The following is a 49,023-nucleotide window of genomic DNA, read 5'->3' as shown; positions in this document are numbered from 1 at the left end:
GGCGCGGATGGCGGCGCGCGCCGCCTCGGCCTCGGCGCGGAAGGCGGCGAGCGTGGCATCGCGGCCGAAGCGCTCGAGCAGCACCGCCGCCTGGGGCGCGCGCAGCAGCCGGTCGATCGAGGGGATCGGACTGCGGGGGAAGGCCATCCGCGCCAGCATGCGGCGGGAACCTCGTGCGTGCCATGGGGTTTGTGCGCCGGCCGCGGCTGCGTCAGCCTTGCCGCACGAGAGAGGTCGCGATCGACAGGAGCGGGGATGGCGCTCGCACCCGGCTACCACGACGTTCCCGCCGGACACGTGCCGGCGGTGGTCACGCATCTCGAGATGACCACGAGGCCGCCGCCGCGGCCGCTCTCCGGCGCCTGGCCGCTCCGTCTGGTCGAGCGGCCGGAGCCGGCGTGGTACCGCGACCTCTACCGCCGGATCGGCACGCAGCATCTCTGGGCCATGCGACTCGGCTGGTCGGACGAGACGATGCGCGCCAGGCTGCACCATGCGGCCGTCGAGATCTGGGCGCTGCGCGTCGGGGAGACGGACGAGGGCCTAGCCGAGCTCGACTTCGCGACCGAGGGAAGCTGCGAGATCCGGCTGTTCGGCGTCACCGCGGCGCTGCACGGCACCGGCGCGGCGCGCAGCCTGATGACGCACGCGCTCGACCGCGCCTGGTCGCGGCCGGGGCTCCGCCGGGTCTGGCTGCATACCTGCTCGCTCGACCATCCGCGCGCGCTCGGCTTCTACCTGCGCTCGGGCTTCGTGCCGTTCAGGTACCAGATCGAGATCATGCCCGACCCGCGGCTCGACGGCACGCTGCCCGAGGACGCGGCCCCCGGTGTGCCGATCATCCGGGCACGGCCGTGATCGGGGCGGCGGCTACTTGCGCCGCACGATCCAGCCCGAGAACTTGCCGACGCTGCCCTTCGGATAATCGTTGCGCTTGCCGCCGATGTCCCAGCCCACCGGCGTGTCGTCGGCATTGTAGGCCACCGACGCCCCGTCCTTCATCCTGGTGACGTGGACGTGCCCGTCCCACGGGTCGCAGACGCAGCCATAGCCGGCGTGGAACTCGTCGATCACCACGAAATGCGCGCCGCCGCCGTTCCACACCACGTGGCCGATCACCGGCGCCCCGTTGTCGGTGGCATTCTTCGCGGCCTTGGCGAAGCCGGTCTCGCCGGCGTTGGCGCACTCCCAGTTGCCGAGCCCAAGATTGCCGAGCACCGCAGGGAACTTCATCGCATCCGAGTACTGGCTGCCGTCATAGGGCGAACCGGTGACCTTCGTGTACTCGGCATAGACCTGCTTCTCGGTCTTCACCGCGGCGTCGAAGGCGGCCTTGCTCAGCGTCGCGCCGACATAGGAGCCGATGATCGGCACCACGGAGACCGCGCTGCCGGCGGCCATGCCGGCGAGCATGAGGCCCTTCTTCATCTTGAAGTTGACCATCATCATGCAGGCCATGCCGCAGGAGTTCTGCGCGTGCTGGGCATAGACCATGTGCGCGCTCGCGAAGCGCGTCAGCCGCAGGAACCAGGACATGGCGTCGCGTCCCCCATCCGTCCATGCGGCGCACCGCGCCGGCGCGGTGCGTCAGGATCGGGTCGATAATACCAGGGAACGTTCCTGCAGCAAATGAGGCAGGCGCATGCCGGGCGTCAGCCCCGCTTCGGCGGCAGGCCAATGCCCGCGAGCATCTGCCAGAAGCGGATGACGAAGGCGTCGTCGCGCCCGCCGTACCCGGCCGCCGAGACGCCGAGGAAGAGCTGGTGGGCCGCCGCGGTGAGCGGCAGCGGGAAGGTCATGCCGCGCGCCGCGTCCAGCACGATGCCGAGGTCCTTGACGAAGATGTCGATCGCCGAGCGCGGCGTGTCGTCGCCCTCGAGGATGTGCGGCACGCGGTCGCCGAACATCCAGGAGTTGCCGGCCGCGGTGGTGATGACCTCGTAGAGCATTCCCGGATCCGCGCCCGCACGGATGCCGAGCGCCATGGCCTCGGCGGCGGCGGCGATGTGCACCCCGGCGAGCAGCTGGTTGACCATCTTCACCGTGCTGCCGATGCCCGGCGCGTCGCCAAGCCGCCAAGTCTTGCGCGCGATCGCGGCGAGCACGGGCTCGGCCTTGGCGAAGGCGGCTTCGGATCCGGAGGCCATCACCACCATCGTGCCCTCGGCAGCACCCTTCGCCCCGCCCGAAACCGGCGCATCGAGCCAGAGCAGCCCCGCCGCCTCGGCTTCGGCCGCGAGAGCGCGTGCCGCCTCCGGTGCGACCGTCGCCGAACCGATGACCACAGCGCCCGGCGCGAGGCGCGGCGCCGCGCCGTCGGGGCCGAACAGCGCCGCCTCGGTCTGTTGCGCGTTCACGACCAGCACCAGCGCCGCCTCGGTGCCCTCGGGGATCTCGCCGGGGCGCGCGACCGCCCTGCCGCCCGCGGCGGCGAACGCCTCGCGCGCCTCCGCGCGCGGATCGACGCCCGTGATCTCGTGGCCCGACTTCAGCAGATTGAGCGCCGCCCCCATCCCCATCGAGCCGAGCCCGATCGCCGCGACCTTCATGCCGTTTCCTCATCAGAGACGGATCGTGAGCGCCGGAACGTAGCTGAACAGCAGCAGCACCGTAAGGCCCGCCGGCCAGCGCCCGACGCGGGGCAGCGCGCGCAGCAGCACATTCACCGCGACCTTCGGGTTGGCGCGGAACTCGGCGAGCAGCGTCGTGTCACTCTCCTTCATCAGGCGCCGGCTCATCGCCTCGGCCTCCTTCATGGCGTCGGTGAGGAGCCGCCAGTCTCCATCGCTGATTCGGGCGCACGCGATCCGGCTGACCAGCACGGACGAGCACTCCCACTTGTGGGCGGAGAACGAGATGCAGCGGTTGACCTCGTAGAGCTTGGACGAGTGGATGTTCGCGAGCGCATTCTCCTGCCCGTCCACCACGCCCTGCTGGAGCGCAACATGGAGCTCGCTGAAGGCGATCTGCTGCGCCGCCGCGCCGAGCGCCTGGAAGGTGTCGATGGCGGCGGGATCGGCCGGCGTGCGGATCCGCACACCGCGCAGGTCGTGCGGGACGGTGATCGGGCGGCGCGAGTTGGTGATGTGGCGGATGCCGTTGTCCCAGTAGCCGATCAGCAACAGGCCGAGCGGCCGAACCGATTCGCGCGATCCCGCCCGATCTGGCCATTGACCAGTCTGCATGCCGCCTCGCTGGTGGCGAACAGGAAGGGCAAGCCAAGGGCGGCCATCTCCGGTGCCAGGCTGGAGGCCGGCCCCTGGCTGTTCACCGAGATGTCGAGCGTGCCGGTGCGGCGGCCCGCAAGCATCGCAAGAGCGTCACCGTATCGATCGGCTTGATCGAGTAGAGATCGACGACGCGAAGCCCGATGCCCTCGCGCGCCAGGATGTCATGCGCATCGAGCGACGCCTTCACCAGGTTGCCGATGGCGAAGATCGTGGCGTGGCTGCCGTCGCGCAGCAGGTGCGAGCCGCCGCGCGTCCAGCCCGGCGGGCGATCGTACACCGGCACCTCGCGCCCCCGCCCGGCCCGGACATAGACCGGCCCATCATGATCGAGCATGGCCGGGATCGCGGCGCGGATCGCGTTGGCATCGCACGGCGCCATCACGGTCAGGTTGGCGGTCGCGCGCAGCAGGCCGATGTCCTCGCAGCAATGGTGCGAGATGCCGTAGAAGCCCATGGCGATGCCGCTGTGCGTGCCCACCATGCGAATCTTGAGGTTGGTGTAGGCGAGATCGTTGCGGATGTTCTCCGCCCCCATCAGGGCCAGGAAGAACGAGTAGTTGCTGATGACGGGCGTGAAGCCGACGGTGGCGAGCCCGGCCGTCGCGCCGATCATGTTCCGCTCGGCGATGCCGAAGTTGAAGTAGCGGTCGGGGAAGCGCCGGCCGAAATTGATGACCTGCGTGGGCCGACCGAGATCGGCGGTGCAGACGACGATGTCGTCGCGGCCCTGTTCGGCGAGTTCGATCAGCACCTCCCCGGTCGGCAGTTGCAGCGACAGGTTGAGGCTAGCCACCATGTCCCACGACGCTCCGTCGAAGCCGGGCTTCACGGTTGACTCGCTCATGTCCACGGCCGGGTTCCGGATCGCCGCATAGGCCGCGCGGCCGGTGCTGGCGTTCGTCATCTCAGGCGAGCCCCTTCTCGATCTCGGCGAGAGCGCGGTCGCGGTCGTTGGGGCCGAGGAAGCCGAGATGCCACTGCCACGTGCCCTCCATGAAGGACACGCCCTTGCCCGCGACGGTATCGGCCAGGATCACGCTCGGCCGGTCCTTCGGACGGTTGAGCGCCCAGTCGAGCGCCCCGCACACAGCGTCGAGGTCGTGCCCGTCGATGCGGCACACGCGCCAGCCGAACGCCGCCTACTTCTCCTGCAGCGGCTCGTTGTTCATCGTCTCCGCGGCCCGCCCGTCGGAGCCGACCGCGTTGATGTCGACGATGCCGACGAGGGTGGCCAGCCGGAATCGGACGACCCCAAGGTCGTTGCGCATGTGCTGGCCTTCCCACGCGACGCCTCCGATGCGGTCGCGCGGTTCGCCACTTGGCTGACCGGAGCGCTCGGGCTGCCGGGCACTCAGCCGAGTGCCGCGACGAAGGCGCGCGCGCGTCGCCCCACCATTGCCGCGTCGTCGCCCGGGCGGTAGAGCGCACTGCCGACGCCGAATCCCGCCGCGCCAGCCGCGCGCCACGCCGCGACCGTATCGGGCGCTACTCCGCCCACCGGCAGCACCGGCAGGTCCTGTGGCAGCACCGCGCGAAGGGCCTTGAGCAGCGCCGGTCCGCCGATCTCGGCCGGGAACAGTTTCAGCGCATCCGCGCCGGCATCGATCGCGGCGAAGGTGTCGGTCGCCGTGAACACGCCCGGCAGCGCCATCAGCCCGCGCCGCGCCGCATGCCGGATCACCGCGACGTCCGCGTGCGGCATTACGATCAGCCGCCCCCCCGCCTCGGCGACCCGATCCACCTCCGCCGGCGTGCGCACCGTGCCCGCACCGACCAGGATGTCGGCCGCAAGCGCCTCGGAGAGCCGCGCGATCGAGGCGAAGGGTGCGGGCGAGTTCAGCGGCACCTCGATCACGCACCATCCCGCCTCGACGACGGCCTGCGCGATCGGCACCACCTCCTCAGGGCGGACCCCGCGCAGGATCGCGACGAAGGGCGAACGCGCGAGCCAGGGGGCGATGCGGCTCATGCGATCCCCGCCTCGCGCGCGATCGCGAACAGGCCGCGCGCGGCGGTCTCCTCGCCATGCCTTGTGGCCGCGATGCCGAAGCAGGCGAGCGCGCGCGCGTAGCGCCCGGTCAGAGCCGGGCTGCCGACCAGATGAACCTCGCGCGCCTCGGCGGCGAGCTCGGCGATCTCGTGACCGATCAGCAGCCCGGAGAGCAGCGACGGCAGCGCGGCGGGCGCGAGCCGGCCGAGAAGCACGCCGGCGCGCAGGCCGAACAGGTGGTGCAGCAGCCCGCCCTCCGCGCGGACGCACGCGAGGCCGGCCTCGAACGCCGCCGCATCGTCGCCTGCGTCCTCGGGGATCAGCGGCGCGAGGATCGACTGCGCGCGCATCAGGCCGAACAGCTCGCCGGTCATCGCCGTGCGGAAACCCACCACCTGACCATCCTCGACCACCGCCCATTTGCTGTGCGTGCCCGGCAGGCAGAGCACGTGCCGGCCCGGGCCGAGCGCCGCCGTCACACCCATGATCTGCGTCTCCTCGCCGCGCATCACGTCGGGCGGGTCCTGCGACACGCCGGGCACGATCCAGACGCGGTCAATCCCCGGAACCGGCGCGAGCGCGGCGGCGATCGCCGCGAGCCCGGCAGGTGCTGCGACGTAGGGCGCCTCCACCCAGCCCTGGCGGCTGCCGATCATGCCGCACATCAGCACGGGCGCCGGTCGCCACACGCCGACCGCGCGGCCGAGCACGGCGGCGAAGTCGCGATCCGCGAGCGCGCGGATGCCGAACGGACCGGCGACGCGGTCCTGCACCGTCCCGTCCGGCGCGAGCCGCCAGGCGCGGAACGAGGTGAGGCCCCAGTCGACCGCGATCATCTCAGCCGCCCGTCGCGTAGGCCGGGGCACCGCGCGTCGCCCAGCGCGTGAAGCGACGCTCGATCAGCGCGGCGATGCCGTACATCGCGACCGCGAGCGCCGCGATCAGCAGCAGGGCGGCGAACATGCGCGGCACGTTCGCCGAGGCATCGCGCAGCATCAGGAAGCCGATGCCGCGATTCGCCGCCACCGTCTCGCTGATCACCGAGCCCACGAAGGCGAGCGTGATCGCGACCTTGAGCGAGGCGAAGAAGTAGGGAAGCGAGCGCGGGATCGCAACCTTCAGCATGATGTCGCGCCTCCTCGCGCCGAGACTGCGCAGCACGTCGAGCAGTTCGGGCTCGACCGTCGCGACACCGGTCGCGACGTTCACCACGATCGGGAAGAAGCTGATCAGGAAGGCGGTGATGATCGCTGGCACCGTGCCGATGCCGACCCAGATCACCAGCACCGGCACGATCGCCACCTTGGGGATCGCGTTGAAGGCGACCAGCAGCGGATAGATCGCCGCGTACAGCCAGGCCGAGGCGCCGATCGCAACCCCGAGGAACAGCCCGAACGCGACCGCGATCGCGAACCCGGCAAGCGTCGTGAGGAGTGTCTGCTCCGCGTTCAGCCAGATTCCCTCGCGGAACCGCCAGAGCGCCTCGAAGATCGCCGAAGGTGCGGGCAGGATGAAAGGACTGATCCCGCTGACCCGACAATGGGTCTCCCAGACGAGGAACAGCCCGATCGTGACCAGCCAGGGGGCCGCTGCCCGCGTCGCGAGAAAGCGCATCGGCAGGTCACGTCAGCATGCGCTCGGCGGCCGGCGGCAGGAACCCCGCGTCGAACAGATCGGCGGGCGCGATCCGGCGCGGCAGATCGAGCGCCGCGCTCACCTGCTCGATCGAGGCGGCGAGCCGGTCCTGCCCGGCCCCGCCCCAGCCGTCGCGGCGCACGCGCTCGGTCAGCACGTTGTCGGCGAGCGCCATGCGCAGCCGCTCGGTCTCGATCGCCTCGTCGACCAGCGGGTCGGTCGCCTTCAGCGCCGCGATCGCGCGGGTGGGGTCGGCGACGATGTCGCGCATCGCACGGACGGTCGCGCGCAGGAAGCCGCGCACCTGCTCGCCCCGCTCGGCCAGCATGCGCGGCGAGGCGAGGATGCCGTTGCCGTAGAACGGCAGGCCGTGACGGGAATAGAGGAACACGACGATGTCGTTCGCGGGTACGCCGCGCGCCCGGAGTTCCAGGATCGAGGTATAGAAATGCCCGGTGACGAAATCGACCTCGCCGCGCACTAGCATGGTCTCGCGCAAGGGCGGGGCCATCGCCTGCACCCGTACCTTCGATCGGTCCACGCCGGTGGCCGCGCAGAACGCCGGGAAGAGCCGGAACGAGGCGTCGAACTGCGGCGCGCCGAGCGTCTTGCCCTCGAGATCCTTGGGCGTCGCGATGCCCTTGTGCTTCAGCGTCAGGATCGAGAACGGTGCGGCATCGAACAGCACCATCACGCCCTTGATCGGCGCGCTCGGATTGTTCGCGTTGTACTCGATCGCGCTGTTCAGGTCGGCGAAGCCCATGTCGTAGGCGCCGCCGACGATGCGCTGGATCGCGCCCGCGCTGCCCTGGCCGGCATCCACGGTCACGTTCAGCCCCTCGGCGCGGTAGTAGCCGGCACGGTTCGCGTGCAGGAACACCGCGTTCGGGCCCTGGAACGTCCAGTCGAGCGTGAAGCGGATCGGTGCGCCCTGCGCGGCTGCGGGGCGGATCGCGGGGGCGGCGAGAAGGCCGGCGAGCACGGCCCGGCGTGAGGCGGCGAGCGTCATCGGTTGGGTCTCCCGGGGAGGTGGCAGAGGGTAGCGGCCTTGCAGTCCGCATGCCACGCTCGCGGGATGATCTCAACGCCCGACTTCGTGCCCAGGCTCCTCACCGGCCGGCTGGTGCTGCGCGGCTTCGCCGAGGCCGATCTCGACGCCTATGCGGCGATGCAGGCCGACCCGGAGGTGATGCGGCATCTCGGCGTCGGCCCCTCGGCGGGCCGGCCGCGCACGCGCGAGGAGAGCTGGACCGGCATGGCCGTGCTGATGGGCCAGTGGGCGCTCAAGGGATACGGCATGTTCACGGTGGAGGAACGCGCGACCGGCCGGTTCCTCGGCCGTGCCGGCATCCTGCATCTCGCCGGCTGGCCCGAACCCGAGCTTGCCTACGCCCTCGCCCGCGCCGCCTGGGGCCGCGGCTTCGCCACCGAGGCGTGCCGCGCCGCGCTGGACTGGGCCTGGACGCATGTGCCGGCCCAGCGGATCGTGAGCTTCGTCAAGCCCGGGAACATCGCGTCGGAGCGGGTCGCGGCCCGGCTCGGCGCAGTGCGCGAAGGGCCATGCGAGCTGCTCGGCGTGCCCTGCGACCTCTGGGTCCACCGGCGCGTCCCGACTGCACTCGCCTGAAACCGTGACCGCGATTCGGGCGCTCGGTGCCCTGGTGGGCGCGGTGTCGCTCAGCCAATGGGCGCGCACCCTGCCGGCGGTGATCGCCGGCGGCGTGACGGGCGAGTTCGGCCTTTCCGAGGCAGGGCTCGCGGTGGCGACCGCGATGGTGCATCTCGGATTCGCGGTCGGGCAGGTCCCGTCCGGGGTGGCGCTCGACCGGGTCGGCCCGCGGCTGACAGCGAGCGTGCTGCTCGCCATCGCCACGGCGGGGCTTGCGCTGAGCGCGGCTGCGCCCGGCGCGTGGAGCTTCGCGCTCGGCCAGTTCCTCACCGGGCTCGGCTGCTCCGGCGTGTTCATGGCCGCATTGATGGTGGCAGCGCAGTTGCTGCCGGCCGACCGGTTCGGCCAGGTCGCCGGGCTGATGCCGGCGCTATCCGGGATCGGGCTGCTTGCGTCCGGCACGCCCTCGGCATGGCTGATCGGCATCGCCGGCTGGCGCGCCGCCCCGACCGCGGCAGCCGGCGCGGGCGTGCTGTGCCTGTTCGCGGCATGGCGGCTGGTGCCACCGGTCGGGTCTCGGCGTCCCGGGCAGCGGAGTCTCGGCTCCGAATGCCTCGAGGTGCTGCTGCTCGCGGCCTCGCGCGGGCTGCGGGCACCGGTGACGCTTGCCTTCGTCGGCTATCCGGCCACGCTGGCCTTGCGCGGGCTCTGGGCGGGGCCGTGGCTGACCGGCCGGCTGGGCTTCGGATTGGTGGCGGCCGGCAACGTCCTGGCGGCGCTGTCGGTCGTGATGTCGCTTTCACCCGCCCTGTTCGGCTGGCTCGATCGCCACCTGCCGAGCCGCACGCGCGTGGTGGGGATCGCTCACCTCGCCGCCGCCGCCTCGCTCGCCTGGCTGCCGCTGGCGGGCGGCGGAGCAGCCCCTGACATCGCCGCGATGATGCTGGTCGGGATGCTGATCGGCAGCCACGTGCTGCTCTACCCGATGACGCGCGAGGCCGCCCCCGACGGCACGACGGGCAAGGCGCTCTCGGCGGTGAACCTCTCGTTCTTCGTCGGCCTCGTCGTGTTGCAGCCGCTCTCGGGCCTGGCTGCGCGTCTGGCGGGGCTGCCGGGCGCACTGGCGGTGTTCGCCGTCGCGCTGGCGGCGGGCAGTGCGGCGTTCCTCACGCTCGCCCGGCAGCCCCGCTGAGCCTCAGGCGAGGCGGCGACGCGCCGCGAGCAGCCCCGCGACGCCGAGCCCGAGCAGCGCGAGCGAGGCCGGCTCCGGCACGGGGTAGAGCGCATCGCGCGCCGCCACGGCAAGGTCGGGCGCGTTGCTGAAGATGCCGTCCACGCCGCGGGCATAGAGCGTGTCGTGCAGCGCGGCGTTGGCAAGCGAGACCGTGTAGGCGTGCACCAGGAGCCCGGCGGCGTGCGCGCGGTCGATGCAGGCCTGCGTCGCCTGACTGGTGCTCGTGCCGATCCCAGCCGCGTACTGGGCGATCGCCTCCGCGGCCGCTGCGGTCGTCGGGCAGCTCGTCAGATAGACCACCGGCAGATCAGAGTTTGCCGAGAGGTGCTGCACGATCGACTGGTCGAAGGACTGGAGGAACACGTTGCCGAAGCTGCCGTCGAAGAACCCGCCGTATTTCGGATCAGCCAGCGCGGCCAGCATCGCGTCGGCGATGGCGAGGTTGTAGGTGGCATTGCCGGAGATCGTCTTCACCTCGGGATAGACCCCGACGATCCGGCCGGTGGTGCTGTAGAGGTCGTAGACATAGTCCAGCACGTCGTAGAAGGTTGGCACGGCGAAGTTCTCGGTGCCGTCGTAGTATGGGCTGGTGGCGGGATTCGAGTAGGCCGCGCCGCCACGCGAGGTCGCGCCCAGCTTCTGGATGTCCGCATAGGTCAGGGTATCGATGTAGTACTGCCGGGTGGCGCCCACCTGCGTACCCTTGGCGAACAGGTCGGGGTCGCTTGCCGCGACCTGCTGGACATTGGTGGTCGCGTTCAGCGACCGGTCATGGCGCGCGACCAGCACGCCGTCGGCGGTCAGGAACAGGTCGGGCTCGATGAAGTCCGCGCGCATCTGCACCGCGAGCCGGTATGCCTCCATCGTGTGCTCGGGCAGGTAGTTGCTGGCGCCACGATGGGCGATCACGATCGGACGGTCGGCAAGCGGCGCTGCGGCCACCTCGACCGGCAAGAGGGAGATTCCTGCAAGCATCGCGCAGGCGATCGAGGGGACCGCGACGGAACGGCGCAGCATCGTCATGACTCCGGCATGGATTGCGGGGAACAGGCCATCGCGGCCGCGATGGCCCTCGCGAACGTACCGGCATCCGCACGCGCTTGTGTGAAGTCGCCATGACGTTGCGGCGGCGATCGCCGATGTCAGAGCAGCCGCGCCTCGAACGGCGGTACGAGATCGGGGGCGTCGATCTCGACCACCCAGAGATCCGGGTCCCGCTTCACTTGGCGCGCGAGATAGGCGTCCACGCCCGCCTGATCGGCCGGCGCCTCGCCGGTGCCGCGCACCCAGGCCGGCCGGCCCTCGGCGTCGCGCGCCTGCGCAAGCACGATCGAGCCGGCCTGCCCGCGCAGCACGACCAGGATGCCGCCTGAGTCCGGGTCGCCCTTGCGCAACACCACCGCCGCGCGCGCCATGCGGTCGCACTGGCGGATCACGGCGCGCACCCACAGCCCGGTCTTCAGCCGTGCCTCCATGGAGGTCTCCCCTGTCTCGACGCGGCGCATCGCACCACCTAGTCTCGCACGGACGTCACCTCGCGAGCCCGACGGATGCCCGAGAAGATCACCCTCGTCTACGCCGAGCCCACGCCGCGTCCGGTGTTCCTCGAGATCATGCGCAGTCGGCCCGAGTTCAGCCTGCGCCGCTGCGGCCCGGAGACGCGGCCCGAGGAGGTGGCGGCGCTGTTCGCCGGCGCCCAGGCCTACCAGACCGGCAGCCTGCGCGACGAGCTGCCGCGCCATCTCTGGGCCGATGCGGCGCTCCTGCGCGCCGCCCCCGACCTTCTCGCGGTCTCGAGCCACGGCGCGGGCTACGACACGGTCGATGTCGCGGCGATGACCGAGGCCGGCGTGATCGTGATGAACCAGAAGGGCGGCAATGCGGAAGGAGTCGCCGAGCACGCGGTCGGCATGATGCTCGCCCTGCTCAAGCGCATCCCGGAGGCGCAGGCCGCCATGCGCGCGGGCACGATGCGCGTGCGCGAGTCGGTGATGGGGCGCGAGCTCGCCGGCCGCACGGTCGGCATCATCGGGCTCGGCCTGATCGGCACGCGCATCGCCGAGATCTGTCGTCTCGCCTTCCGCTGCCGCATCCTCGCCGCCGATCCCTATCTGGACGCGGAGACGATCGCCGCACGCGGGGCCGAGAAGGTCGAGCTTGCGACCCTCCTCGCCGAGAGCGACGTGGTGTCGATCAACTGCCCGCTCACCGAGGAGACGCGCGGGATGATCGGCCCGGACGCGATCGCGCGGATGCGCCCCGGCGCGATCCTGGTCAACACCGCGCGCCAGTTCATCCACGACGAAAGGGCGGTGCTCGCCGCACTCGAGAGCGGACACCTCGCCGGCGCCGGGCTCGACTGCTGGGATCGCGAGCCGCAGCCGCCGCCGGACAACCCGCTGCTGCACCACCCCGCGGTGCTCGCAAGCCCGCACACCGCCGGCGTGACCGTGGAGAGCCGCCAGCGCATCGCCACCTGGGGCGCCGAGCAGCTGATCGACCTGTTCCTGCGCGGCGTCCGCCCGCCCCGGCTGGTCAATCCCGCCGCCTGGCCCGCCTTCGCGCGACGCTTCTCGGCCATGTTCGGCCGGGACGTTGAAGCCCGCCTCGCCGCCGAGTAGCGTCCGCGCCCTCTCGCGAGGGACGACGACGATGGCCAAGGATCCGACGGCAGGCATGACCGACGCCCAGCGCGCCTACGAGGCGAAGCGGGCGGCGAAGGCGGGGATGACGCTCGAGAAGTGGCTCGCGCGGAAGGAGAAGGCCAGGGCGGCGGCCGCGCGTGCCGCCGCCGCCCCTCCCCCGCCGCCGAAGCGGCCGGGCCTCCTGCGCCGCGCGCTCGCCCGCGCCCGCGGCGAGGCGTAGCGGCTACAGCATCCGCATCAGCGTGCCGTCGCGGCGGATCGCATGGTGATAGACCGCGCCGGCGATGTGCGCGGCCAGCAGCACCGCGATCGAGTAGCCGACCCAGGTATGCAGGGTCTTCAGCGTCCCGGCGAGCGCCTGGTTCTCGGCCACCAGCGCGGGGATGTCGATGACGCCGAGATAGGCGGTGGCACCCTGCATCGGGAAGCCGAAGGCGTTGGTCATGACGAAGCCCAGCACCGGCTGCACGATCAGCCCGAGATAGAGCAGCCAGTGCACGGTGGTGGCCGCCAGCCGCACCGGCGCGGGGATGTGGTCGGGCAGCGGCGGCGGGGGATTCGTCACGCGCCAGACGAGCCGTGCGATGGTGACGAACAGGATGGTGAGACCGGCGCTCTCGTGCACCGCGTAGAACACCATCTTGGTCGCGAAGGGTTCGTCCTTCAGGTACTTGATGATGAAGCCGACCGGCAGCGCGACTGCCATCAGCACCAGTGTGATCCAGTGGAACCATTTCGCCACCGTCGTATACTGGCCGTCCGGGTGCGCCGCGTCCGTCCCTGCCAGGATCCGTGCCGTCGCCACGTTCATGCCGCGCGCTCCTTGCCGTTCACGGTGGCAGTATGCCACAGCCTCGAGCGGACGCGTGGCGCCCGCAACGCGGAGATGGGATGACGATGACATCCGGGAAGCCCAGACCGAGCGACGTGCTGCGCGAGGCGAGCGAGCCCGACTGGACGGCGGCGGTGACGCACCGTTTCGTGCACGAGCTCGCCGCCGGCACGCTCGACCGTGCGGTGATGCGCCGCTACCTGGTGCAGGACTACCAGTTCCTCGACGCCTTCGTCGCCCTGCTCGGCGCGGCGATCCATGCCGCGCCCTCGCTCCCGCAGCGCATCCCGCTCGGCCGCTTCCTCGGCATGGTGGTCTCGGAGGAGAACACCTATTTCCAGCGCAGCTTCGACGCGCTCGACGTGCCGGAGGCCGAGCGGGTTGCGCCTGCGCTCGCCACGCCAACCGCAGGGTTCCAGGCGCTGATGCGCGAGGCCGCCGCCTCGGGCCGCTACGGAGCCGCGCTCGCCGTGCTGACGGTGGCCGAGTGGGTCTATCTCTCCTGGGCCGCGCCGCTCGCCGGACGCGATCCCGGCTGGTTCGTGTTCCGCGAATGGATCGACCTGCACAGCGGCCCGTCCTTCGAGGCCTGGGTCGGGTTCCTGCGCGCCGAACTGGACGCCGCGCACGAGGCGGCCGATGCGGCGGGGCGCGCCGAGATCGCCGCCCTGTTCCGCCGCGCGGTCGCGCTCGAACGCGCCTTCTTCGACGCCGCCTATCAGCCCTGAGCACGCTCTTCCCGCACGTCACGCTCGCCGCGCACGCGGACTGGTCGGCTGATCCGCGCAAATGCTGGCTCGCGCTCGCGCGCCGCGACACGGGCGGAGGCTGGACCGCGACGGCGCCCGCCCCGGTCGGCCCGCCCGAGGCGCTCGCGGCACGGCTGATCGCAGCGGCGGGGGGCGGCGGCGCCGTGTTCGGGCTCGACCTGCCGCTCGGCCTGCCGCGCCTCTACGCCGAACGCCATGCGGGTGCCGAGAACTTCCCCGGCTTCCTGCGCGGCCTGCACCGCCGGCCGGGCTTCTTCGCGGTCGCCGCGACGCTGGCGGAGGTCTCGCCCGACCGGCCCTTCTACCCGGCGCGCGGGATGCGGGGCATGACGCGCGCGGCGCACGCTGCCGCTCTCGGCCTGCCCGATCCCACCTGCCTTGGCCGGCGCTGCGACCTGCGCACGGCCGCGCGCCCCGCCGGCGCGCCGATGTTCTGGACGCTGGGCGCGAACCAGGCCGGCAAGGCGGCGATCGCGGCGTGGCGGGAGATGCTGCTGCCGGCGCTGGCACGGGGTCTGCCTCTGCGGTTCTGGCCCTTCGAGGGCCGCCTCGCCGCCCTCGCCGCCCCGGGCACGCTGGTGCTGGCCGAGACCTATCCGGCGGAGTGCTATCGCCACATCGGCCTGCGCCTCGCAGGCTCGAAGCGCAGCCGGGCGGCGCGGACCGAGGCGGGCGCGGCGCTGTCGGCCTGGGCCGCCACGTCGGGTGTCAGACTCACGCCCGACCTCGCAGCGGCGATCGCGGACGGATTCGGCTCGGACGCCGCCGGCGAGGACCGTTTCGATTGCGTCTGCGGTCTGTTCGGCGTCCTCAACGTCCTGCTCGGTCGACGGGACGAGGGATACCCGGGCGATCCCGCCCTGCTGCGCTGGGAAGGCTGGGTGCTGGGCCAGACCGACCCGCCGCTCGCCCCTCAGCCGGCGTAGAGGCCGGCGGCGCGGGCGCGCTCGACCGCGAGCGCGATCGTCAGGTCGAGTGTTGGCGTCTCGACGCCCACGAGGCGCGCGAGCTCCAGCGGAACCACGAGCTGCGCGTCCACCTCCATCGGCTTACCCGCCTCGAGATCCTGCAGGATCGAGGGCTTGTGCGCGCTTGCGGCATTGGCCGCCGCGCGTTTCGCCGGGTCGGCCTTGACCTCATGCCCCCAGGCACGGGCGATCGCGTGGCACTCCTCCATCGCGCGGACGGCAGCCGCGTGGATGGCGGGCTGCGCCATGTAGTCCCGCATCGCGCGGCCGGCGAGGATGGCGAGCGGCCCGTTGCCCATGTTGCCGGCGAGCTTTTCCCAGACCGCGAGCCGGATCGCGGGCGTGACCTCGCTGGCCATCCCGCCCGCGCGCAGCGCGGCCGCGATCGCCTCTGCGCGCGCCGAGACCGTCCCGTCGGGTTCGCCCAGGATCACGCGGCTCGTCGGGTTCTCGACGTGGATCACGCCCGGCTCGACCACCGTGCAGGCGGAGTAGACGACCCCGCCGATCGCGCGCGCCACCCCCATCCCGTCCCAGAGCGCGCCCTCGGGATCGAGCCGCACGATGCGCCGCCCGTCATGCGCGCCGCCATGACGGTGGAAGTACCACCACGGAATGCCGTTCACGACGAACGCGACGGGCGTCTCCGGGCCGAGCAGCGGGTGGATCGCACGCGCGATCGCGGGCAGCGAGTGGGCCTTGGCCGTGGTGATCACCGCGTCCTGCACACCGAGATCGCGCGGATCGTCGGTCGCCGCCATGCGCACGGTGTCGCTGACATCGCGCGCGTGCACGGTGATCCCGCGCGCGCGGATCGCGTCGAGATAGGCCCCGCGCGCGATCACCGACACCTCGGCGCCGCCGCGGGCGAGCCGGAACGCGATGTGCCCGCCGATCGCGCCGGCGCCGAAGACGGCGATGCGCATTCAGCCCTGGCCCCGCAGATGCACGATCAGCCGCGCGCCCTGCTCGGCCAGCCAGGCGACCGCGCGCGCGCCGAGTGCCGCGTCGCCCGCACGGGGATCGCCGGCGAGCACGCCGTTCGGCGCGGCGAGGTCGTACTCGATCGGCAGGCCGAGCTCGATCTCCTCGAACCGCGCCGCGCCGAGCCCGCTGACGGTGAGGCCCTGGATGGAACCGGGCGGCACCGGGTCGGGCATCATGTCGGGACGACAGAGCTCCGGGAACAGCGCGAGCGCCACCGACCAGACCGGATCGGCGCCATGCCCCATGCGCCCGGCCGTGTCGGCGCCGGCGAGCTTCGGCCAGGCGGCGTAGAGGTTGCGCCAGATGTAGAGCGAGGGGACCAGCGTACCGTCGGCATGCTTCAGCGCCATGGTCGCCTCGTGGATCGCGTGCACGTTGCCGCCGTGGCCGTTGACGATCAGGATCCGGTCGAGACCGTGCGCGAGCAGGCGCGCGAGCATCTCGCGGATCACGGCGAGCAGGGTCGCGTGCGAGAGCGCGATCCCGCCCGGCACCGTGCCGAAATAGTCCTCGCCGCCGAAGGGCAGCACCGGCGCGACCAGCGCGTCGGCGCCGAGCGCCACCGCGCGCTCGGCGATGCGCAGCGCGATCGCATCGGCGAGCAGGTAGTCGCCCATCGGCGCGTGCGGGCCCTGGTCCTCGAGGCTGCCCATCGGCAGCAGGATGGTCGGGCGGTTGGCAAGGCGGGTCTTCGCCTCGCCCGAGGTCAGCTCGGCAAGCCTCAGCTTTACCGTCACTGGAGGAGCTCCAGGGCGGCACGCGACAGCGTGCGCACGCCGACCGCGATGCAGCCCTCATCGGGCTGGTAGTCGCTGTTGTGCAGCACGTCCGACCGTCCCGGCGCGCCCGAGCCGATGCGCAGATGCGCACCCGGCACGAGTTCGGTGAAGCAGGCGAAGTCCTCCGAGCCCATGCTGGCGCCTCCCTGTGTCACGGCAGCCTCTCCCACGACCGCACGCGCGGCGGCGAGCACCCGGTCGAGGACGCGGTCGTCGTTCACCAGCGGCGGCACCTTGCGCGCATAGGCGAGCTCGCTCCTCAGCCTGAGCCCCGCCTCGACGCCGGCGAGCAGCCTGCGCATCCCCGACTCGACCGCATCGCGTGCAGCCGCGTCCATCGTCCGCACCGTGCCCTTCAGCGTGAGCTGGTCGGGGATGATGTTGCGCACCGTGCCGCCGCTGATCTGGCCGACCGTGACCACCGCCGGCGAAAGCGGGTTGATCTCGCGCGAGACGAGCGTCTGCAGCTGCCCGATGAACAGCGCCGCGCCCGCGATCGGGTCGATCGCCGCCTGGGGATGGGCGGCATGGCCAGACCGGCCGTGGAAGACGATGTCGAAGGCGTCGGATGCCGCCTGGCAGGCGCCGCGCACGTACTGGATCTGGCCCACCTTGCCCCAGGGCCAGTTGTGGAAGCCGAGGCACATGTCGACGCCGGGATCGTCCATCACGCCGTCCGCGATCATCGCCGGCGCGCCCTCGAGAACCTCCTCGGCGGGCTGGAAGACCAGCTTGATGCGCCCGGCGAGTGCGGGTGCCAGCGCCTTGAGCACCGCCGCCACACCGAGCAGCGTGACGGTGTGGATGTCGTGCCCGCAGGCATGCATCAGTCCGTCGCGCTCCGAGGCGAAGGGAAGTCCGGTGCGCTCCTGGATCGGCAGCGCGTCCATGTCAGCGCGGATCAGGAGGGTCGGACCCGGCCGGCCGCCCTCGATCAGCCCGACCACGCCCGTGCGCCCGACGCCGGTGCGCGCGGGAATGCCGAGGCGGGCGAGCTCGGCGGCCACCACCGCGGCGGTCTCGTGCTCCTCGAAGGCGAGCTCGGGCCGCTTGTGCAGCTCGCGCCGCAGGGCGATCAGTTGCGGCTCGAGCCGCGCCGTCTCGTCGCGGATCGCGGCGTCGGGATCGTTGGCGGTCATGCGGGATGTCCTGGTTCGCGTGCGGTGCGATCATGCGGCGCACGACGTGGGGCGGCAAGCCGCCCGTCACGGCTTGTCGGACGTGCTGAGCCCGTGCGATAGAGCCGCAGCAAGAGGGTCGGGGAGGCAACGATGACACGACGGATCGCCCTGCCGCGCCGGTGGGTCCTTGCAGCGATCGGAACGACGGTCGCCGCACCGGCGCCTGTTCGCGCCCAGGCCTGGCCGTCGGGTCCGATCCGGCTCGTCGTCCCCTTCGCTCCCGGCGGCACCACCGACGTGATGGCCCGCCTGGTGGCTGACCGGCTTGGGCCGCGCCTCGGCACGACCGTGATCGTCGAGAACCGCGCCGGTGCGGGGGCGACGATCGGCAGCACCTTCGTCGCCCAGGCTGCGCCCGACGGCCATACCCTGGTGATGAGCAACATCGCGAGCCACGGCATCGCGCCCTCGCTCTACCGGAACCTCCGCTACGACGCGCTGAAGGACTTCGCGCATGTCGCGATGGTGACGCGCAACCCCTCGGTCATGGTGGCGAACCCCGATTTCGAGGCAAAGAGCTTCGCCGAGGTGGTGCGCGTCGCCAAGGCACGGCCGGACGGGCTCGACTACGGCGTCTCGGGTGCCGGGTCGTCGAACCACCTGCTCGGCCTGCGCGTCGCCAAGGCCGCGGGGATCCGGCTCACGCCCGTCTTCTACCGCGGCGCCGGGCCGGCCATGACGGACACGATCGCCGGCGTCGTGCCGCTGATGTTCGACGGCCTGCCCTCCGCCACCGGCCACATCCGCGAGGGGCGGGTGCGCGGCATCGCCACCAGCGGCGCGGAGCGGGCCGCGGCCGTGCCCGACATCCCGACCTTCAAGGAACTCGGTCTCGACATCGTCTCCTACCAGTGGTTCGGCATCTCCGCCCCGGCCGGGACGCCGGCCGAGATCGTGCAGCGGCTGAACCGCGAGATCCGCGCCGTGCTCGCCGACACGGCGGTGATGCAGCGGTTCGACCAGCTCGGCGGCACGACCCTGGAGATGACGCCCGACCAGTACACGGCCTTCATCGCCGAGGAGATCGCGGTCTGGGCGCCCGTGGTCGAGGCGTCCGGGGCGCGGGTCGATTGAGAGGAGGGATGCACGGCATGATGCATGAGAGCCGTCCCAGCGCCGCCGGGGCCGATCCGGCCCGCAGGGCCCGCAGCCGGCACGGCCAGCGTGTCCACCGGACAGGGTGAGCAAGGATGCGGTTCAGGCCCGACGCACAGGACATCTTCGCCGGAGTGATGTTCATCGCCTTCGCCGCGCTGATGCTCTACCTGAACTTCGAGTCGCATCCGATCGGCACGGCGCGCCGGATGGGCTCGGGCTACATGCCGATGCTCGCCTTCGGGCTGCTCGCCGCCCTCGGCCTGGCGATCCTGATCGGCGGCCTGTTCACGGGTCCCGAGCCGATCGGCCGGTTCGCGTGGCGGGACATGGCGCTGATCCTCGGCGCGACGACCGTGTTCGGGCTCTCGGTCGAGCGGCTGGGCTTCGTGGTCTCGATCTCGCTCTGCATCCTGATCGCGTCCTTGGCCGAGAAGACCTGGAAGCCGCTGCGCGTGCTCGGTCTGACGCTGTTCCTGCTCGCGCTCTGCTGGGCGGTGTTCATCTGGTATCTCGACATCCGCATCCGCCTGTTCCCCTGGTCCCACTGAGGCCCCGCCATGCTTGAGAACCTGATCTACGGCTTCGGCGTAGCGGCGACCTTCCAGAACCTCTCGGCCTGCTTCATCGGCGCGCTGCTCGGCACCGCGATCGGCGTGCTGCCGGGAATCGGCCCGTTGGCGACCATCTCGCTCCTGCTGCCGCTCACCTTCGGCATGCCGTCGACCACCGCCATCATCATGCTCGCCGGCATCTACTACGGCGCGCAGTACGGCGGCTCGACCACCTCGATCCTGATGAACCTGCCGGGCGAGGTGAGTTCGGTGATCACCACGCTGGACGGCTACCAGATGGCGAAGAACGGCCAAGCCGGCCCGGCGCTTGCGGTCGCGGCGATCGGCTCGTTCATCGCCGGCTGTGTCGCCACGCTGGTGGTGGCGATCGCCGGGCCGCTGCTGACGGCGGTGGCGCTCTCCTTCGGCCCGGCCGACTACTTCTCGCTGATGCTGCTCGGCCTGATCGTCGCCTCGGTGCTGAGCGAGGGCAACGTCGTCAAGTCGATCGCGATGATGATCGCCGGCGTCGGGATCGGCCTGGTCGGCACGGATGTGCAGACCGGCCAGCAGCGCTTCACGTTCGACATTCCCGAACTCTCCGACGGCATCGGCTTCGCGCCGATGGCGATGGGCATGTTCGGCATCGCCGAGGTGATCCGGAACCTCGAGATGCCGGAGGTCCGCGAGGCGCTGAAGACCAGGATCTCCCGGCTCTGGCTGACCGGGGAGGAATGGAGGCGCGTGGCCGCGCCGATCGCGCGCGGCACCACGCTCGGCACGCTCGTCGGCATCCTGCCGGGCGGCGGTGCGGCGCTCTCCTCCATGGGCGCCTACACACTCGAGCGCCGCGTCAGCCGCAACAAGCACCTGTTCGGCAAGGGGGCGATCGAAGGTGTCGCTGCTCCGGAGAGCGCGAACAATGCCGCCGCGCAAACGAGCTTCATCCCGCTGCTGACGCTCGGCATTCCGGCCAATGCGGTGATGGCGCTGATGATCGGCGCGCTGATCATCCAGGGAATCCAGCCCGGGCCGCGCATGATCGAGGCGCAGCCCGACCTGTTCTGGGGCCTGATCGCCTCGATGTGGCTCGGCAACCTGATGCTGGTGGTGATCAACCTGCCGCTGATCGGCATGTGGGTGCGGCTGCTGAAGGTGCCCTACGACCTGATGTATCCGGCGATCCTGGTGTTCTGCGCGATCGGCGTCTACAGCCTGAACAACAACAACTTCGACGTCTTCGTCACGGTGGTGTTCGCCTTCCTCGGCTATCTCTTCAGCAAGATCGGCTGCCCGCCCGCGCCGATGCTGATCGGCTTCGTGCTCGGCCCGATGATGGAGGAGCACCTCCGGCGCGCGATGCTGCTCTCGCGCGGCGACCCGATGGTGTTTCTCGAGCGCCCGATCAGCGCGACGCTGCTCGTGCTGGCGGTGATCGCCGTCGCAGCCATGGCGATCCCGTCCCTCCGCAAGGGCAAGGAGGAGGCGCTGCATCAGGCATGACCAGCGCGCTTGCACTGCGCTGCCTGATCGCCTCCGGCTCGCGCGATGTCGGAGTGACGCCGCGCGCGCTGGTGATCGCCGGGCTGACCGGACGGGACGAGGCCGCGGTGCTGCACCATGTCGAGGAACTCCGCGCGATCGGCGTGAAGCCACCGCCGACCGTGCCGGCGTTCTTCCGCAATGGCACCAATCTCCTCACCAGCGCGACGACGGTCGAGGTGCTGGGTCCGGACACTTCCGGCGAAGTGGAGTTCGTGCTGGTCAGCCTCGAGGACGGGCTCTGGGTCGGCGTCGGCTCCGACCACACCGACCGGCGCGTCGAGGCCTATGCGATCGACGTCTCCAAGCAGCTCTGTCCGAAGGTGGTCGCGCCGCTGCTCTGGCGCCACGACGAGGTCGCCCCGCACTGGGACCGGCTGGTGCTGCGCGCCTGGATCGAGGAGGCCGGCAGGCTGGTGCTGTACCAGGAAGGCACGGCGGCGGCGCTGCGCACGCCCGAGGCGCTGATCGCGGCCTGGACGGGAGGGGCGCCGCTGCCCGTCGGCACCGTGATGTTCGGCGGCACCTTCGCCGCGATCGGCGGCATCCGGCCGAGCACCCGCTTCGAGTTCGAGATCGAGGATCCGGTGCGCGGACGGAGGATCCGGCACGGCTACGAGGTCCGCACCCTGCCGCTGATCTGACGCGACCCTCAGCCCGTGCCGAGGCGGCGCTGCATCAGCACGAGATCGAGCCAGCGGTCGAACTTGCGCCCGACCTCGGGCATTAGGCCGACGCGGACGAAACCGAACCGCGCGTGCAGGGCGAGCGAGGCGGTGTTCCCCGCCTCGATGCCGGCGACCATCACGTGCAGCCCCGCCGCCTCGGCGCGCGCGATCAGCCCGCCGAGCAGCGCCGCGCCATGGCCGCGCCGCTGCGCGTCGCGCGCGACATAGAGCCCGTGCTCGACGGTGGCGGCGTAGCCGTCGAAGGCGCGGAACGGGCCGTAGCTCGCAAACCCGCACACCCTGCCGCCCTCCTCCGCCACCAGCACCGGGAAGCCCGCCGCGCGCCGGTCCGCGAGCCAGGCCGCGCGCGCCTCCAGCGTGGTGGGGCGGATGTTCCAGTTCGCGGTCGTGGTCAGGATCGCGTCATTGGTGATGGCGAGAATGGCCGGCAGGTCGGCCTCGGTCGCGTCGCGGATCGGCATGGCAGCGTTTCGGTCCTGGACGAGGGATCGCGTCGCCGTTCCATGCCATCGTCCAGCGCGTGACGCGAGAGCCGCCCCACCGATCCAGCCCTGCACCGGGCGCAGTCGCGCGGCTGGTGGGCGCGCTGACCGCGCTGACGGCGCTCAGCAACTTCCATCGGGCAACCCTGGGCGCGCTCGCGCCCGAGCTCGCGCGCGACCTCGCCCTGTCTCCGGATGCGCTCGGGCTGGCGAACGGGGCCTTCTTCCTCGCCCTCGGCGTGATGCAGATCCCGGTGGGGCTGATGTTCGACCGGATCGGCCCGCGCCGCACGGTCGCCCTGCTGGGCCTGCCGGCCGTAGCCGGAGCGGCGCTGCAGGCCGTGGCCGCCGACCCGAGGGGCCTGATCGGCGCCCGGCTCCTGCTCGGCGCCGGGTGCGGGGCCAGCTTCATGGCCTCGGTGGTGCTGTGCGCGCGCTGGTTCGGCACCGCAAGGCTCGCGAGCACGGCGAGCCGCATCTTCGCCTTCAGCCAGATCGGCAGCCTCGCCGCAGGCACGCCGCTCGCCGCCGGCGCCACGCTGATCGGCTGGCGCGGCATGTTCGCCGCCTCCGCGGTCCTGACGGGGCTCGTCACCCTCGCCTTCCATCGCCTCGTCCGCGACGATCCGCCCGGACAGGCGGTGCCGCCGCGACCGCACGAACGCTTCGCCGCGGTGCTCGCGGGGCTGATCGCGGTCTGGCGCACGCCGGGCCTGTTGCCCGTGCTGGCCATGCACACCTTCGTCTATGCGAGTGCGGCGACGGTGCTGACGCTCTGGGCCGGGCCCTATCTCGCCGATGTGCACGGCCTCACGCCGGTCGCGCGCGGCCATGTCATCCTCGCGATGGCGGCCGCGCAGGCGGTGGGTACGCTGGTGGTGGGTCCGCTCGACCTCAAGCTGAACACGCGCAAATGGATCGTCGTGCCCGGCGCCTGCGCGACCTTCGCGACGCTGCTTGGCCTCGCGGGCTTCGGCCATCGCTCCGGCGTGCTCGCGATCGGGCTTCTGGTGCTGCTCTGCCTGGTCACCTGCTACAGCGTGGTGACGGTGGCGCACGGCCGCAGCCTGTTCCCCGAGGCGCTCGCCGGCCGCGGCGTGACCACGGTGAACCTGTTCCAGCTGATCGGCTCGACCGTCCTGCCGATCCTGGCGGGCGCGGTGGTGGGCGCCTTCCCGGCAGGCTCCACCGGGGCGCGACCGGCGGAGGCCTACGCCTTCGCCTTCGTCGCCATTGCGGGATGTCTCGGATCGGGCCTGCTCGTCTATCTCATCTTCGCGCGCGACTCGCGGCCGCGCGGGTAGAAGCGACCGGCGCAGCGACTGGGATGGACACGCTTCGCGACACGGGGCCGTGGGCGAGAGATCGCGTCAACGGCGGGGGCGACGCTGCGGGCTCCCACGCCCCGCCGTGTCCGCCGGCGGGCCGGCGGGGCGGCGGGCGTCCTCGAGGATCTTGGCCAGTTCGGCCGCACAGAGCTCGAGCGGCACCGTGCTCTGGCTGACCTTGGCCATCGTCATTGCGCCGGAATAGGAGGCGACGACGAAGGTCGCGAAGGCGTCGGGCTGCAGTCCGGCGATCAGGCCGGCCTCGAGATCCTGGCGCAGTTTCTCGGCGATCGCACGGCGCCAGCGCAGGAACACCGCTTCGATCTCCGTCCGGAACGCGGCGTCGTGCCGCGCGAGTTCGATCGCCAGGTTGTTCAGCGGACAACCCGTGACCTCGCCGGCGCGCTTCAGCTCGGCGATGATGCCGGCGAATGCCGCCGCGATGCCGGCTGCCGCCGTCGGCGCCGCCCGGACCGGCGCGATCCAGGCACGCTCCACCGCGGCGGCGACCCGGTCGCGCAGCACGGCCAGCCCGAGCGCCTTCTTGGTTGGGAAGTGATGGGCGAGTGCGCCGCCGGTCGTGCCCGCCGCGTGCTTCAGCTCGTGGATTCCCGCACCGTGGTAGCCCTTGAGCTGGAAAGCGACATGGGCCGCCTCGACCAGTCGTTGCCTGAGCCCCTCCGGATCGTTCGTTCGCTTCCTGGCCGGAACGGATCGCGTCGTCATCGCCGATGTCCTCGCCGGTGTCCCGCGGCGGCTTGACATAACCGGACAACTGTCCTGTATTGTCAAACAGGATGATCGTCCTGTTTTACCGGAGGGACCATGCCCGGATGCCCGGAGACATCAGCCGCTTCCGCCACGGACGCCGCGGGTGCGGCAAACGGCGTGATCGAACTGCGCCGCTACCGCCTCCGTCCCGGCACGCGGGATAGGCTCATCGCGCTGTTCGATCGCCGCTTCGTCGAGAGCCAGGAGGAGACCGGGATGAGAATCCTCGGGCAGTTCCGCGACCTCGACGATCCCGACGCCTTCGTCTGGCTGCGCGGCTTCCGTGACATGCACGCGCGCGCCGCGGCGCTGGAGGCGTTCTATGGCGGCCCTGTCTGGGCGCGGTACGCCGAACAGGCGCGCGCGACGATGGTCAACACCGACAACGTGCTGCTTCTGCGCCCGGCACGTCCCGGCACGGAGATCGTCGTCGCGCCGGCACCACGCCCTCCGATCGACGCCGAAGGCTCGGGCCGCGGCGTCGTCGTGGCCACGGTCTGCTCCCTGCCGCCGGAGACGGAAGCCGGCTTCGGCTCGTTCTTCCGTCAGGCGATCGCGCCCACCCTCACCGCCGCCGGCGCGCGGATCGTGGCGGCCCTGGCGAGCGAGCACAGCCCCAACACCTACCCCCGGCTGCCCGCCCGCGCAGGCGAAACCGTGTTCGCATGGATGCTCCCCTTCACCGACCTCGACGCGTACCGGTCGCATCTCGACGCGCTCGCACGGATGCCCGTCTGGACCGGGACGCACCTGCCGGAGCTGGATCGCCTGGCATGGCGTCGCGACGTCTCGATCCTCGTCCCGACCGCGCGCTCACTGCTGCACGGCGGGGCGTGACGTGAATGGCGGAGGATCACCGGCTCATGCCAGGAGCGCCGCCAGACCGACCACCAGCAGCAGCGCGTAGGCGACGCGGCGGAAGCTCCGCTCGCCGATCCGGCCGAACAGGGCGGCGCCGATGCGGACGAACAGGAGCAGCCACGGCGTCAGCACGGCCACCTTCACCAGCACCTCGATGGTGAACAGCCCGGCGAGCAGGGGCGGCAGCAGGGCAACGAGACCGAGCACGGCGAAGAACAGGATCAGGTTGGCGCGGTGCTCGCGCGCCGCCTCGGTGCCGGCGAGCAGGTACAGGATCACCGGCGGGCCGCTCATTCCGGTCGAGCCCTTCAGCACGCCGGCGAGCGCGCCGACCGCGATGTTGAGCGGCAGCGGCCGCGCGCCGCGGTAGCGCCAGCCCGAGGCGAGCAGGCCGCCGAAGAGCAGCACCAGCGCGCCCATCGCGCGCGTCAGCGTCGCCGGATCGGTCGCGAACAGGATCCACGCCCCAGCGGGGACGAGCGCACAGGCGGCGAGGGCCATCGGGAACGCGACGCGCCGGTTCACGTGCTTCCACGAGCCGATCAGCAGCTGGCTGCCGATCAGCGCCTCCATCAGCAGCATGGTCGGCACGCCGACCGCGGGCGTCCAGAGCAGGCTGAACACCGGGGCGAGAGTGATCGCGGTGCCGAAGCCTGCGAAGCCGCGCATCACGCCGGCGGCAGCGGTGACGGCGGCCGCGATCGCGAGCCGCCCATCGAGCAGGGCCGCGAAGGCCGCCGACCAGGCCTCGTTCATGCCGCGGTCACCACACCACGTCGCGATCGGTCTCGATCGGCTCGAGCGTCACCACGGCGATGTTCACCAGCAGCTTGCCTGCGTGCTCGAAGTTCACCGTCACGCGACTGCCGATGACGGACTGGACCTGCCCCTCGCCCCAGTCCGGACGGTTCGGATTGCGCACGCGCATGCCGGGAGAGAGCGGCGTCATGGCGCGACGATAGCCCTGCGGCCGGCCGACGCCTACCGCCGCCACGGGTTGGGCCGTCGGCGGACCGTGGGCGGGACCGTCCAGGGCACGCCCTCCCATGCCGGCAGGGCCGGGCGCACCACTCGGGTGGCCGCGGCGAGTGCGGCGACGCGCTCGTCGATCGTCGGGTGGGTGCGGAACCAGCGCAGCCAGCGCGGTCCACGACTGCCGAGCCGCTCGAAGTCGTCGCCCTGCAGCGCCTGCAGCCGGCGCAGCGCCGAGGCGAGCGCGGCCGGATCGCCGGTGAGCTCCACCGCCCCCGCATCGGCGAGGAACTCGCGCGTGCGCGAGAGCGACAGGGCAAGCAGGTCCGAGGCGAGCGGTGCGAGCATCAGCAGCAGCGGCAAGAGCGGATGCGCGCCGAACGCCCCGGCCCCCCAGAGGACCAGCACCAGCAGCCCCGCCTGGGCCATCGCACGCGTCATTCCTGCCGCGGCGGCGGCCATGCGCATCACCGTCAGGTCGCCATGGCGCACATGGCTGACCTCGTGGGCAAGTACCGCAGCGAGCTCGCCGGCGGGCAGGGTCTCGACCAGCGCGCGGGTGACACCGATGCCTGGGCGCTCGGTGCTGCCCGCCGCGACCGCCTGCAGCACGGGCTGCGGCAGCAGGTAGAGCCGCGGTACCGATGGCAGTGCGGCACGGCGCGACAGTTCCTGAACGAGCGCGTTCAACCCTGGCGCGTGGAACGGCGAGAGCGGTGCCGCGCCGAAGCCTTGCCGGAACACCGCATCCGCCGGCAGCGCGCCGAAAGAGAGCACCGTGACGGCCATGACCGCGCCCATCGCCAGCCCCTCGATGCCGGCGGCGAGGAAGCCGATCGCACCGGCAAGCAGGCCGAGCGCGGCGAGGGTGAGCGCGGTCTCGATCCGGTTGCGGGTCCGGAACCGGTCGATCGCCTCGCGGTCGAGCACGAACTGAGGCATGGACGCTATATGGCACGACGCGGCCGGCCTCACACCTGCCGCGCCGTGCCACCGGACGCGCCGCTCACGCCAGCGCGTCCACCTCCTGGTCCGTCGGGAAGGCGCCGGTGGCCTTCTTCGACCACACGAGCTTGCCGTCCTTCAGGATCTCGAACACCCCGCCGGAGGACTTGGTGAGCGTCACCGTCGCGCCGGGGTTCTTCGCGAGCAGTCGATCCCTCGCACGGAGGGCCCGCGGCTCGTAGTTTCAGGACGTGCAGTACTGGATCTCGTACCTCATCGGCGTCTCCTGTCGCGGAGCATGGCCTGGACCGGCCTGCCCCCGTCCCGTAACCTGAAGTCCTGCGAGCGGGAGGTCAACCATGGCCAAGATGCGCATCGAGGGCAGCTTCGTCGCCCTGATCACGCCCTTCAACGCCGACGGGACGGTCGATTTCGGCGCGTTCCGCACCCTGCTCGACTGGCAGGCCACGCACGGCACCTCGGCCGTGCTGATCATGGGCTCGACCGGCGAGGTCTCGATGCTGAGCCCCGAGGAGCGGCGCGCGGTCGTCGAGCAGACGATCCGCTTCCGCGACGGGCGGATGAAGTTCTTCTACGGCTGCACCGGCAACAACACCGACACGACGATCGGCTATCTGCGCCACGCCAAGGCGAACGGCGCGGACGGCGCGATCCTCGCGGCCCCTGCGTATATCTGCGCCGCCGAGGCTGACATCGAGGCGTTCTTTGCCGAGGTGGCCGATGCGGTCGAGTTGCCGCTCGGCATCTACAACAACCCGCCGCGGGTGAAGACCGACCTGACCTGGGACGCGCTGCTGCGCCTGTTCCGTCATCCGAACTACGTCATCCTGAAGGAGAGCACCACCCGCGTCGGCCAGGTGGCCCAGGTCCTGGCGGGCAGGCCCGATGCGACGGTGATGTGCTGCGACAGCCCCAATCTCGGCCTGGTCGTGCCGACAATGGCGCTGGGCGGCCACGGCACGGCGAACATGACCGGCAACATCGACCCGGCCGGCATGGCGCGGCTCTCCACGCCGTGGCGCGCGCCGGAGCAGAGCGCGGTCTTCCGCGAGAGCTATCTGCGCCTCCTGCCCTTGCTGCACTTCACCTATTCGGCGATCAACCCGGTCGCGGTGAAGTCGCTGATGAAGGCAGTCGGCCTGCCGGCCGGCGATCTGCGCCGGCCGCTGCGCGGCCTCGACCCTGCCCACCTCGCCAAGGGCATCGAGATCGTGCGCGCGCTCGGGCTCGATGCGCAGTACGGCTGGCGACTGCCCGGCACGCTTCCTCTCGCTGCGGAGTGACGACGATGATCAAGCGCCGCATGCTTCTCGCCGGATCCTCCCTGCTCGCGACACCCTTCGTCGCCCGCGCGCAGGATGCGGTGAGCCTGCGCCTGCACACGCTCGTCACCTCACCGCATCCCTACAACGCGGCGGCCGACTGGTTCGGCGAGGAGATCGCCAGGCGCACCAATGGTGCGGTGCGCTCGACGCTGTTCCCCTCGGCCCAGCTTGGCCCGGACCGGGCGGTGCTGGATGAGATGCGGCTCGGCACCATCGATCTGATGATCTCGACCACCAACAACGCGGCTGCCCAGGTGCCGCAGTACAACGTCTTCTCGCTCGCCTACCTCATCCCGGACTACGAAGCGTTCCGCCGGGCCATGCGCGCCGACGGTCCGATCGCCGCCCGCATCCAGGCGCTGTACGAGGAGCGGCGCACCGGACTTGTGCTGCTCGGCTTCATGATGGGCGGCACGCGCAACCTCTCGGCGGTGAAGCCGGTGCGCACGCTCGACGACCTCAAGGGGCTGAAGATGCGCGTGCCCCCCTCGCCAGCGGTCGCGCGGCAGTGGCAGGCGCTCGGCACCTTGCCCGTGACGATCAACTGGGCCGAGGTCTACACCTCGATCCAGACCGGGGTCGCGCAGGCGCTCGAAAGCAGCCTCTCCGGCTACATCGCCGAGCGCTTCTACGAGGTCGCGCCGCACCTGTCGCTCACCATGCACGAGGTCCAGGTCGGCCATTTCACGATGTCGGCGCGCAGCCTGGCGAGGATTCCCGAACCGCATCGCGCCACCCTTCGGGCGGTGGCCGCCGAGGCGATGGAGGTCGGCACCCGGACCGGCATCGAGGCGGACGAGGCGGTGGTGCGGCGCGCGCGCACGGAGTTCGCCGGGCGCATCACCGTGCACGAACCCGACCGCGCCGCCTTCGCGCGCACGCTCGCGCCGCTGCAGGACGAGCTCGCGCAGAGCTACAACGCGCGCGACCTGCTCGAGATGGTGCGCGCCGCCGTGCGTACGGCCTGACGCTGCAGCTTCTCGTCGCCGTCAATGCCGTGCTGGAGCGGGCGCTGGTGCGCCTGCTCGGGCTGCTGTTCGCGGCCCTGATCGCCACCATCGCCTGGCAGGTGGGCGGCCGCGAGGCGCTGCGCGTGCCGGCGATCTGGACGCAGGAAGCGGCGCTGTTCCTGTTCACCTGGTGCGTCTTCCTGGGATCGGCCGTCGCGGTCCGCCGGTCAGCCCATTACGTCTGCGAGGTGCTGCCGCCGTCGATGCCGCGCGGCCGGGCCTGCCTCAAGCTGTTCGGCGACGCCGGAATCGGCATTGCGGCAGTTGTGCTGCTCTGGGGCGGAATCGGCTTCACCGAGATCGGCCTGTTCCGCGACCTCGAGACGCTCGGCATCGCCGAAGCGTGGCAGATGGCCGCGATGCCGGTGGGGGCGGCGCTGATGCTGCTGTTCCTGGCCGAAGTGCTCGCGCGGGACATCGCCGCGCTTCGCGCCGCCTTCGCAAGCTGAGCCGTGTTCACGCCGCTCGCGGTCCTGATCTGGCTGTTCTTCCTGCTCGTCTTCCTGCGCCTCGAGATCGGCTTCGCGCTGCTGCTGACCTCGCTCGCGGTGCTGCTCCAGCTCGACCTGCCCCTGGAGACCCTCGCCAACCAGGTGCTCCAGGGCATCGACAACTTCCCGCTGCTGGCCGTGCCGCTGTTCCTGCTGCTCGGGCGGATCGTCGAGGCCGGGGGGATCACCGACCGGCTGCTCGCGGTCGCCAACGCCGTGATCGGCCGGCTGCGCGGCGCGCTGGGCCACGCCAATGTGGCCGCATCGATGGGATTCGGCGCGATCTCCGGGTCTGCCGTCTCCGACGTCGTGTCGATCGGCGCGATCCTGATCCCGGCGATGAAGAAGGCCGGGTATCCGGCCGGCTATGCCGCGGCGATCACGGCCTGCAGCTCGATCCTTGGCATCGTCATTCCGCCGTCCATCGTCATGATCATCTACGGCGCGGTCGGGCAGGTGAGCGTCGGCGCGCTCCTGGTCGCGGGGATCGTGCCGGGGGTGGCGATCGGGTTGGCCCAGATGGGCTACAATCACCTGCTGGCGGTGCGCAACGACTGGCCGCGGGGGGCGCCCATGCGGCTCCGCGAGCGCGGCGAGGCGGTGGTGCGCGGCCTGCCGGTGCTGTTCATCCCCGCGCTGGTGCTGGGCGGCGTCACCGGGGGGTTCGTCACGCCGACCGAGGCCGCGATCATCGCCGTGTTCTGGGCGGGACTGCTGGCGGTCGGCGCCTATGGCGCGATCCGCCTGCGCGACATCCCCGCGATCCTGGGCGAGAGCGCGGTGGCCTTCGCGGTCCCGATGTTCATCGTCGGCGCTTCGGGAATCTACGGCTGGCTGGTGGCCTATCTCGGCGCGGGTCCGGCCGTCGCCTCCTTCCTGCTCGGCATCACCGACAGCTACTGGGGGCTGATGCTGCTGCTGGTCGCGTTCCTGATCGTGATCGGCATCCCCCTCAATCCGATCCCGGCGGTGCTGATCTTCCTGCCGGTGATCCAGGCGGTCGGCGATGCGGCCGGAGCGCATCCGATCCAGGTCGGGGTGATCGCGGTGATCGTGCTGGCGATCGGGCTTCTGACCCCGCCCCTCTCCATCTGCCTGCTGATCGCCGCCCAGATCGCGGAGGTGCAGGAGCTGCACGCCTTCCGCCACGCCCTGCCGATCATCGGGGTGTGCCTGCTGGTCGTGCTGCTGCTGATCGCGGTGCCGGAGATCGTGCTGTTCCTGCCGCGCCTCGCCTTCCCCGAGGTGTTCCCGGCCGGCTGAGCGGGCTATATCGGAGCCCCTACCCTCGTCCCGGTGCGCCCCATGCCCGACCTTCCCCGCATCGTTCCGGTCATCCTCTCGGGCGGCTCCGGCACCAGGCTCTGGCCTGCGAGCCGCGAGAGCTATCCGAAGCAGCTTCTGCCGCTGGTCTCCGACCGGCCGATGATCGTCGAGACGGCGCTGCGCGCTCCGGCCGCCGCCGGCTTCGCCCCGCCGGTCATCGTCTGCAACGAGGCGCACCGCTTCATCATCGCCGAGCAGCTGCGCGAGGCGGGCGTGGAGGAGGCGCGCATCGTGCTTGAGCCGGCCGGCCGCAATAGCGCCCCCGCGATCGCGGCCGCCGCGGTGCTGCTGGCGGAGGAGGACCCGGCGACACCGCTCTGGATGATGCCCGCGGACGCCGCGGTGGCGGATGTGACCGCGCTGCATCGCGCGATCGCGATCGGTGCGGCGGCCGCACGCGACGGCCGCATCGTCACCTTCGGCATGACGCCGACCGCGCCCGAGACGGGCTACGGCTACATCGAGCGCGGCCTGCCGCTCGCCGGCATCGAGGGGGCCTTCGCGGTCGCCCGCTTCGTCGAGAAGCCCGATGCGGCGACCGCCGCGCGGTATCTCGCGGGCGGGAGGCATCTCTGGAACAGCGGCATGTTCCTGTTCACGGCCGCCACCCTGATCGGCGAACTGGAACGCCACGCGCCGGACGTGCTGGCGGCGGTGCGCCGCTCGGTCGCGACGCGGACCACCGATCTCGACTTCATCCGCCTCGGCGCCGCGTTCAAGGACAGCCCCTCGATCAGCCTCGACTACGCCGTGGCGGAAAGGACCGACCGTGCCGCCGTCGTTCCTGCATCGATCGGCTGGTCCGATGTCGGCTCCTGGGCCGCGCTGTGGGAACTCGGTACGCGCGACGCCTCGGGCAATGTCGCGAGCGGTGACGTGCTGCTCGAGGAGGCGCGCAACTGCTACGTCCGCAGCACCGGGCCGCTTGTCGCCGTGCTCGGCCTCGCGGACGCAGTGGTTGTCGCCGACGAGGATGCCGTGCTGGCGATGCCACGCAGTCGCGCCCAGGACGTGAAGCGCATCGTCGATCGGCTGAAGGCGGCGAAGCGCAAGGAGGCGACCGAGCATCGCCGCATGTACCGCCCCTGGGGCTTCTACGAAGGGCTGATCACCGGCGACCGGTTCCAGGTGAAGCGCATCGTCGTGCGTCCAGGCGGGCGGCTCTCGTTGCAGAAGCACTTCCATCGCGCCGAGCACTGGGTGGTGGTGAACGGCACCGCACTGGTGACGCGCGATGCGGAGACGCTGCTCGTGCGCGAGAACGAGAGCGTCTATCTGCCGCTCGGCTGCGTGCACCGGCTGGAGAACCCCGGCAGGATACCGCTCGCACTGATCGAGGTGCAGTCGGGGCCCTATCTCGGCGAGGATGACATCGTCCGGATCGAGGACGTGTACGGGAGGGGCTGATGGATCTCCAGCTTGCCGGCAAGGTGGCGCTGGTCACCGGCGCTTCGGCCGGGCTCGGCCGCGGCATCGCCGAGGTCCTCGCCGAGGAAGGCTGCCGGCTTGCGATCCTGGCCCGGCGCAGGGCGTTGCTCGAGGCGCTGGCCGATGGCCTAGCAAGACACGGCGAGCGTCCGCTGGTGGTAATGGAGGACGTCACCATGCCCGGAGCGGCGGAACGCGCGCGCGATGCCGTGCTCGCCCGCTTCGGCCGCTGCGACATCCTGGTGAACAATGCGGGCGGATCGCGACCGCAGGAGGGGCTCGGCGACGATGCGGCATGGGAGGAGGCGATGACGCTGAACTTCACCGCCGCGCGCCGCTTCGCCCACGCGCTCGTGCCGGTGATGCAGGCGAACCGGTTCGGCCGCATCGTCAACATCACCGGCCCGGACGAGCCCTTCAGCATCAATGCCGCGAACGCGCCGAACGGGGCCGTGCACATCTGGGCCAAGGCGCTCTCGCGCGTCGTCGGCAGGGACGGGATCACGGTCAACTCCATCCCGCCCGGGCGCCTCCGCAGCGAGCAGATCGACCAGCGCATCCTGCCGACCGAAGAGGCGCGGCGTGCCTGGGCCGAGGCGAACGTGCCAGTCGGCTATATCGGCGAGCCGCGCGACCTCGCGGTGCTGGTTGCGTTCCTCTGTTCGCCGCTCGCCCGCTACATCACCGGCCAGGTGATCCACGTCGACGGCGGTGCGCGCCGGTTCAGCCACTAGCAGCCTGCCGGGTTCGACCGATCGTTCCGCGGCAATCGAGACAGCACCGCCGTCCGGTCTGGTCCCGTCGTCGCCTCGCAGGCCAACCGGTCAGATCGGGCCGACCTTATCCCTCGGCCACGCCAGACCGACAGGCTGCCGCCCGAAGTCGCGGACAGGGCTTGCGCGCCTGTTGCCGGCGAGCCCCGGACTATGCGGGGTCGACGATCGCCGGCGGGCCGGCTCGCGCCTCGATCACCTCGGCCGCGTCCAGGCACAGATCCTCGCGGAACCGGTCGGCGACGAGCTGCACGCCGAGCGGGATCCCCTCCGCCACTGTCGCGGTCGGCACCACCGCGCCCGGCAGGCCGAGGAAGTTGAACACGTAGAGCGGTTCCTGGGCGTGCAGGATGCGTGCCTGGCCCTCGGCCGTGAGATCGAGGTCGATCGGGAACGGCGTGGCGCGGCTCACCGGGCAGAGCAGCAGCGGATGGCGGCGGAAGAAGCGGTGCCAGTCGCGCAGGATCGCGGTGCGGCGCGCGAGCCCGGCGGCATAGGCCTCCTCGTCCGCCGCCGTGACGTTCGCCGACCAAGCCGCCCAGCTTGCCTTCGTCGCCGTGTCGCCATTCGCCTCGATCAGCGGCTGCATGAAGCGCCGGCTGTCGGCCATCAGCAGCGCCCGCCAGAGCGAGGCCGCCTCGTCCCAGTGCGGCGGCGTCACCTCCTCGACCGCGTAACCCGCATCCACGAGCCAGCCGGCCGCCTGACGCAGCGCCGCCGCGACCGGCGGCTCGGCACCCAGCGTTGCGAGACCGATGCGGATCGGCCGCGCCACGGGAGCGCCCGCGAGCGGTGCCGGCGTGTGCCAGGGATCGGGCTGCGGCCCGGTCATCATCGCCACCAGGGCGGCGCGCAGATCGGCGATGTGGCGTGCAAGCGGCCCCTGTACGGAGAAGAGCTGCAGCGTGATCGGGCGTTCCGCGGCGGCGAGCGGATTGTAGGCCGGCACGCGGCCGAAGCTCGGACGCAGGCCGGCGACACCGCAGGCATAGGCCGGGTAGCGGATCGAGCCGCCGAGATCGTTGCCGTGCGCGATCGCACCGATGCCGGCGGCGAGCGCGGCCGAGGCCCCGCCCGAGGACCCGCCCGGCGTCAGCGCCGGGTTGCGCGGGTTCAGGGTACGCCCGTGCAGCGCGTTGTCGGTAAAGAACCGGTACGAGTAGCAGGGGGTGTTGGTGCGCCCGACCGGGATCGCCCCTGAGCCGCGCAGGTTCGCGACCACGCCGCTGTCCTCCGGGGCGATCAGATCCTTGTACGCGACCACGCCGTTCGTGGTGGCATAGCCCTTCTGGTCCGCGTTCACCTTGATCGTCACCGGCACGCCGTGCAGCGGCGCCAGTGCCTCGCCGCGCTTCACCGCCGCATCGGCGGCATCGGCGAGCGCCAGCGCCTCCTCCGCGCGCGTCTCGACCACCGCGTTGATCCGGCCGTTCACCGCCTCGAGCCGGGCGAGGAAGGCCTCCATCATCTCGCGCGCGCTCACCGCGCGGGTGCGGATCAGCCGCGCCTGGTCGAGGGCCGGAAGATGCCAGAGTCCGCTCATCCCATCCCCCTGTCAGTTGCCGCGGAACACGGGCGCGCGCTTCTCGAGGAAGGCCCGCTTGCCCTCGGCGTGGTCGGCGGTCATGAACAGCGCGGCCTGAAGCTCGCGCTCCTGCGCCAGCGCCTGATCCAGCCCCTCGGCGAGCGCGGCCTTGGTCAGCGCCAGGCTGAGCGGCGCGAGCTCGGCGAGCGCCAGCGCGCGCCTCTTCGCCTCGGCCAGCGCCTCGCCCGGCGCGCAGAGCCGATCGACGAGGCCGATCTCATGGGCGCGGCGCGCGTCCAAGGTCTCGCCGAACAGCAGCATCTCGCGCGCCCGCCCGAAGCCCACGCGCCGCGGCAGGGTGTGCAGCAGGCCGAGATCGGGGATCAGACCGACCCGTGCGAACGGGGCGCGGAACAGCGCGTCGCCCGCCGCCACCGCATGATCGCAGGCGCACAGGATCGACAGCCCAGCGCCGACGCACCAGCCCTCCACGGCGGCGATCAGCGGCAGGCGCGAATGCACCATCAGCCGAACCATCCTGTGCGTGCGCCGCATCCGCTCGCGCGCCGCGTCCAGACCGTCCACCTCCATCCCGGTGAGATCGCCGCCCGAGCTGAACACGCCCGCCGCCCCCGTCACCACGGCGGCGCGCACCGTCCGATCCCCCTCCAACTCCTCGAGCGCGTCGGCGAAGGCGGCGCGCATCAGCACGCTCAGCGCGTTGCGCCGTTCGGGTAGGTTCATGGTCAGAATCGCGATCGGGCCGTCGCGCTCGACCAGGAGCGGGGGACGATCCGAGGCGCTCATGCCGCGAACCTGAGCTTCGCCTCGGTGCGCGCCTGCAGCGCCTCCGGCGTCAGGCCGGGAACCATCTCGCGCACCACGAATCCCTCGGGCGTCACGTCGAGCACGGCGAGGTTGGTATAGACGCGCGAGACCACGCCGAGCGCCGTCAGCGGATAGGAGCAGCGCCGGACAAGGCGCGGCCTTCCGTCCTTGGTGGTATGCTCCATGATCGCCCAGAGCCGTTTCGCCCCCGCGGCGAGATCCATCGCGCCCCCGACCGCCGGCGCCTTCTCGTTCGAACTCACCGCCCAGTTGGCGATGTCGCCGTTCTCCGCCACCTCGAAGGCGCCGAGCACGCAGAGATCGAGATGCCCGCCGCGGATCAGCGCGAAACTGTCGGACTGGCTGACGAAGGATCCGCCGGGGCGCAGCGTGACCAACTGCTTGCCGGCGTTGATCAGCCAAAGGTCTTCGTCCTCGGATGCCGGCGCAGGGCCGACGCCGATCACGCCGTTCTCGGACTGGAAGATTACCTCGCGCTCGGGCGGCACGTGATCCGAGACGAGCGTCGGGATGCCGATGCCGAGATTGACCACCCAGCCCTCGGGGATGTCGGCGGCCAGTCGCCGCGCCATGCCATGTCGGTCGAGCGGCTTCACGTCAACGGCCGTGTCCATCGCCTCCTCCGTCACCAGAGCCTGGGCGCACCGTAGGGGATGTGCACCACGCGGTCCACGAACACCCCCGGGGTGACGATCCGCTCCGGGTCGAGCGCGCCGAGCGGGACGCGGTGCTGCGCCTGCACGATCGTCAGCTCGGCCGCCATCGCCATCACCGGATTGAAGTTCCGCCCCGACTTCCGATAGGTCAGGTTGCCCCAGCGGTCCGCCTCCCAGGCCTCGATCAGCGCCACGTCGCCCTTGAGCGCATGTTCAAGCACGCAGGCGCGGCCGTCGAACGCGCGCACCTCCTTGCCCTCGCCGAGCTGCGTGCCGGCGCCGGTCGGGGTCCAGAACGCGGGAATGCCGGCGCCGGCGGCGCGCAGCCGTTCCGCCATCGTGCCCTGCGGCACGACCTCGAGCTGGATCCGCCCCTCGCGATAGAGCTCCTCCAGCACCACCGAACCGCGCGAGCGCGGATAGGAGCAGATCACCTTGCGCACGCGGCCCTCGGCCATCAGCCGGGCCAGCCCGTGCGTGCCTGTGCCGGCGTTGTTGGAGACCACCGTGAGGTCGCACACCCCCCGCTCGCACAGCGCCTCGATCAGGTGGTTCGGCGTGCCGACCTGGCCGAAGCCGCCGATCAGCACGGTCATGCCGTCCTTCACGTCGGCCACCGCTTCCAGCGCGGAGGCGACGAACTTGTCGATCATGGGTTCATCCGGAACAGGCCATTGGTCACCACCACCGCGTTCCTGTCGGGGACGCGCGCGCGGAACGAGAACGCGCCGCCGCCCTCGTCCCAGAGCTCGGTGCGGATCGTCTCGCCGGGAAGGACCGGCGCCGAGAAGCGCAAAGCCAGACGGCGCGGCTTCGTGGTGTCGTAGCCGCACACCCGGCGCAGCAGCGCGTGCATGACCACGCCGAGGGTGCAGAGGCCGTGCAGGATCGGCCGGCCGAACCCGGCTGCCCTCGCGACCGCCGGGTCGACATGCAGCGGGTTGTCGTCGCCGTTCAGCCGATAGAGCAGCGCCTGCTCCGGCCGCGTGGCGAGCTCGACCGCATCATCGGGATCGCGATCGGGCATCGGATGCGGCGGCCGCACGGGATCGGACGGCCCGCCGAAGCCGCCATCGCCGCGCAGCACCGTCGTCTGCTCGAGCGTGGCGAGCAGCGTGCCGGTCGCGGCATCGACCACCTCGCGCGCGGAGTAGAGCAGCGCGCCCTTGCCCGCGCCGCGATCGACCAGGCCGGTGACGCGTGTCCGCCCGATCACCTCGCCCTCCACCGGCAGGGGCGCGTGCCAGGTGATCGCCTGCTCGCCGTGCACCAGCCGCTTCCAGTCGACCCCCGTATCGAGATTCTTCAACCAGAACCCGGGATAACCCAGCACCGCGGCGATGGACGGAAAGGCGCGCAGCCGCGTCTCGTAGACGAAGTCGAGCTGGTGCTCGTCCAGCGGGTCCTGGCCGAGCCCGATCGAGAGCGCGTAGAGGATCGTGTCGCGCTTGGTGACGCGCTGGCGCGTCTCCGGGATCGGGAAATTGCGCAGCCGTTCCGGGTCGATCGGCATGGTCAGTCCGCGAGCTCGATCACCGCATCGAGCGCGACCGCGCCCTGCCCGTCCGGCAGCACCATGATCGGGTTCACGTCAACCGATCGCAGCCGCGGGCCCGCCGCTGCCCCGAGCACCGAGAGCCGCGCCAGCGCGGCGGCGAGCGCCCCCACATCCGCCTTCGGCCGCCCGCGCGCGCCATCGAGCAGGGGGAAGCCACGCAAAGAGCGGATCATCGCCAGCGCCTCGTCCTCGCCGAACGGGCAGAGCTTCAGCGCGACGTCGCGCAGCACCTCGACGAACACGCCGCCGAGCCCCACCATCGCTACTGGCCCGAACACCGGATCGCGGTTCAGCCCGATCACGCACTCGACCCCGCCCGAGACCATCGGCGAGACGAGCACGCCGGTCACACGCGCCCGCGGATCATAGGCGGCCGCGTTGCGCAGGATCGCGGCGAAGCCCTCCCGCACCGACGCCTCGTCCGCGAGACCGAGCCTCACCCCGCCCGCCTCGCTCTTGTGCAGGATGTCGGGCGAGGCGAGCTTCAGCGCCACCGGGAAGCCGATCCGCCGCGCCGCGGCAGCCGCGCCGTCCGCCGTCGCGCACACCTCCTCCTCCGGCACGGTGATGCCGATCGCCGCGAGGATCCGCTTCGCCCCGGCCTCGTCGGGCGCGGCCTCCGGCAACGCAGGCATCGCGACCTCGGGCGGCGTGGCGCGCGGCCCGCGCGCGAAGGCCTCGCCGAACCGGCCCATCGCCGCGAGCGCCACCACCGCCCGGGTCGGATCCTCGAACACCAGGAACCCGTCCGCCTCCCATGCCTTCACCGTCTCGACCGGCGCAAGGATCGAGAGGATGAACAGCCGGTCGGGATGCTTGGCCACCGCCCTCTTGAGCTGCTCGCGCAGAGGCGGCGCCACGGAGGCCGAGGCGCCGACCTGGGTGAAGAAGCCGATCGCGCTCGTGTAGCCGCCATCGGCCAGCATGCTCTCGGCGAAGGTGCCGACCACGCTCATGTCGTTGAAGGCCTGCGCGGTGCAGTCGACCGGATTGGCCGGCGACGCGAACGGGATCAACGCCTTCAGCCGCCGTTGCGCCGCCTCGGGCATCGCCGGCATGGGCAGGCCCAGCGCCTCCGCCGCATCCGAGATCAGCACCCCCGCCCCGCCCGAGATCGTGATCACGCCGAGCGTGTTGTTCACCGGGTAGATGCGCCGTGTGGCGACATGCGCGATGTCGACCAGCTCCTCGGTCGTGCGCACGCGATGCACGCCGGCATCGCGCAGCACCGCATCCGTCACCGCGTCGTCGCCGGCGATCGAGGCGGTATGGCTCCTCGCCGCCGCCGCGCCGAGGCGCGACCGCCCGACCTTCATCATCACCACGGGCTTGCGGTTGCGCCGCGCCACCTCGAGGCCGTCCAGGAACGACCGGGCCTCGCGGATGCCCTCGGCATAGACGGCGATCACGTCGGTCGCCTCGTCCTCGGCCATCCAGCGGATCACCTCGCCGAGCGTGATGTCGGCCTCGTTGCCGGTGGTGACAAGAAGCGGCGCGCCGACGCGGCGATCGCGGCAGAGAGCCGCCACATGCGAGCCGTAGGCGCCGGACTGGCTGACGATGCCGATCCGCCCAGGCAACGGCCAGCCGTTCTCGAAGCTCGCGGAGAAGATCGGGAAATAGCCGCGCGCGGCATCGAACAGGCCGAGGCAGTTCGGGCCGAGCAGACGCATCCCCCCGGCGCGCGCTGCCGCGACGATCTCCGCCTGCGCCGCCGCACCCGTCTCGTCGACCTCGGCGAAGCCGGCGGTGAACATGATCGCCGCCTTGACCCCCTTGCCCACGCAGTCGCGTACCGCCTCGAGCGCGACGGAGGCCGGCACGGCGATGATCGCCGCATCGACCGGGCCCGGCACGTCGGCGAGCCGCGGATAGGCCGTCAGTCCCTGCACGGTCTCGCGATTCGGATTCACCGGATAGAGCGCGCCCGGAAAGCCGCGCGCCTTCATGTAGGCGATCGGCCGCCCGCCGATCCGCGTCGGGTCGTTCGATGCGCCGAGCACGGCGAGCGAGTCCGGCCTGATCAGCTTCGTCAGGCCGTCCGGTGCCGGCACGCTCACACCGTCGCCGCGGAGCCGAGCACGCCGGTCACCTGCGCCGACAGCGTGCCGCCGTTGCCGTGCACGAGCGCGATGTCGCAGTCCCTTACCTGGCGGTCGCCCGCCTGCCCGCGCAGCTGCGTGACCGCCTCGATAATCAGGAACAGGCCGTACATGCCGGGATGCACGCAGGAGAGCCCGCCGCCGTTGGTGTTCACCGCGAGCCTGCCGCCCGGAGCGATCGCGCCGCCCTCGACGAACCGGCCACCCTCGCCCTTCGGGCAGAAGCCGAGATCCTCGAGGAACAGCACCGTGCAGATCGTGAAGGCGTCGTAGAGCATCGCGAGCTTCACGTCGGCGAGCGAGACGCCCGCATGCGCCAGCGCGCGCGGCCCGCTCTCGGACGCGGCCGTCACCGTGAGATCGGGCATGGCGCTGATCGCCCGATGCCACTGCGCGCCCGCACCGCCGAGGAAATAGACCGGCGGCTTCGCGAGATGCCGCGCCCGGTCGGCGCGCGTCATCACGCAGGCCGCGCCGCCATCGGTGACGAGACAGCAGTCGAGCACGGTCAGCGGATCGCTGATCATCCGGCTCGCCAGCACGTCCGCCACGCTCAAGGGTCCCCGCGCGAATGCCGCCGGGTTCAGGTTCGCCCAGGCGCGCGCCGCCACCGCCACCTCGGCGAGCTGCTCGCGCGTGGTTCCGAACTGGTGCATGTGCCGGCTTGCGGCCAGCGCATAGGCGGTGAGCGGCATGCGCGGCTTGAACGGCGCCTCCCACACCTGGGGCTCGCTCATCGACACGAGCCGGCCGCCGGCCGAGCGCTGGTTCGAGCCGTAGCAGATCAGCGCGACATCGCAGAGCCCGGCATCGAGCGCGAGTGCGGCATGAAGCAGATGCGCCTCGAAGCTCGCGCCGCCGATATTCGTGCCGTCGACGAAACGCGGCCGCAGGCCAAGATACTCGGCCACCGACAGCGTCGGGAAGGCATGCGTGCTGGTGGCGGCGAAGATGCCGTCGACGTCCGAGAGCTTCAGGCCGGCATCGGCGATCGCGTTCAGCGAGGCGTCGGCAAGCAATTCGATGGCCGAACGACCAGGCGCTTCGCCCGTGCCCGCCGTGCCGATGCCGACCACCGCGGTCTTGCCCCTCAACGCATGTGCCATGGCGGAAATCCTCAAGAAACGCAGGGCTTCACCCTGCACCCGCCGGGGGGCCGCTGGCGAGGTCCCCACCGCGCCTGCGCGATGGGGTGCCATGTCCCCCCGGCCCCCTAGACCGGATCGAAGACGATGCCCGGCGCCCCGTCCACCTCGGCGATGCGCGCCTTGACGCGCTGGCCGATCTTCACCTCGGTGGGCGGCAGGCCCTCGACACGGCTCATCATCCGCACCCCCTCGTCGAGCTCCACGATCGCGATGTTGTAGTCGTTCGAGGATCCGTCCGGGTTGGGGCGCTGACGTGCCACCGTGGTCGCATAGACCGTGCCGAAGCCGCTTGCCGGCACCCATTCGAGATCGCGCTCGCCCGTGCCGGGCAAGGCCACGCGCGGATAGAAGACATGACGCCCGGTGGAGGCGCTGCGCTGGATCATGAAGCGCCCCTCCTTCAGAAAGGCACGGAATGCCGCCTCAGGTCCGGGTCCCGCCTCGGTCATGGATCGATCCTCCCTCTCCGGCAGTGCCGCAAGAGGATGGCTTGGCCATGCGGGCTCGGCAACCTCAGCCCTGAGCGTCCGGCGCCACTGCGATGCAGCGCAGCCCGCGCCGTTCGACCTGCTGACAGGCGGCGACGGCGGCTGCAGCCGACAGCCCGACCAGACGGGCGCGGACGAGTTCGCCCTCGTCCGTGCGCACCCGCGACACCGCGGGCGCGGCCGAAGCCAGGAGCTCCGGTGCCGCGCGGCGCGCCTGCTCGATCGCGTTGCGCGCCGGGCCATGGCCCTGGAATGCGCCGACCTGGATCGCCCACGCTCCGTCGATCTGCGCCGGTCGCGGCGCCGCCAGCGCCGGCGCGGCATGCGCCGAGGAGATCAGCTGGAACCGCCCCGACGGGGCAGGCGGCGCAGGCGGAGCCGGCGGCAACGCCGCACGCACGATCACCGGCTCGCGCACCGGCGCGGTGACCGGCGGCGGCGTCGGGACCGTCCTGGCTGCCACGGTCGTGGCCGGCTGCACGTGCATCGGCGGCGATGGAGGCGCGCGGTAGGCAAGCTGCGCCGGCGCCGCGCGGCCGACGCGACGCAGGCCGGGCGGGATCTCCGTCGGCACGGCAGCCGCCGCATAGACCTCGGGCGCGGCGCGGTTCACGGGCCCGACATGCGCGATCCGCGGCGCGATCGTCGCGACGTAGCGCCGCGTCTCGTCCGGCAGGCTGCGCTGGCGCGCCAGATAGCGCTCGAAGGTGCCGGGTCCCGCGTTGTAGGCGGCCAGGAAGCCTGGCGCCCCGAACCGGTCGTACATCTCGCGCAGATAGGCGGTGCCGGCCAGGATGTTGTCGCGGGGATGGAACGGATCGGGGCCAAGCTGATAACGTAGCCTGAGCTCCTCCCAGGTCGCCGGCATGAGCTGCATCAGCCCCATCGCACCGGCGCTCGAGACCGCGTCCGGCCGGCCCGCGCTCTCCACCCGCATCACCTCGCGGATCCAGACCTCCGGAACGTCGTGCCGCGCGGCCGCCTCGGCGATGTACGGCCCCCAGGGGTCATGCGGCGGCCCGGGCGGGGCATAGTCGCCGCTGGCGACATAGCCGGCGGAATGCCGCATGCCGGCGCGGTCTCCGGCGCAGGCCGCCGCCAGCAGGGCCAGGGCGAGCAGGGCCATCCCGCGCAGTCCGGTGCGCATCCGAGCGGTCCAGGACAGGTTCGGCGCGGTCATCGGGCGTCAGCATCCCCAGAACAGCACAAGAACACCATGGGCTGCGGCTTGGTGTTCAGCTCATGACTCAGTGTCCAGCGCTAACCCATTAAAGAATCGCATCCGGACCGGCAATCGGAATGATGCGACTCGGGCGTCGGAGGGCATCGGCACGGCTTCACCGTGGCACGGCTGCAACACCCGATATCCGCCGCGTTCGGCGGACCGGCGGGGCCGCGTGTCAGCTCCGCGCCGCCGGAGCGACGGCGAAGCATGCCTGTCCCTGCCGCACGACCCGTCGGCAGGCTGCCACCGCCGCTTCCGGCGAGAGCCCGGTCAGGCGGGCGCGCACGAATCGGCCATGCGCGGTCTCGACATTCGGTGTGGCGGGCCGGGCCGAGGCGAGAAGGTCGGGCGCGGCGGCACGCGCTTGTTCGATCGCGCTGCGGGCCGGCTCCAGGGTCCGGAACGCGCCGACCTGGATGGCCCAACCGCCGCTCGGGGACACGGCTGGCGCGGGGTCCGCAGCCTCGGCAGGAGGCGCCGCGGCAAGCGAGACGGAGAGCGTCGCGGCGCGCGCCGCCGAGACGAGCCGGAACCCGCCTGCGAACGTCTCGGCGGCCGGCGGAGGCGGGGCGGGGCGCGTCTGGTCCGCCGACAGGACGGGACGTGCCGGACGGGGCGATCCGGCGATCGCTCCCTGCAGCGCCGCATGGGCCGTGGGCACGGCCCCGCTCGCGGGCGCGATCCCCTCGATCCGCGGTGCGATCGCGGCGACGAAACGCTGCGTCTCGGGCGGCAGCCTGTGCCTGCCGGCCAGCGCACGAGCGAAGGCGCCAGGGCCCGCGTTGTAGGCGGCGAGGAAACCGGGCGCGCCGAACCGGTCGTACATCTCGCGGATATAGGCCGTACCCGCCAGGATGTTGTCGCGCGGCAAGAACGGATCGCTGCCGAGCCGGTAGCGGCCGCGCAGTTCCCGCCATGTACCCGGCATGAGCTGCATCAGACCGATCGCGCCGGCTCGCGAGACCGCCCTGTGTCGGCCGCCGCTCTCGCGCTGCATCACTTCGCGGATCCACGTCTCCGGGACGTCGAAGCGGGATGCGGCCTCGGCGATGTAGGGCGCCCAGGGATCGTCCGCGATGTCGGCAGGCGCGGCATAGTCGGCGATCACGGGCACATGCCCCGCCTTCGCGATCTCCGCCCGATCGACCGCGCAGCCGGCGCCGCTCATCACCACGACGATCGCTCCGGCCCCGCGCAGCGGCAGCGTCATCCGTGCGATCCTGCGCGGGGACGGAATGGCCATGAGGGCGGGTCCTCCGGAGCGGTGCCGCGATCCGTGCGTTGCGACACGACGACAACATCCATGTGTCGGGACCTTACGGACGTGCTCCGGAGTCGCGTCTCGCGGGAAGACGGCGCGCGCCGAGTCGGACTGGCGCGGCTTCGCAGACGAGCGATGGGCGTGGCATCCTGGCAACAGCATCGCGAGTCGTTCGTGGAGGCTGTCCTGCGCGCCGCACTGCCCGCCGCTCTGCTCGCCTGCGCTGCCGGCTGCGCCCCGGCGTCGCCACCACCGCCGACGCCGGAGCCGATGGTCCGGGCGTCCGAGCCTGCGCCCGCGCGTCTCGGCACGATCGTCGCCATCCGACGGATCGGCGCCGCGCGCGCCGCCGAGTTCGTCGTGCGCGAGGACACCGGCGCCATGATCGTCGTCGTTCAGCCGGACAGCGACGGTCTCGCCGTCGGCGAGCGCGTCGCCCTCGTGGCGGAAAGCCGCACCCGGATCGCGCGGAGGCGCTGAGCCGCGGCGTCAGTTCAGCCGCGCGCGGCTCTCGGCGATGGCGGCGCGAACCTCCGCCTCGGCCTCGCCGCCGGGTGCCAGGGAGAGGAACCGTTCCAGGCACGCGATCGCCGCCCGATGGCGGCCGAGCCGCCGGTTCGCAAGACCCGCCTCGTGCCACAGCGCGGACGCATCGGGGACGAGGCGCAGCATGTCCTCGATGCAGGCGAGCGCGCCGGCGAGGTCACCGGCCTTCAGCCGCCGAACCTTGATGTTGTTCTGCAGCCGGAGCAGCACCTCGCGGTCGCGCATGCGGCGGAACAGGCCGGGCTGGAGCTCGACCGTCCGTCCGGTGATGCGTTCGATCAGCGCGCTGAGCTCGGCGGGCGACGGCGCATGGCCGCGCGCGAAGGGATCGACCGACACCGCCCGGCCCTCGCCCGCGATGCCGACCAGGAAATGTGCCGGGAAGTCGATGCCCCAGGCGGGCCAGCCGGCCGCGCGCGCGGCATGGATCCAGAGGATGCCGAGTGCCACCGGCAGGCCGCGCCGACGCTCGATCACCCGGATGAGGTTGGCGTTGGCGAGATCGTCGTAGGTCTCGGCATCGCCCGCATAGCCGTGCCGGCCGGCGAGCAGTGCGGCGAGTGCGCCGGCGCGTGCGGCGGGCGCGATGTCGCGCAGTTCGGCCGCCGCCGCGGCCAGCGCGGCGAGATGCGCACGCGCCGGCGCGAGGTCTGTGCCGGGCGCATCGATCGCAGCGAACAGCAGTGCCGCCTCGGCGAGATCGGGGGGCTCCCGGCCGGCCGCGCCGAGACGATCGAGGGCCGCGCGCGCCGCCTCGGGCGTCACCGCACCTCCGCCCGGTCGCACAGATGCATGATGCTGCGCGTCGGCGTGGTGAACACGCGCTCGCGCACGCGCCAGCCGGCGGCGGCCAGCGCTCCCTCCCACGCCGCGAGCGACGTGCCGCGATAGCCGACCTCCCATTTGTGGCCGAGCGGATCGGCTTCCGGCACGAAGCGGGAGAAACGCCGCGGCCATTTCAGATGCAGCGCGCTGCGCAGCCATCCGGGTGCCACCTGCACCGCGAGCCAGAGATGCAGCCCCGACCACGGCACCGAGACCACGAGGTGCGCCGCACCCGTCGCGTGCAGCCGCCTGAGCACGTCGCGCGCGGCCGCGAATGGCAGGTGTTCGAGCGTCTCGCAGCAGAGCACTGCGTCGAAACCGGCGAAGCGCGCCGGATCGAGCGCGGTCAGGTCGCAGGCGTGGTGCGGCACCTCGGGGCGGGCGAATTGGCGGGGGCCGAGATCGAGCGTCTCAACGGCGTAGCCGGCGTTGTCGAGCAGCGCGGTGACGTAGCCGAGATAGGGCCCGATCTCGAGAACGCGCCGTGCCTCGGTGCGGCCGAGCAGCTCGAGCTGCGCGTGCTGGTGCGGGCTGCGCTTGGGCGAGTAGTAGCGGTGCCACTCGGCACGGTTCGCCGCCGGATCGGCCCGGCGGTACATCGTCGTGCCTTCCGGCACCGCGCTCATAGCGCGATGCCGAGCCGGCCCAGCCGGTACGCATGCGCGGCGTTCACGGCGCCCGGCGGCAGCCGCCCCGCCGCCAGCGCCTCCACTTGGCGCACCGTGTCGAAGGCCTGGTGCGCGATCGCCTGCGGCGTCAGCCCGCCGATATGCGGGGTCGCGATCACCTTGGGATGCGCGGCGAGCGACGGTGTGGGCATCTGGTCCGGCGCGCGGCCGACATCCAGCGCCGCGCCTGCGAGCGGTCCGTGGTCGAGCGCATGACGCAGCGCCGCCTCGTCCACCAGGTTGCCGCGCGCGAGGTTCACGAACAGCGCGCCCGGCTTCATCGCCGCGAAGGCCGCCGCGTCGAGCAGGTTCTCGGTCTCCTCGGTCGCGACCGCCAGGCAGACGACGAAATCCGACGCCGCCAGCACCTCGTGCAGGGGCGCGTGGCCGATCTCCGGATCCTCCGGTGTGACATGCGGATCGGCGACCAGCACCGTCATGCCGAGCGCCTTGGCGATGGCGGCGAGCCGCCGTCCGATCACCCCGTAGCCGAGGATGCCGAGCGTCGCGCCGGCAAGCTGCCGGCCCATCCGCGGCTCGGGCATCTCGCCGCGGTGATAGTGCGCGGTCGCCCGGCCGATCCCGCGCGCGAGATCGACCATCATGCCGATGCCGAGCTCGGCCACCGCATCGGCGAAGCCCGGCGTGGCGCGCGTCACCAGCACGCCGTGCGTCGAGGCCGCCGGCACGTCGATCGTGCGGATGTCGACCGCGCAGCGCAGGAACGCGACCAGGTCGGGCGCGTGGGCGAAGGTCCCGGCCTCGCCCGGCGTCATGCGGTCGGAGACGATCACCGCGCAGCCCCGGGCGGCCTCGGCCAGTTCCCTGCCGGCGAGGTGCCGGCCGGTGGTGTTGCGCCGCACCTCGGCGACCCGCGAAAGAGCGGCAAGCGCCGCCGTACCGTAGTAGTTGCGGAACATCGCGTCGGTGTGGGCGAGGAAGACGGGCAGCATCGCGGGCTCCAGGACCGGTCCGGCGGAGAGACTGGCGCGACCACGCCGGCCGCGCCAGCCCGCCGCGCCGCCGCACCACGGGCAGCCACGACCGGCCCCGCCTCGTTTCCGCCCTCCGCCGGAGGTATAGGGGCACCGGACGGTCCGGCACGCGCCGGGCCGGCCCCCGCATGCCGCGCCTGGAGAACCCCGATGCCGGAAGCCCCCCCGCCTGCCCCGATCGCCTTCATCGACCTCGACGCCCAGCGGCGCGCCATCGGTCCGGCGATGGAGGAGGCGGTGCTGAAGGTGGTCCGTTCGGGCAGGTACATCCTCGGGCCCGAGGTCGCCGAGCTCGAGACCGCGCTCGCCCGCTACGCCTCGGTGCCTTTCGCGCTCTCCTGCGCCAACGGCACGGATGCGCTGGCGCTGGCGCTGATGGCGTGGGACATCCGGCCGGGCGATGCCGTGCTCGTGCCGGCCTTCACCTTTGCCGCCACCGCCGAGGTGGTGGTCTGGTTCGGCGCGACCCCGGTGTTCGTCGATGTGCGCGAGGACACGTTCAACATGGACCCGGCGAGCCTGGAAGCCGGGATCGAGACGGCGAAGCGGCTCGGCCTCGTCCCGCGCGCCATGATCCCGGTCGATCTGTTCGGCCAGCCGGCCGACTACGCCCGGCTGCTGCCGATCGCGCGCCGCCACGGGCTGAAGGTGCTGGTGGATGCCGCGCAGTCCTTCGGCGCGACCTGGAACGGCACCCATGTTGCCGCCACCGGCGACATGGCCGCGACCAGCTTCTTCCCCGCCAAGCCGCTCGGCTGCTACGGCGATGGCGGCGCCGTGTTCTGCCATGATCGCGAGACGCTGGAGCTGCTGCTCTCCCTGCGCGTGCACGGCCAGAGCAAGGACGACAAGTACGAGAACGTCCGCGTCGGCATGAACGGGCGGCTCGACACGGTTCAGGCGGCGGTGCTGCTGCAGAAGCTCGCCGTGTTCGAGTCCGAATGCGCGGCGCGGCAGCGGATCGCCGACCGGTACAATGCCGCCCTGGCGGATGTCGCGATCGTGCCGCGTCTCGCGCCGGGCAATACCTCGGTCTGGGCCCAGTACACGCTGCGCATCCCGGGCCACGACCGCGCCCGCGTGCTCGCCGCGCTGAAGGCCGAGGGCATCCCGACGGCGATCTACTACCCGAAGCCGCTGCATCGCCAGACGGCCTATGCGCACCATCCGGTGGCGGGCAACGGCCTGCCGGTGAGCGAACGGCTCGCGGCCGAGGTGTTCAGCCTGCCGTTCCATCCCTACCTGGAGGAGGCGACGCAGGACCGGATCATCGCGGCGACGAGGCGCGCGCTCGGGGCATGACGGACGCCACGGGAGTGGAACGGATTGGCCCTGCCATGCCATGCTAAGGCATGGCAGCCGCCGACGCGCATTGTCCGCCGCCCGTCGGGCTCACCGCGGCAGGACTGCTGACGCTGCTGGGCCTGGGCGGACGCGGCGAGGAAGTCCGGCGCAGACTGGCCCGCGCGCTCCACGCCCGCGCTCCTGCTGCTTGGCCGTTGCTGGAAGAGGCCGCAGCGGGCTTCGGTGAACGACTGCTTGCCTTCCTGGCCACCGCCGAAGGCGACGCGGCCTTCACTGCGGCGGCGGCCGAACTGGAATCCGCGCTCGCCCCGGCGGAACGGCGCCTCGACCTGCTCGCGGCGGCGCGGCGGGCGGCGCTGAAGGCGCTGGAGGAGGCCGCCCCCGCGCGCGCCGCACGGC

At 71.8% G+C, this 49,023-nt stretch carries 55 protein-coding genes and 3 pseudogenes; 22 read left to right on the top strand and 36 right to left on the bottom strand.

All coding sequences use genetic code 11. The annotated features are described in order from the left end of the window. Nucleotides 1-147: hypothetical protein (locus FK498_RS02850; protein ID WP_237560816.1), on the bottom strand; the 147-nt coding region annotated here is incomplete at its 3' end. 108 nt (nucleotides 148-255) lie between these two features. Between FK498_RS02850 and FK498_RS02845 the strand changes: the two genes are divergently transcribed. After that, nucleotides 256-858, top strand: a complete 603-nt coding sequence (locus FK498_RS02845; protein WP_141851327.1) for an N-acetyltransferase — start codon at nucleotides 256-258, stop codon at nucleotides 856-858. 12 nt (nucleotides 859-870) lie between these two features. Here the strand turns inward: FK498_RS02845 and FK498_RS02840 are convergent, their stop codons facing one another. The 10 genes and pseudogenes from FK498_RS02840 to FK498_RS02795 all read right to left on the bottom strand — a co-directional run bounded on the left by FK498_RS02840 (nucleotide 871) and on the right by FK498_RS02795 (nucleotide 7,864). Continuing rightward, nucleotides 871-1,536 carry a hypothetical protein gene (locus FK498_RS02840; protein ID WP_141851325.1) on the bottom strand — a complete coding sequence of 222 codons (666 nt, stop codon included), beginning with the start codon at nucleotides 1,534-1,536 and terminating at the stop codon, nucleotides 871-873. A gap of 116 nt (nucleotides 1,537-1,652) precedes the next feature. Next, the gene (gene ltnD, locus FK498_RS02835; protein WP_141851323.1) at nucleotides 1,653-2,549 is read right to left on the bottom strand and encodes an L-threonate dehydrogenase; all 897 of its coding nucleotides are present in this window, start codon (nucleotides 2,547-2,549) and stop codon (nucleotides 1,653-1,655) included. 12 nt (nucleotides 2,550-2,561) lie between these two features. Further along, nucleotides 2,562-3,310: pseudogene (locus FK498_RS02830) on the bottom strand (DctP family TRAP transporter solute-binding subunit). Continuing rightward, on the bottom strand, nucleotides 3,268-4,134 hold the full coding sequence (locus FK498_RS02820; RefSeq protein ID WP_141851317.1) for a transketolase family protein: 867 nt from the start codon (nucleotides 4,132-4,134) through the stop codon (nucleotides 3,268-3,270). Before FK498_RS02820 ends, FK498_RS02830 begins: the two are co-directional and overlap by 43 nt. A gap of 1 nt (nucleotide 4,135) precedes the next feature. After that, nucleotides 4,136-4,354, bottom strand: a pseudogene (locus tag FK498_RS02815) (hypothetical protein); the annotation flags it as partial. A 15-nt stretch (nucleotides 4,355-4,369) separates the two neighbouring features. Beyond that, nucleotides 4,370-4,498 carry a hypothetical protein gene (locus tag FK498_RS20090; RefSeq protein WP_255581459.1) on the bottom strand — a complete coding sequence of 43 codons (129 nt, stop codon included), beginning with the start codon at nucleotides 4,496-4,498 and terminating at the stop codon, nucleotides 4,370-4,372. Nucleotides 4,499-4,581: 83 nt separating this feature from the next. Then, nucleotides 4,582-5,199, bottom strand: a complete 618-nt coding sequence (locus FK498_RS02810) for a 2-dehydro-3-deoxy-6-phosphogalactonate aldolase (RefSeq protein ID WP_141851313.1) — start codon at nucleotides 5,197-5,199, stop codon at nucleotides 4,582-4,584. Continuing rightward, nucleotides 5,196-6,056 (bottom strand): 2-dehydro-3-deoxygalactonokinase, encoded by an 861-nt coding sequence (locus FK498_RS02805; RefSeq protein WP_141851311.1) that lies wholly within the window; start codon nucleotides 6,054-6,056, stop codon nucleotides 5,196-5,198. Before FK498_RS02805 ends, FK498_RS02810 begins: the two co-directional genes overlap by 4 nt. 1 nt (nucleotide 6,057) lies before the next feature. Continuing rightward, nucleotides 6,058-6,834, bottom strand: a complete 777-nt coding sequence (locus tag FK498_RS02800) for an ABC transporter permease (protein ID WP_141851309.1) — start codon at nucleotides 6,832-6,834, stop codon at nucleotides 6,058-6,060. Between the two features lie 7 nt (nucleotides 6,835-6,841). Further along, nucleotides 6,842-7,864 (bottom strand): ABC transporter substrate-binding protein, encoded by a 1,023-nt coding sequence (locus FK498_RS02795; protein WP_141851307.1) that lies wholly within the window; start codon nucleotides 7,862-7,864, stop codon nucleotides 6,842-6,844. A 66-nt stretch (nucleotides 7,865-7,930) separates the two neighbouring features. Between FK498_RS02795 and FK498_RS02790 the strand changes: the two genes are divergently transcribed. Next, a complete protein-coding gene (locus tag FK498_RS02790) occupies nucleotides 7,931-8,482 on the top strand; it encodes a GNAT family N-acetyltransferase (protein WP_202614718.1) in 552 nt (183 codons plus the stop codon). 4 nt (nucleotides 8,483-8,486) lie between these two features. Next, nucleotides 8,487-9,656, top strand: a complete 1,170-nt coding sequence (locus tag FK498_RS02785; RefSeq protein WP_161988288.1) for an MFS transporter — start codon at nucleotides 8,487-8,489, stop codon at nucleotides 9,654-9,656. A gap of 3 nt (nucleotides 9,657-9,659) precedes the next feature. Here FK498_RS02785 and FK498_RS02780 read toward each other — a convergent pair whose 3' ends face one another. Together FK498_RS02780 and FK498_RS02775 are read right to left on the bottom strand one after the other, a co-directional pair. Next, nucleotides 9,660-10,715 carry a glycerophosphodiester phosphodiesterase family protein gene (locus FK498_RS02780; protein WP_161988287.1) on the bottom strand — a complete coding sequence of 352 codons (1,056 nt, stop codon included), beginning with the start codon at nucleotides 10,713-10,715 and terminating at the stop codon, nucleotides 9,660-9,662. 125 nt (nucleotides 10,716-10,840) lie between these two features. Beyond that, complete coding sequence (locus FK498_RS02775; RefSeq protein WP_141851301.1) at nucleotides 10,841-11,173, bottom strand: DUF1491 family protein; 333 nt, start codon at nucleotides 11,171-11,173, stop codon at nucleotides 10,841-10,843. A 75-nt stretch (nucleotides 11,174-11,248) separates the two neighbouring features. Between FK498_RS02775 and FK498_RS02770 the strand changes: the two genes are divergently transcribed. Together FK498_RS02770 and FK498_RS02765 are read left to right on the top strand one after the other, a co-directional pair. Continuing rightward, nucleotides 11,249-12,319 carry a hydroxyacid dehydrogenase gene (locus FK498_RS02770; protein WP_141851299.1) on the top strand — a complete coding sequence of 357 codons (1,071 nt, stop codon included), beginning with the start codon at nucleotides 11,249-11,251 and terminating at the stop codon, nucleotides 12,317-12,319. A gap of 31 nt (nucleotides 12,320-12,350) precedes the next feature. Continuing rightward, nucleotides 12,351-12,563 carry a hypothetical protein gene (locus FK498_RS02765; protein ID WP_202614717.1) on the top strand — a complete coding sequence of 71 codons (213 nt, stop codon included), beginning with the start codon at nucleotides 12,351-12,353 and terminating at the stop codon, nucleotides 12,561-12,563. A 3-nt stretch (nucleotides 12,564-12,566) separates the two neighbouring features. Here FK498_RS02765 and FK498_RS02760 read toward each other — a convergent pair whose 3' ends face one another. Further along, nucleotides 12,567-13,154 (bottom strand): cytochrome b, encoded by a 588-nt coding sequence (locus tag FK498_RS02760; RefSeq protein WP_161988286.1) that lies wholly within the window; start codon nucleotides 13,152-13,154, stop codon nucleotides 12,567-12,569. 80 nt (nucleotides 13,155-13,234) lie between these two features. Here FK498_RS02760 and FK498_RS02755 point away from each other — a divergent pair, with 80 nt between their 5' ends. Both FK498_RS02755 and FK498_RS02750 read left to right on the top strand, forming a co-directional pair. After that, nucleotides 13,235-13,903, top strand: coding sequence for a TenA family protein (locus FK498_RS02755; RefSeq protein WP_141851295.1), 669 nt, complete (start codon nucleotides 13,235-13,237; stop codon nucleotides 13,901-13,903). Between the two features lie 185 nt (nucleotides 13,904-14,088). Then, on the top strand, nucleotides 14,089-14,871 hold the full coding sequence (locus tag FK498_RS02750; RefSeq protein ID WP_237560815.1) for a hypothetical protein: 783 nt from the start codon (nucleotides 14,089-14,091) through the stop codon (nucleotides 14,869-14,871). Here FK498_RS02750 and FK498_RS02745 read toward each other — a convergent pair. From FK498_RS02745 to FK498_RS02735, 3 genes are read right to left on the bottom strand one after another with little or no spacing between them, the layout of a single operon-like run. Next, nucleotides 14,859-15,839, bottom strand: a complete 981-nt coding sequence (locus FK498_RS02745) for a ketopantoate reductase family protein (protein ID WP_141851293.1) — start codon at nucleotides 15,837-15,839, stop codon at nucleotides 14,859-14,861. The genes FK498_RS02750 and FK498_RS02745 overlap by 13 nt on opposite strands. After that, a complete protein-coding gene (locus tag FK498_RS02740) occupies nucleotides 15,840-16,637 on the bottom strand; it encodes a creatininase family protein (RefSeq protein ID WP_161988285.1) in 798 nt (265 codons plus the stop codon). It lies immediately after the preceding gene. Further along, nucleotides 16,634-17,818, bottom strand: a complete 1,185-nt coding sequence (locus FK498_RS02735) for a M20 family metallopeptidase (protein ID WP_141851289.1) — start codon at nucleotides 17,816-17,818, stop codon at nucleotides 16,634-16,636. The genes FK498_RS02740 and FK498_RS02735 overlap by 4 nt, the downstream gene beginning before the upstream one ends. A 132-nt stretch (nucleotides 17,819-17,950) precedes the next feature. Between FK498_RS02735 and FK498_RS02730 the strand changes: the two genes are divergently transcribed. From FK498_RS02730 to FK498_RS02715, 4 genes are all read left to right on the top strand, one after another. Further along, on the top strand, nucleotides 17,951-18,934 hold the full coding sequence (locus FK498_RS02730) for a tripartite tricarboxylate transporter substrate binding protein (protein ID WP_141851287.1): 984 nt from the start codon (nucleotides 17,951-17,953) through the stop codon (nucleotides 18,932-18,934). Nucleotides 18,935-19,050: 116 nt separating this feature from the next. Further along, a complete protein-coding gene (locus FK498_RS02725; RefSeq protein ID WP_141851285.1) occupies nucleotides 19,051-19,506 on the top strand; it encodes a tripartite tricarboxylate transporter TctB family protein in 456 nt (151 codons plus the stop codon). A 9-nt stretch (nucleotides 19,507-19,515) separates the two neighbouring features. Next, nucleotides 19,516-21,012, top strand: coding sequence for a tripartite tricarboxylate transporter permease (locus tag FK498_RS02720; RefSeq protein ID WP_141851283.1), 1,497 nt, complete (start codon nucleotides 19,516-19,518; stop codon nucleotides 21,010-21,012). After that, entirely contained in the window at nucleotides 21,009-21,695 is a 687-nt protein-coding gene (locus tag FK498_RS02715) for a DUF2848 domain-containing protein (RefSeq protein WP_141851281.1), read from the top strand. The genes FK498_RS02720 and FK498_RS02715 overlap by 4 nt, the downstream gene beginning before the upstream one ends. 8 nt (nucleotides 21,696-21,703) lie before the next feature. Here the strand turns inward: FK498_RS02715 and FK498_RS02710 are convergent, their stop codons facing one another. Next, the gene (locus FK498_RS02710) at nucleotides 21,704-22,201 is read right to left on the bottom strand and encodes a GNAT family N-acetyltransferase (protein ID WP_141851279.1); all 498 of its coding nucleotides are present in this window, start codon (nucleotides 22,199-22,201) and stop codon (nucleotides 21,704-21,706) included. A gap of 116 nt (nucleotides 22,202-22,317) precedes the next feature. On the opposite strand from FK498_RS02710, the gene FK498_RS02705 reads away from it, so the two are divergent. Beyond that, the gene (locus FK498_RS02705) at nucleotides 22,318-23,526 is read left to right on the top strand and encodes an MFS transporter (RefSeq protein WP_141851277.1); all 1,209 of its coding nucleotides are present in this window, start codon (nucleotides 22,318-22,320) and stop codon (nucleotides 23,524-23,526) included. A gap of 66 nt (nucleotides 23,527-23,592) precedes the next feature. Here the strand turns inward: FK498_RS02705 and FK498_RS02700 are convergent, their stop codons facing one another. Next, nucleotides 23,593-24,276 (bottom strand): TetR/AcrR family transcriptional regulator, encoded by a 684-nt coding sequence (locus FK498_RS02700; RefSeq protein ID WP_141851275.1) that lies wholly within the window; start codon nucleotides 24,274-24,276, stop codon nucleotides 23,593-23,595. 162 nt (nucleotides 24,277-24,438) lie between these two features. On the opposite strand from FK498_RS02700, the gene FK498_RS02695 reads away from it, so the two are divergent. Next, the gene (locus tag FK498_RS02695; RefSeq protein WP_161988284.1) at nucleotides 24,439-25,158 is read left to right on the top strand and encodes an NIPSNAP family protein; all 720 of its coding nucleotides are present in this window, start codon (nucleotides 24,439-24,441) and stop codon (nucleotides 25,156-25,158) included. 24 nt (nucleotides 25,159-25,182) lie between these two features. On the opposite strand, the gene FK498_RS02690 is transcribed toward FK498_RS02695, so the two are convergent. The 4 genes and pseudogenes from FK498_RS02690 to FK498_RS02675 form a co-directional block, all read right to left on the bottom strand. Continuing rightward, nucleotides 25,183-25,938 carry a sulfite exporter TauE/SafE family protein gene (locus FK498_RS02690; RefSeq protein ID WP_141851271.1) on the bottom strand — a complete coding sequence of 252 codons (756 nt, stop codon included), beginning with the start codon at nucleotides 25,936-25,938 and terminating at the stop codon, nucleotides 25,183-25,185. Nucleotides 25,939-25,945: 7 nt separating this feature from the next. Next, a complete protein-coding gene (locus FK498_RS02685; protein WP_141851270.1) occupies nucleotides 25,946-26,131 on the bottom strand; it encodes a DUF3553 domain-containing protein in 186 nt (61 codons plus the stop codon). Between the two features lie 32 nt (nucleotides 26,132-26,163). Beyond that, entirely contained in the window at nucleotides 26,164-27,096 is a 933-nt protein-coding gene (locus FK498_RS02680; protein ID WP_141851269.1) for a M48 family metalloprotease, read from the bottom strand. 64 nt (nucleotides 27,097-27,160) lie between these two features. Further along, nucleotides 27,161-27,331: pseudogene (locus FK498_RS02675) on the bottom strand (SelT/SelW/SelH family protein); the annotation flags it as partial. A gap of 127 nt (nucleotides 27,332-27,458) precedes the next feature. Here FK498_RS02675 and FK498_RS02670 point away from each other — a divergent pair. Genes FK498_RS02670 through FK498_RS02645 form a run of 6 tightly spaced genes read left to right on the top strand, consistent with a single transcriptional unit; the run spans nucleotide 27,459 to nucleotide 33,434 of the window. Continuing rightward, entirely contained in the window at nucleotides 27,459-28,403 is a 945-nt protein-coding gene (locus tag FK498_RS02670; RefSeq protein WP_141851267.1) for a 4-hydroxy-tetrahydrodipicolinate synthase, read from the top strand. Nucleotides 28,404-28,408: 5 nt separating this feature from the next. Further along, nucleotides 28,409-29,413 carry a TRAP transporter substrate-binding protein gene (locus FK498_RS02665; RefSeq protein ID WP_141851266.1) on the top strand — a complete coding sequence of 335 codons (1,005 nt, stop codon included), beginning with the start codon at nucleotides 28,409-28,411 and terminating at the stop codon, nucleotides 29,411-29,413. A gap of 29 nt (nucleotides 29,414-29,442) precedes the next feature. Beyond that, the gene (locus FK498_RS19145) at nucleotides 29,443-29,904 is read left to right on the top strand and encodes a TRAP transporter small permease (protein WP_161988283.1); all 462 of its coding nucleotides are present in this window, start codon (nucleotides 29,443-29,445) and stop codon (nucleotides 29,902-29,904) included. A 3-nt stretch (nucleotides 29,905-29,907) separates the two neighbouring features. Then, the gene (locus FK498_RS02655) at nucleotides 29,908-31,209 is read left to right on the top strand and encodes a TRAP transporter large permease (protein ID WP_141851264.1); all 1,302 of its coding nucleotides are present in this window, start codon (nucleotides 29,908-29,910) and stop codon (nucleotides 31,207-31,209) included. Nucleotides 31,210-31,251: 42 nt separating this feature from the next. Next, complete coding sequence (locus FK498_RS02650; RefSeq protein ID WP_141851263.1) at nucleotides 31,252-32,679, top strand: mannose-1-phosphate guanylyltransferase/mannose-6-phosphate isomerase; 1,428 nt, start codon at nucleotides 31,252-31,254, stop codon at nucleotides 32,677-32,679. Then, the gene (locus tag FK498_RS02645) at nucleotides 32,679-33,434 is read left to right on the top strand and encodes an SDR family NAD(P)-dependent oxidoreductase (RefSeq protein WP_141851262.1); all 756 of its coding nucleotides are present in this window, start codon (nucleotides 32,679-32,681) and stop codon (nucleotides 33,432-33,434) included. Before FK498_RS02650 ends, FK498_RS02645 begins: the two co-directional genes overlap by 1 nt. 190 nt (nucleotides 33,435-33,624) lie before the next feature. Here FK498_RS02645 and FK498_RS02640 read toward each other — a convergent pair whose 3' ends face one another. From FK498_RS02640 to FK498_RS02595, 10 genes are all read right to left on the bottom strand, one after another. Continuing rightward, nucleotides 33,625-35,016 (bottom strand): amidase, encoded by a 1,392-nt coding sequence (locus tag FK498_RS02640; RefSeq protein WP_141851261.1) that lies wholly within the window; start codon nucleotides 35,014-35,016, stop codon nucleotides 33,625-33,627. 12 nt (nucleotides 35,017-35,028) lie between these two features. Next, nucleotides 35,029-35,805: an enoyl-CoA hydratase/isomerase family protein gene (locus FK498_RS02635; RefSeq protein WP_141851260.1), complete on the bottom strand. Its 777-nt coding sequence runs from the start codon at nucleotides 35,803-35,805 to the stop codon at nucleotides 35,029-35,031. Continuing rightward, a complete protein-coding gene (locus FK498_RS02630) occupies nucleotides 35,802-36,461 on the bottom strand; it encodes a 3-oxoacid CoA-transferase subunit B (RefSeq protein ID WP_141851259.1) in 660 nt (219 codons plus the stop codon). The genes FK498_RS02635 and FK498_RS02630 overlap by 4 nt, the downstream gene beginning before the upstream one ends. A gap of 11 nt (nucleotides 36,462-36,472) precedes the next feature. Continuing rightward, on the bottom strand, nucleotides 36,473-37,156 hold the full coding sequence (locus tag FK498_RS02625) for a 3-oxoacid CoA-transferase subunit A (RefSeq protein WP_141851258.1): 684 nt from the start codon (nucleotides 37,154-37,156) through the stop codon (nucleotides 36,473-36,475). After that, nucleotides 37,153-38,016: a MaoC/PaaZ C-terminal domain-containing protein gene (locus tag FK498_RS02620; RefSeq protein WP_141851257.1), complete on the bottom strand. Its 864-nt coding sequence runs from the start codon at nucleotides 38,014-38,016 to the stop codon at nucleotides 37,153-37,155. The genes FK498_RS02625 and FK498_RS02620 overlap by 4 nt, the downstream gene beginning before the upstream one ends. 2 nt (nucleotides 38,017-38,018) lie before the next feature. After that, nucleotides 38,019-40,115 carry an acetate--CoA ligase family protein gene (locus tag FK498_RS02615; RefSeq protein WP_237560813.1) on the bottom strand — a complete coding sequence of 699 codons (2,097 nt, stop codon included), beginning with the start codon at nucleotides 40,113-40,115 and terminating at the stop codon, nucleotides 38,019-38,021. A gap of 2 nt (nucleotides 40,116-40,117) precedes the next feature. Continuing rightward, on the bottom strand, nucleotides 40,118-41,269 hold the full coding sequence (locus FK498_RS02610; RefSeq protein WP_141851255.1) for a thiolase: 1,152 nt from the start codon (nucleotides 41,267-41,269) through the stop codon (nucleotides 40,118-40,120). Nucleotides 41,270-41,376: 107 nt separating this feature from the next. Continuing rightward, nucleotides 41,377-41,760: a Zn-ribbon domain-containing OB-fold protein gene (locus tag FK498_RS02605; protein WP_141851254.1), complete on the bottom strand. Its 384-nt coding sequence runs from the start codon at nucleotides 41,758-41,760 to the stop codon at nucleotides 41,377-41,379. Between the two features lie 64 nt (nucleotides 41,761-41,824). Further along, on the bottom strand, nucleotides 41,825-42,979 hold the full coding sequence (locus FK498_RS02600; protein ID WP_141851253.1) for a lytic transglycosylase domain-containing protein: 1,155 nt from the start codon (nucleotides 42,977-42,979) through the stop codon (nucleotides 41,825-41,827). A gap of 220 nt (nucleotides 42,980-43,199) precedes the next feature. Next, a complete protein-coding gene (locus tag FK498_RS02595; RefSeq protein ID WP_237560812.1) occupies nucleotides 43,200-44,234 on the bottom strand; it encodes a lytic transglycosylase domain-containing protein in 1,035 nt (344 codons plus the stop codon). A 321-nt stretch (nucleotides 44,235-44,555) separates the two neighbouring features. Here FK498_RS02595 and FK498_RS02590 point away from each other — a divergent pair, with 321 nt between their 5' ends. Beyond that, the gene (locus FK498_RS02590; RefSeq protein ID WP_141851251.1) at nucleotides 44,556-44,765 is read left to right on the top strand and encodes a hypothetical protein; all 210 of its coding nucleotides are present in this window, start codon (nucleotides 44,556-44,558) and stop codon (nucleotides 44,763-44,765) included. Between the two features lie 9 nt (nucleotides 44,766-44,774). Here the strand turns inward: FK498_RS02590 and FK498_RS02585 are convergent, their stop codons facing one another. The 3 genes from FK498_RS02585 to FK498_RS02575 are packed head-to-tail and all read right to left on the bottom strand — an operon-like array spanning nucleotide 44,775 to nucleotide 47,277. Continuing rightward, nucleotides 44,775-45,596, bottom strand: coding sequence for a SirB1 family protein (locus FK498_RS02585; protein WP_141851250.1), 822 nt, complete (start codon nucleotides 45,594-45,596; stop codon nucleotides 44,775-44,777). Further along, the gene (locus tag FK498_RS02580) at nucleotides 45,593-46,282 is read right to left on the bottom strand and encodes a bifunctional 2-polyprenyl-6-hydroxyphenol methylase/3-demethylubiquinol 3-O-methyltransferase UbiG (RefSeq protein ID WP_141851249.1); all 690 of its coding nucleotides are present in this window, start codon (nucleotides 46,280-46,282) and stop codon (nucleotides 45,593-45,595) included. The genes FK498_RS02585 and FK498_RS02580 overlap by 4 nt, the downstream gene beginning before the upstream one ends. Further along, on the bottom strand, nucleotides 46,279-47,277 hold the full coding sequence (locus tag FK498_RS02575) for an NAD(P)-dependent oxidoreductase (protein WP_141851248.1): 999 nt from the start codon (nucleotides 47,275-47,277) through the stop codon (nucleotides 46,279-46,281). The genes FK498_RS02580 and FK498_RS02575 overlap by 4 nt, the downstream gene beginning before the upstream one ends. A gap of 192 nt (nucleotides 47,278-47,469) precedes the next feature. On the opposite strand from FK498_RS02575, the gene FK498_RS02570 reads away from it, so the two are divergent. Then, complete coding sequence (locus FK498_RS02570; RefSeq protein WP_141851247.1) at nucleotides 47,470-48,621, top strand: DegT/DnrJ/EryC1/StrS aminotransferase family protein; 1,152 nt, start codon at nucleotides 47,470-47,472, stop codon at nucleotides 48,619-48,621. Between the two features lie 50 nt (nucleotides 48,622-48,671). Further along, a partial coding sequence (locus tag FK498_RS02565) for a hypothetical protein (protein ID WP_202614716.1) occupies nucleotides 48,672-49,023 on the top strand: 352 nt, incomplete at its 3' end.

The sequence above is a fragment of the Elioraea sp. Yellowstone genome (assembly GCF_006704265.1).
Lineage (GTDB): Bacteria > Pseudomonadota > Alphaproteobacteria > Acetobacterales > Acetobacteraceae > Elioraea.
The sequence above is the reverse complement of the archived record's forward strand: the minus strand, read 5'-3'. Positions and strand labels throughout refer to the sequence as shown.

Coding starts and splice junctions, on each gene's coding strand:
- FK498_RS02710 (WP_141851279.1), bottom strand. CDS start 22,201: ATGCCGATCCGCGACGCGACCGAGGCCGACCTGCCGGCCATTCTCGCC.
- FK498_RS02800 (WP_141851309.1), bottom strand. CDS start 6,834: ATGCGCTTTCTCGCGACGCGGGCAGCGGCCCCCTGGCTGGTCACGATC.
- FK498_RS02610 (WP_141851255.1), bottom strand. CDS start 41,269: ATGGCACATGCGTTGAGGGGCAAGACCGCGGTGGTCGGCATCGGCACG.
- ltnD (WP_141851323.1), bottom strand. CDS start 2,549: ATGAAGGTCGCGGCGATCGGGCTCGGCTCGATGGGGATGGGGGCGGCG.
- FK498_RS02605 (WP_141851254.1), bottom strand. CDS start 41,760: ATGACCGAGGCGGGACCCGGACCTGAGGCGGCATTCCGTGCCTTTCTG.
- FK498_RS02630 (WP_141851259.1), bottom strand. CDS start 36,461: ATGGACACGGCCGTTGACGTGAAGCCGCTCGACCGACATGGCATGGCG.
- FK498_RS02810 (WP_141851313.1), bottom strand. CDS start 5,199: ATGAGCCGCATCGCCCCCTGGCTCGCGCGTTCGCCCTTCGTCGCGATC.
- FK498_RS02665 (WP_141851266.1), top strand. CDS start 28,409: ATGATCAAGCGCCGCATGCTTCTCGCCGGATCCTCCCTGCTCGCGACA.
- FK498_RS02670 (WP_141851267.1), top strand. CDS start 27,459: ATGGCCAAGATGCGCATCGAGGGCAGCTTCGTCGCCCTGATCACGCCC.
- FK498_RS02775 (WP_141851301.1), bottom strand. CDS start 11,173: ATGGAGGCACGGCTGAAGACCGGGCTGTGGGTGCGCGCCGTGATCCGC.
- FK498_RS02765 (WP_202614717.1), top strand. CDS start 12,351: ATGGCCAAGGATCCGACGGCAGGCATGACCGACGCCCAGCGCGCCTAC.
- FK498_RS02745 (WP_141851293.1), bottom strand. CDS start 15,839: ATGCGCATCGCCGTCTTCGGCGCCGGCGCGATCGGCGGGCACATCGCG.
- FK498_RS20090 (WP_255581459.1), bottom strand. CDS start 4,498: ATGCGCAACGACCTTGGGGTCGTCCGATTCCGGCTGGCCACCCTCGTC.
- FK498_RS02635 (WP_141851260.1), bottom strand. CDS start 35,805: ATGAGCGCCTCGGATCGTCCCCCGCTCCTGGTCGAGCGCGACGGCCCG.
- FK498_RS02805 (WP_141851311.1), bottom strand. CDS start 6,056: ATGATCGCGGTCGACTGGGGCCTCACCTCGTTCCGCGCCTGGCGGCTC.
- FK498_RS02570 (WP_141851247.1), top strand. CDS start 47,470: ATGCCGGAAGCCCCCCCGCCTGCCCCGATCGCCTTCATCGACCTCGAC.
- FK498_RS02780 (WP_161988287.1), bottom strand. CDS start 10,715: ATGCTGCGCCGTTCCGTCGCGGTCCCCTCGATCGCCTGCGCGATGCTT.
- FK498_RS02685 (WP_141851270.1), bottom strand. CDS start 26,131: ATGACGCCGCTCTCTCCCGGCATGCGCGTGCGCAATCCGAACCGTCCG.
- FK498_RS02795 (WP_141851307.1), bottom strand. CDS start 7,864: ATGACGCTCGCCGCCTCACGCCGGGCCGTGCTCGCCGGCCTTCTCGCC.
- FK498_RS02590 (WP_141851251.1), top strand. CDS start 44,556: ATGGTCCGGGCGTCCGAGCCTGCGCCCGCGCGTCTCGGCACGATCGTC.
- FK498_RS02625 (WP_141851258.1), bottom strand. CDS start 37,156: ATGATCGACAAGTTCGTCGCCTCCGCGCTGGAAGCGGTGGCCGACGTG.
- FK498_RS02595 (WP_237560812.1), bottom strand. CDS start 44,234: ATGACGCTGCCGCTGCGCGGGGCCGGAGCGATCGTCGTGGTGATGAGC.
- FK498_RS02600 (WP_141851253.1), bottom strand. CDS start 42,979: ATGACCGCGCCGAACCTGTCCTGGACCGCTCGGATGCGCACCGGACTG.
- FK498_RS02725 (WP_141851285.1), top strand. CDS start 19,051: ATGCGGTTCAGGCCCGACGCACAGGACATCTTCGCCGGAGTGATGTTC.
- FK498_RS02645 (WP_141851262.1), top strand. CDS start 32,679: ATGGATCTCCAGCTTGCCGGCAAGGTGGCGCTGGTCACCGGCGCTTCG.
- FK498_RS02845 (WP_141851327.1), top strand. CDS start 256: ATGGCGCTCGCACCCGGCTACCACGACGTTCCCGCCGGACACGTGCCG.
- FK498_RS02730 (WP_141851287.1), top strand. CDS start 17,951: ATGACACGACGGATCGCCCTGCCGCGCCGGTGGGTCCTTGCAGCGATC.
- FK498_RS02690 (WP_141851271.1), bottom strand. CDS start 25,938: ATGAACGAGGCCTGGTCGGCGGCCTTCGCGGCCCTGCTCGATGGGCGG.
- FK498_RS02575 (WP_141851248.1), bottom strand. CDS start 47,277: ATGCTGCCCGTCTTCCTCGCCCACACCGACGCGATGTTCCGCAACTAC.
- FK498_RS02640 (WP_141851261.1), bottom strand. CDS start 35,016: ATGAGCGGACTCTGGCATCTTCCGGCCCTCGACCAGGCGCGGCTGATC.
- FK498_RS02680 (WP_141851269.1), bottom strand. CDS start 27,096: ATGCCTCAGTTCGTGCTCGACCGCGAGGCGATCGACCGGTTCCGGACC.
- FK498_RS02840 (WP_141851325.1), bottom strand. CDS start 1,536: ATGTCCTGGTTCCTGCGGCTGACGCGCTTCGCGAGCGCGCACATGGTC.
- FK498_RS02760 (WP_161988286.1), bottom strand. CDS start 13,154: ATGAACGTGGCGACGGCACGGATCCTGGCAGGGACGGACGCGGCGCAC.
- FK498_RS02770 (WP_141851299.1), top strand. CDS start 11,249: ATGCCCGAGAAGATCACCCTCGTCTACGCCGAGCCCACGCCGCGTCCG.
- FK498_RS02735 (WP_141851289.1), bottom strand. CDS start 17,818: ATGACCGCCAACGATCCCGACGCCGCGATCCGCGACGAGACGGCGCGG.
- FK498_RS02820 (WP_141851317.1), bottom strand. CDS start 4,134: ATGACGAACGCCAGCACCGGCCGCGCGGCCTATGCGGCGATCCGGAAC.
- FK498_RS02580 (WP_141851249.1), bottom strand. CDS start 46,282: ATGAGCGCGGTGCCGGAAGGCACGACGATGTACCGCCGGGCCGATCCG.
- FK498_RS02755 (WP_141851295.1), top strand. CDS start 13,235: ATGACGATGACATCCGGGAAGCCCAGACCGAGCGACGTGCTGCGCGAG.
- FK498_RS02790 (WP_202614718.1), top strand. CDS start 7,931: ATGATCTCAACGCCCGACTTCGTGCCCAGGCTCCTCACCGGCCGGCTG.
- FK498_RS02620 (WP_141851257.1), bottom strand. CDS start 38,016: ATGCCGATCGACCCGGAACGGCTGCGCAATTTCCCGATCCCGGAGACG.
- FK498_RS02720 (WP_141851283.1), top strand. CDS start 19,516: ATGCTTGAGAACCTGATCTACGGCTTCGGCGTAGCGGCGACCTTCCAG.
- FK498_RS02715 (WP_141851281.1), top strand. CDS start 21,009: ATGACCAGCGCGCTTGCACTGCGCTGCCTGATCGCCTCCGGCTCGCGC.
- FK498_RS02650 (WP_141851263.1), top strand. CDS start 31,252: ATGCCCGACCTTCCCCGCATCGTTCCGGTCATCCTCTCGGGCGGCTCC.
- FK498_RS02700 (WP_141851275.1), bottom strand. CDS start 24,276: ATGACGACGCGATCCGTTCCGGCCAGGAAGCGAACGAACGATCCGGAG.